General features: G+C 59.9%; 51 protein-coding genes, 2 tRNA genes and 2 pseudogenes (1 of these 55 running past the window's edge). 35 read left to right on the top strand and 20 right to left on the bottom strand.

Annotated features, from left to right (window positions below; translation table 11 throughout):
- The first annotated feature begins 78 nt into the window (after positions 1 to 78).
- Positions 79 to 1,101: a transporter gene (locus CGA21_RS17370; RefSeq protein ID WP_110749056.1), complete on the top strand. Its 1,023-nt coding sequence runs from the start codon at positions 79 to 81 to the stop codon at positions 1,099 to 1,101.
- Between the two features lie 122 nt (positions 1,102 to 1,223).
- A complete protein-coding gene (locus tag CGA21_RS17365; protein WP_188264680.1) occupies positions 1,224 to 2,837 on the top strand; it encodes an inorganic phosphate transporter in 1,614 nt (537 codons plus the stop codon).
- Between the two features lie 132 nt (positions 2,838 to 2,969).
- Here CGA21_RS17365 and CGA21_RS17360 read toward each other — a convergent pair whose 3' ends face one another.
- On the bottom strand, positions 2,970 to 3,407 hold the full coding sequence (locus tag CGA21_RS17360) for a multidrug/biocide efflux PACE transporter (RefSeq protein ID WP_188264679.1): 438 nt from the start codon (positions 3,405 to 3,407) through the stop codon (positions 2,970 to 2,972).
- A gap of 89 nt (positions 3,408 to 3,496) precedes the next feature.
- Between CGA21_RS17360 and CGA21_RS17355 the strand changes: the two genes are divergently transcribed.
- Positions 3,497 to 4,351 (top strand): LysR family transcriptional regulator, encoded by an 855-nt coding sequence (locus CGA21_RS17355; RefSeq protein WP_110748806.1) that lies wholly within the window; start codon positions 3,497 to 3,499, stop codon positions 4,349 to 4,351.
- A gap of 111 nt (positions 4,352 to 4,462) precedes the next feature.
- Here CGA21_RS17355 and CGA21_RS17350 read toward each other — a convergent pair whose 3' ends face one another.
- The 3 genes from CGA21_RS17350 to CGA21_RS17340 form a co-directional block, all read right to left on the bottom strand.
- The gene (locus CGA21_RS17350) at positions 4,463 to 5,698 is read right to left on the bottom strand and encodes an RNA polymerase sigma factor (RefSeq protein WP_188264678.1); all 1,236 of its coding nucleotides are present in this window, start codon (positions 5,696 to 5,698) and stop codon (positions 4,463 to 4,465) included.
- 1 nt (position 5,699) lies between these two features.
- Complete coding sequence (locus CGA21_RS17345; protein WP_188264677.1) at positions 5,700 to 6,044, bottom strand: YciI family protein; 345 nt, start codon at positions 6,042 to 6,044, stop codon at positions 5,700 to 5,702.
- A 66-nt stretch (positions 6,045 to 6,110) separates the two neighbouring features.
- A complete protein-coding gene (locus CGA21_RS17340; RefSeq protein WP_188264676.1) occupies positions 6,111 to 6,536 on the bottom strand; it encodes a YybH family protein in 426 nt (141 codons plus the stop codon).
- Positions 6,537 to 6,677: 141 nt separating this feature from the next.
- Between CGA21_RS17340 and CGA21_RS17335 the strand changes: the two genes are divergently transcribed.
- Complete coding sequence (locus CGA21_RS17335; protein WP_188264675.1) at positions 6,678 to 7,163, top strand: GNAT family N-acetyltransferase; 486 nt, start codon at positions 6,678 to 6,680, stop codon at positions 7,161 to 7,163.
- Between the two features lie 135 nt (positions 7,164 to 7,298).
- On the opposite strand, the gene CGA21_RS17330 is transcribed toward CGA21_RS17335, so the two are convergent.
- The 3 genes from CGA21_RS17330 to CGA21_RS17320 form a co-directional block, all read right to left on the bottom strand.
- A complete protein-coding gene (locus tag CGA21_RS17330; protein ID WP_110748796.1) occupies positions 7,299 to 7,787 on the bottom strand; it encodes a GNAT family N-acetyltransferase in 489 nt (162 codons plus the stop codon).
- A 99-nt stretch (positions 7,788 to 7,886) separates the two neighbouring features.
- Positions 7,887 to 8,372 carry a GyrI-like domain-containing protein gene (locus tag CGA21_RS17325; protein ID WP_110748794.1) on the bottom strand — a complete coding sequence of 162 codons (486 nt, stop codon included), beginning with the start codon at positions 8,370 to 8,372 and terminating at the stop codon, positions 7,887 to 7,889.
- A 67-nt stretch (positions 8,373 to 8,439) separates the two neighbouring features.
- Positions 8,440 to 9,102, bottom strand: a complete 663-nt coding sequence (locus CGA21_RS17320) for a LysE family translocator (RefSeq protein WP_110748792.1) — start codon at positions 9,100 to 9,102, stop codon at positions 8,440 to 8,442.
- Positions 9,103 to 9,241: 139 nt separating this feature from the next.
- Between CGA21_RS17320 and alaC the strand changes: the two genes are divergently transcribed.
- Positions 9,242 to 10,459 carry an alanine transaminase gene (gene alaC / locus CGA21_RS17315; protein WP_110748790.1) on the top strand — a complete coding sequence of 406 codons (1,218 nt, stop codon included), beginning with the start codon at positions 9,242 to 9,244 and terminating at the stop codon, positions 10,457 to 10,459.
- A 212-nt stretch (positions 10,460 to 10,671) separates the two neighbouring features.
- Complete coding sequence (locus CGA21_RS17310) at positions 10,672 to 11,493, top strand: RHS repeat-associated core domain-containing protein (RefSeq protein ID WP_188264674.1); 822 nt, start codon at positions 10,672 to 10,674, stop codon at positions 11,491 to 11,493.
- Positions 11,494 to 11,643: 150 nt separating this feature from the next.
- Here the strand turns inward: CGA21_RS17310 and CGA21_RS17305 are convergent, their stop codons facing one another.
- Positions 11,644 to 12,996, bottom strand: a complete 1,353-nt coding sequence (locus CGA21_RS17305) for a GntP family permease (RefSeq protein WP_110748786.1) — start codon at positions 12,994 to 12,996, stop codon at positions 11,644 to 11,646.
- A gap of 83 nt (positions 12,997 to 13,079) precedes the next feature.
- The gene (locus CGA21_RS17300) at positions 13,080 to 13,613 is read right to left on the bottom strand and encodes a gluconokinase (protein ID WP_110748784.1); all 534 of its coding nucleotides are present in this window, start codon (positions 13,611 to 13,613) and stop codon (positions 13,080 to 13,082) included.
- A 214-nt stretch (positions 13,614 to 13,827) separates the two neighbouring features.
- On the opposite strand from CGA21_RS17300, the gene CGA21_RS17295 reads away from it, so the two are divergent.
- The 3 genes from CGA21_RS17295 (at position 13,828) to CGA21_RS17285 (ending at position 16,583) form a co-directional block, all read left to right on the top strand.
- On the top strand, positions 13,828 to 14,859 hold the full coding sequence (locus CGA21_RS17295; RefSeq protein WP_020797076.1) for a LacI family DNA-binding transcriptional regulator: 1,032 nt from the start codon (positions 13,828 to 13,830) through the stop codon (positions 14,857 to 14,859).
- A 352-nt stretch (positions 14,860 to 15,211) separates the two neighbouring features.
- Positions 15,212 to 15,850 carry a glutathione S-transferase family protein gene (locus CGA21_RS17290; protein WP_110748780.1) on the top strand — a complete coding sequence of 213 codons (639 nt, stop codon included), beginning with the start codon at positions 15,212 to 15,214 and terminating at the stop codon, positions 15,848 to 15,850.
- A gap of 172 nt (positions 15,851 to 16,022) precedes the next feature.
- Positions 16,023 to 16,583, top strand: a complete 561-nt coding sequence (locus CGA21_RS17285; RefSeq protein ID WP_110748779.1) for a hypothetical protein — start codon at positions 16,023 to 16,025, stop codon at positions 16,581 to 16,583.
- 126 nt (positions 16,584 to 16,709) lie between these two features.
- On the opposite strand, the pseudogene CGA21_RS30430 reads toward CGA21_RS17285, so the two are convergent.
- Positions 16,710 to 17,120 (bottom strand): annotated as a pseudogene (locus tag CGA21_RS30430) (methyl-accepting chemotaxis protein); the annotation flags it as partial.
- Between the two features lie 135 nt (positions 17,121 to 17,255).
- Positions 17,256 to 17,924 (bottom strand): annotated as a pseudogene (locus tag CGA21_RS30425) (PAS domain-containing protein); the annotation flags it as partial.
- Between the two features lie 774 nt (positions 17,925 to 18,698).
- On the opposite strand from CGA21_RS30425, the gene CGA21_RS17275 reads away from it, so the two are divergent.
- The 8 genes from CGA21_RS17275 to CGA21_RS17240 all read left to right on the top strand — a co-directional run bounded on the left by CGA21_RS17275 (position 18,699) and on the right by CGA21_RS17240 (position 28,481).
- Positions 18,699 to 21,149: a penicillin acylase family protein gene (locus CGA21_RS17275; protein ID WP_188264673.1), complete on the top strand. Its 2,451-nt coding sequence runs from the start codon at positions 18,699 to 18,701 to the stop codon at positions 21,147 to 21,149.
- Positions 21,150 to 21,337: 188 nt separating this feature from the next.
- Positions 21,338 to 22,369 (top strand): ligase-associated DNA damage response exonuclease, encoded by a 1,032-nt coding sequence (locus tag CGA21_RS17270; protein WP_188264672.1) that lies wholly within the window; start codon positions 21,338 to 21,340, stop codon positions 22,367 to 22,369.
- Positions 22,366 to 24,051, top strand: a complete 1,686-nt coding sequence (locus tag CGA21_RS17265) for an ATP-dependent DNA ligase (RefSeq protein WP_179055975.1) — start codon at positions 22,366 to 22,368, stop codon at positions 24,049 to 24,051. Before CGA21_RS17270 ends, CGA21_RS17265 begins: the two co-directional genes overlap by 4 nt.
- A gap of 233 nt (positions 24,052 to 24,284) precedes the next feature.
- Positions 24,285 to 25,067, top strand: coding sequence for a transporter substrate-binding domain-containing protein (locus CGA21_RS17260; RefSeq protein WP_008060714.1), 783 nt, complete (start codon positions 24,285 to 24,287; stop codon positions 25,065 to 25,067).
- Between the two features lie 56 nt (positions 25,068 to 25,123).
- Positions 25,124 to 25,852 (top strand): ABC transporter permease, encoded by a 729-nt coding sequence (locus CGA21_RS17255; protein ID WP_110748769.1) that lies wholly within the window; start codon positions 25,124 to 25,126, stop codon positions 25,850 to 25,852.
- The gene (locus tag CGA21_RS17250) at positions 25,849 to 26,559 is read left to right on the top strand and encodes an ABC transporter permease (protein WP_020797087.1); all 711 of its coding nucleotides are present in this window, start codon (positions 25,849 to 25,851) and stop codon (positions 26,557 to 26,559) included. Before CGA21_RS17255 ends, CGA21_RS17250 begins: the two co-directional genes overlap by 4 nt.
- Before the next feature lie 25 nt (positions 26,560 to 26,584).
- On the top strand, positions 26,585 to 27,703 hold the full coding sequence (locus tag CGA21_RS17245) for a succinylglutamate desuccinylase/aspartoacylase family protein (RefSeq protein WP_110748767.1): 1,119 nt from the start codon (positions 26,585 to 26,587) through the stop codon (positions 27,701 to 27,703).
- A 13-nt stretch (positions 27,704 to 27,716) separates the two neighbouring features.
- Positions 27,717 to 28,481 (top strand): ABC transporter ATP-binding protein, encoded by a 765-nt coding sequence (locus CGA21_RS17240; RefSeq protein WP_020797089.1) that lies wholly within the window; start codon positions 27,717 to 27,719, stop codon positions 28,479 to 28,481.
- A gap of 4 nt (positions 28,482 to 28,485) precedes the next feature.
- On the opposite strand, the gene CGA21_RS17235 is transcribed toward CGA21_RS17240, so the two are convergent.
- Positions 28,486 to 28,908 (bottom strand): hypothetical protein, encoded by a 423-nt coding sequence (locus CGA21_RS17235; protein ID WP_223194168.1) that lies wholly within the window; start codon positions 28,906 to 28,908, stop codon positions 28,486 to 28,488.
- A gap of 235 nt (positions 28,909 to 29,143) precedes the next feature.
- Here CGA21_RS17235 and CGA21_RS17230 point away from each other — a divergent pair, with 235 nt between their 5' ends.
- On the top strand, positions 29,144 to 31,630 hold the full coding sequence (locus CGA21_RS17230) for a ligase-associated DNA damage response DEXH box helicase (protein ID WP_188264671.1): 2,487 nt from the start codon (positions 29,144 to 29,146) through the stop codon (positions 31,628 to 31,630).
- Positions 31,630 to 32,289: a ligase-associated DNA damage response endonuclease PdeM gene (gene pdeM, locus CGA21_RS17225; protein WP_188264670.1), complete on the top strand. Its 660-nt coding sequence runs from the start codon at positions 31,630 to 31,632 to the stop codon at positions 32,287 to 32,289. Before CGA21_RS17230 ends, pdeM begins: the two co-directional genes overlap by 1 nt.
- Before the next feature lie 112 nt (positions 32,290 to 32,401).
- On the opposite strand, the gene CGA21_RS17220 is transcribed toward pdeM, so the two are convergent.
- A complete protein-coding gene (locus tag CGA21_RS17220) occupies positions 32,402 to 32,611 on the bottom strand; it encodes a hypothetical protein (protein ID WP_008060697.1) in 210 nt (69 codons plus the stop codon).
- A gap of 107 nt (positions 32,612 to 32,718) precedes the next feature.
- Positions 32,719 to 33,285, bottom strand: coding sequence for a dCTP deaminase (dcd, locus tag CGA21_RS17215; RefSeq protein ID WP_007940589.1), 567 nt, complete (start codon positions 33,283 to 33,285; stop codon positions 32,719 to 32,721).
- 353 nt (positions 33,286 to 33,638) lie between these two features.
- On the opposite strand from dcd, the gene CGA21_RS17210 reads away from it, so the two are divergent.
- Positions 33,639 to 33,848 (top strand): cold-shock protein, encoded by a 210-nt coding sequence (locus CGA21_RS17210; protein WP_002554837.1) that lies wholly within the window; start codon positions 33,639 to 33,641, stop codon positions 33,846 to 33,848.
- Between the two features lie 159 nt (positions 33,849 to 34,007).
- Here CGA21_RS17210 and CGA21_RS17205 read toward each other — a convergent pair whose 3' ends face one another.
- Positions 34,008 to 35,015, bottom strand: a complete 1,008-nt coding sequence (locus tag CGA21_RS17205; protein ID WP_110748760.1) for a DUF481 domain-containing protein — start codon at positions 35,013 to 35,015, stop codon at positions 34,008 to 34,010.
- A gap of 142 nt (positions 35,016 to 35,157) precedes the next feature.
- Here CGA21_RS17205 and CGA21_RS17200 point away from each other — a divergent pair, with 142 nt between their 5' ends.
- The 4 genes from CGA21_RS17200 (at position 35,158) to CGA21_RS17185 (ending at position 39,965) form a co-directional block, all read left to right on the top strand.
- A complete protein-coding gene (locus CGA21_RS17200; RefSeq protein ID WP_223194167.1) occupies positions 35,158 to 35,532 on the top strand; it encodes an MGMT family protein in 375 nt (124 codons plus the stop codon).
- 44 nt (positions 35,533 to 35,576) lie between these two features.
- On the top strand, positions 35,577 to 37,136 hold the full coding sequence (locus CGA21_RS17195) for an AmpG family muropeptide MFS transporter (protein WP_110748756.1): 1,560 nt from the start codon (positions 35,577 to 35,579) through the stop codon (positions 37,134 to 37,136).
- 142 nt (positions 37,137 to 37,278) lie between these two features.
- A complete protein-coding gene (locus tag CGA21_RS17190; protein ID WP_110748754.1) occupies positions 37,279 to 38,994 on the top strand; it encodes a proline--tRNA ligase in 1,716 nt (571 codons plus the stop codon).
- A gap of 17 nt (positions 38,995 to 39,011) precedes the next feature.
- Positions 39,012 to 39,965: a hypothetical protein gene (locus tag CGA21_RS17185; protein ID WP_110748752.1), complete on the top strand. Its 954-nt coding sequence runs from the start codon at positions 39,012 to 39,014 to the stop codon at positions 39,963 to 39,965.
- A gap of 97 nt (positions 39,966 to 40,062) precedes the next feature.
- On the opposite strand, the gene dinB is transcribed toward CGA21_RS17185, so the two are convergent.
- The gene (gene dinB / locus CGA21_RS17180) at positions 40,063 to 41,124 is read right to left on the bottom strand and encodes a DNA polymerase IV (RefSeq protein WP_110748750.1); all 1,062 of its coding nucleotides are present in this window, start codon (positions 41,122 to 41,124) and stop codon (positions 40,063 to 40,065) included.
- A 297-nt stretch (positions 41,125 to 41,421) separates the two neighbouring features.
- Here dinB and CGA21_RS17175 point away from each other — a divergent pair.
- From CGA21_RS17175 to CGA21_RS17160, 4 genes are all read left to right on the top strand, one after another.
- Positions 41,422 to 41,498, top strand: a tRNA-Met gene (locus tag CGA21_RS17175).
- Between the two features lie 231 nt (positions 41,499 to 41,729).
- A tRNA-Met gene (locus CGA21_RS17170) sits at positions 41,730 to 41,806 on the top strand.
- Between the two features lie 277 nt (positions 41,807 to 42,083).
- Positions 42,084 to 44,726 carry a bifunctional lysylphosphatidylglycerol flippase/synthetase MprF gene (gene mprF, locus CGA21_RS17165; protein ID WP_110748748.1) on the top strand — a complete coding sequence of 881 codons (2,643 nt, stop codon included), beginning with the start codon at positions 42,084 to 42,086 and terminating at the stop codon, positions 44,724 to 44,726.
- A complete protein-coding gene (locus CGA21_RS17160; RefSeq protein ID WP_188264669.1) occupies positions 44,726 to 46,021 on the top strand; it encodes a virulence factor family protein in 1,296 nt (431 codons plus the stop codon). The genes mprF and CGA21_RS17160 overlap by 1 nt, the downstream gene beginning before the upstream one ends.
- Positions 46,022 to 46,220: 199 nt before the next feature.
- Here CGA21_RS17160 and CGA21_RS17155 read toward each other — a convergent pair whose 3' ends face one another.
- Complete coding sequence (locus tag CGA21_RS17155; RefSeq protein ID WP_110748744.1) at positions 46,221 to 48,122, bottom strand: potassium transporter Kup; 1,902 nt, start codon at positions 48,120 to 48,122, stop codon at positions 46,221 to 46,223.
- Positions 48,123 to 48,414: 292 nt separating this feature from the next.
- On the opposite strand from CGA21_RS17155, the gene rimO reads away from it, so the two are divergent.
- The 6 genes from rimO (at position 48,415) to tsaA (ending at position 53,614) form a co-directional block, all read left to right on the top strand.
- Positions 48,415 to 49,752 (top strand): 30S ribosomal protein S12 methylthiotransferase RimO, encoded by a 1,338-nt coding sequence (gene rimO / locus CGA21_RS17150; RefSeq protein WP_020796014.1) that lies wholly within the window; start codon positions 48,415 to 48,417, stop codon positions 49,750 to 49,752.
- A gap of 111 nt (positions 49,753 to 49,863) precedes the next feature.
- The gene (locus tag CGA21_RS17145; RefSeq protein WP_188264668.1) at positions 49,864 to 50,337 is read left to right on the top strand and encodes a GNAT family N-acetyltransferase; all 474 of its coding nucleotides are present in this window, start codon (positions 49,864 to 49,866) and stop codon (positions 50,335 to 50,337) included.
- A 183-nt stretch (positions 50,338 to 50,520) separates the two neighbouring features.
- Positions 50,521 to 51,231 (top strand): rRNA pseudouridine synthase, encoded by a 711-nt coding sequence (locus tag CGA21_RS17140; RefSeq protein ID WP_020796012.1) that lies wholly within the window; start codon positions 50,521 to 50,523, stop codon positions 51,229 to 51,231.
- A gap of 75 nt (positions 51,232 to 51,306) precedes the next feature.
- Positions 51,307 to 51,777 carry a DUF1456 family protein gene (locus CGA21_RS17135; RefSeq protein ID WP_020796011.1) on the top strand — a complete coding sequence of 157 codons (471 nt, stop codon included), beginning with the start codon at positions 51,307 to 51,309 and terminating at the stop codon, positions 51,775 to 51,777.
- Positions 51,778 to 51,956: 179 nt separating this feature from the next.
- Entirely contained in the window at positions 51,957 to 52,727 is a 771-nt protein-coding gene (locus CGA21_RS17130) for an SDR family oxidoreductase (protein ID WP_020796010.1), read from the top strand.
- Between the two features lie 185 nt (positions 52,728 to 52,912).
- Positions 52,913 to 53,614 (top strand): tRNA (N6-threonylcarbamoyladenosine(37)-N6)-methyltransferase TrmO, encoded by a 702-nt coding sequence (tsaA, locus tag CGA21_RS17125; RefSeq protein ID WP_188264699.1) that lies wholly within the window; start codon positions 52,913 to 52,915, stop codon positions 53,612 to 53,614.
- 156 nt (positions 53,615 to 53,770) lie between these two features.
- Here tsaA and fpr read toward each other — a convergent pair whose 3' ends face one another.
- Complete coding sequence (fpr, locus tag CGA21_RS17120) at positions 53,771 to 54,550, bottom strand: ferredoxin-NADP reductase (RefSeq protein WP_008054100.1); 780 nt, start codon at positions 54,548 to 54,550, stop codon at positions 53,771 to 53,773.
- A gap of 139 nt (positions 54,551 to 54,689) precedes the next feature.
- Between fpr and CGA21_RS17115 the strand changes: the two genes are divergently transcribed.
- Positions 54,690 to 55,616 (top strand): LysR family transcriptional regulator, encoded by a 927-nt coding sequence (locus tag CGA21_RS17115; protein ID WP_110748740.1) that lies wholly within the window; start codon positions 54,690 to 54,692, stop codon positions 55,614 to 55,616.
- Here CGA21_RS17115 and CGA21_RS17110 read toward each other — a convergent pair.
- Together CGA21_RS17110 and erdR are read right to left on the bottom strand one after the other, a co-directional pair.
- On the bottom strand, positions 55,613 to 55,975 hold the full coding sequence (locus tag CGA21_RS17110; RefSeq protein WP_110748739.1) for a diacylglycerol kinase: 363 nt from the start codon (positions 55,973 to 55,975) through the stop codon (positions 55,613 to 55,615). The two genes, CGA21_RS17115 and CGA21_RS17110, sit on opposite strands and share 4 nt — an antisense overlap.
- 74 nt (positions 55,976 to 56,049) lie before the next feature.
- Positions 56,050 to 56,095, bottom strand: the final stretch of a protein-coding gene (erdR, locus tag CGA21_RS17105) for a response regulator transcription factor ErdR (protein ID WP_020796006.1). It continues 605 nt past the right edge of the window; only the last 46 of its 651 coding nucleotides appear in the window; its start codon lies off the right edge, out of view — the gene reads right to left on this strand; the stop codon is at positions 56,050 to 56,052.

Raw genomic sequence — 56,095 nt, 5'->3', positions numbered from 1 at the left:
TCGTCATCCAGCCTTGCGATGATGCGGCTCACGTGAACCTGTAAAACACGCGACAGGCGCCCCCCCATGCGAGCCCTCATGAACCACAGCATCGATCACAGTCATCGCGATCCGGATCTGTTCGGCCTGCTTTACGGTTTCAGCTTTCGTCCCGGTGAGCGCGGCCAGGAGATCGATTCGGCCAGGGCCTTGCAGTACCTGCAACATCCGCAAGACACCGAGCAATTTCTCTGGCTGCACCTGAACCTCGCCCATGCCGCGTGCGAACGCTGGATGAAGAGCCATCTGGAACTGCCCGACGAGTTTTTCGAGGCCCTGCATGAGGGCTCACGGTCGACGCGCATCGAACATGTGGATTCGGCATTGCTGGCGGTGGTCAACGACGTTGTGTTCAACCTCAGCAGCATGACGTCCTCGGATGTCTCGACCCTGTGGGTCTGCGCGCGCAGTCGACTGCTCATCAGCGCACGCCTGCAACCGCTGCATTCGGTGGACAAGCTACGTTCGTCGGTAAAGGCCGGTGAATGCTTCCGCTCGCCGCTGGAGTTGCTGGTGCATCTGCTGCGTGACCAGGGCGAAGTGCTGACCCAGATCGTGCGCAAGACCAGCCTGAGCGTGGATCAGGTCGAAGATGAACTGCTGTCCTCGCGCCTGTCGACCAACCGTGCGGAACTGGGGGCCAATCGTCGGGTGCTGGTGCGTCTGCAACGCCTGCTGGCGCTGGAGCCCGGCTCGTTGCTGCGCCTGCTCAATCGCCCGCCGCCCTGGTTGCAGAAGGAAGACGTCAAGGAGTTGCGCAAGTCCACCGAGGAGTTTGCGCTGATCATCAACGACCTCACGGCGCTGGGCGAACGGATCAAGCTGCTGCAGGAGGAAATCGCCGCCAACCTCAACGAACAGAGTAACCGCACCCTGTTCACCCTCACGGTGGTGACGGTGCTGGCCTTGCCGATCAATATCATTGCCGGTTTCTTCGGCATGAACGTGGGTGGGGTGCCGCTCTCACAGGACCCGGAGGGGTTCTGGATTCTGGTGGCGCTGGTTGCGACCTTTACCCTGATTGCAGGACGCTGGGCGTTTCGCAAGCGTCAGGATTTGTAGACGCGAGCGATCTTTCGACGGGTGGTCGCCGTAAAAAACCAAAACCTGATCCAGCTCAGTTCTCCTGTAATACTTCGCAACGATCATGGGCGACACTCCTACCCTTCCCAGGAATGTCCGGCATGGCCAGCCCCTCCTTTACTGCCGCCCCGGCGCCCGCCCGTAGCGCCCATCCACATTTCGACAAGAAACCCGGTGTATTCACCCTGGTGGTGTTTTTTGCAGTACTGAGTATCGGGCTGCTGTTCACCGCCTACAGCCTGATGCACGACGTGAGTGAACTTGGCACGGTGGTGACCACCTGGACGCCATTCCTCCTGCTGGGCGTGGCCTTGCTGATTGCCTTGGGTTTTGAGTTCGTCAACGGTTTCCACGACACCGCCAACGCTGTTGCCACGGTGATCTATACGCACTCGCTGCCACCGAATTTCGCGGTGGTATGGTCCGGGTTCTTCAACTTCCTCGGGGTGCTGCTGTCCAGTGGCGCGGTGGCATTCGGCATCATCGCGTTATTGCCGGTGGAGCTTATCCTGCAAGTCGGCTCCTCCGCCGGCTTCGCCATGATCTTCGCCCTGCTGATCGCCGCGATCCTGTGGAACCTCGGGACTTGGTGGCTGGGCTTGCCAGCATCGTCGTCGCACACCTTGATCGGTTCGATCATCGGAGTCGGCGTGGCCAATGCCCTGATGCACGGGCGTGACGGCACCAGCGGTGTGGACTGGGCGCAGGCGACCAAGGTCGGCTACGCCTTGTTGCTCTCGCCACTGGTCGGCTTCGTCTGCGCCGCGCTGTTGCTGTTGGCCTTGCGTGTCTTCGTCAAGAATCGCGCGCTGTACAAGGCGCCCAAGGGCAATACCCCGCCGCCGTGGTGGATTCGCGGCATGTTGATCCTGACCTGCACCGGCGTGTCCTTCGCCCACGGCTCCAATGACGGTCAGAAAGGCATGGGGCTGATCATGCTGATCCTGGTCGGGACCTTGCCGATGGCGTATGCGCTGAACCGCACCATGCCCGCGGATCAGGCGTTGCAGTTCGCCGCGGTGGCTGAAGTGACCCAACAGGCGCTGGTCAAGAGTGCACCGTTGCCGGCTCCGGCCGACCCGCGAGCGATTCTCTCCGATTACGTGCGCAGCAAAGATGTCACGCCGCAACTGATCCCCGCTCTCACGGCGCTGGCCGGCAACATCGGCAACGAAGTGAAGGGGTATGGTTCGCTGTCCAAAGTGCCGGCCGAGGCCATGGGCAACGTGCGCAACGACATGTACCTGACCAGCGAAACCATTCGCCTGATGGACAAGAACAAGGTCGGTAACTTCGACGCCGACACCACCGGCAAACTGCAGCTGTTCAAGCAGCAAATTGACAACGCCACGCGCTTCATCCCGTTGTGGGTAAAGATCGCCGTGGCGATAGCGCTGGGCCTGGGCACCATGGTCGGCTGGAAGCGTATCGTGGTGACCGTGGGCGAGAAAATCGGCAACACCCACCTGACGTACGCGCAAGGTGCCTCGGCGGAGACCGTGGCCATGCTGACCATCGGTGCCGCCGACCTGTTCGGCTTGCCGGTCTCGACCACCCATGTGCTGTCTTCAGGGGTGGCCGGGACCATGGTTGCCAATGGCGGTGGCTTACAGATGAAGACCATCCGCAATCTGCTGATGGCCTGGGTGTTGACCTTGCCGGCGGCGATTGTGTTGTCGGGCAGTCTCTATTGGCTGTTCACCCAACTGTTTTAACGCCAATCCTTTGTAGGAGCTGGCTTGCCAGCGAAGGCGTCCTCCAGCCTGGCGCTGGTCTTTCGGACGTCTTCGCTGGCAAGCCAGCTCCTACAGAAAACGCGAGCGTATTCAAAAGATGGTATCAGCAGATTACGCGTTGGACGTCGCGCGAATGACCACCCGCTCGCGCACCACGTCATACACCCAGTGGTAAACGTAGGTGTACGGCAGGAAAAACAGCAGCACGCCGATATCCAGCAGGAACGCTTGCCACAGGCTGACATTCAGCCACCACGCAATCAACGGTACGCCGAGGGCCACCAGGCCGCCTTCGAACAACAGCGCGTGCACCACCCGGACCCAGGCGTTGTGCGCAATGGCGAAACGCTTGAGCATGCGGTCGAACAGGCCGTTGAAAACCACGTTCCAGGCCAGGGCCAATACGGCAATGACAACGGTGACGACGCCCATTTCCACCATCGGTTTATCCATGATCCATGCCAGCAAAGGCGTACAAATCAGGATGGCCAACAGTTCGAAACCAATGGCCTGGAAAATACGTTCGGTAATGGATTTATTGGCGCTCATGGCCTGACTCCTTGAGTGACGACGATTGCCATCATCCAGCTTCATGCCGATACTTCATAACCAATAACCATCGATCAAGGCGATAGTTCATGGCGTCCCAGGAAGTGTTGCAGGCGTTCGTCCAGGCAGCGACCCAAGGCTCGTTTTCCGCGGCAGCGCGCAAGCTGGGCCGCAGTCAGTCGACCATCAGCGCCGCCGTCGCCAGCCTGGAAATCGATCTGAACCTGACGCTGTTCGACCGCAGCAGCCGCAAGCCCAGCCTGACCCCGGCCGGGCACGTGATGCTGCAACGGGCCGAAGAGATCCTGGCCGCCACCAGCCGCCTGGAAATGACCGCCAGCCAACTGTCCCAAGGCGTCGAGGCGAAGCTGACCGTGGCGCTCTCGGACACTTATCAATCCGACCGATTCGAAGCCTCGCTCAGTGCGTTCGAACAGCGTTATCCGGACCTGGAGCTCGAATGCCTGATCGCCGAATGCGACGATCTGGTGGCCTTGGTGCAGAGTGGCCGGGCGCAGATAGCCTTCGCCGAAATGCAGGACAGTTATCCACCGGACCTGGTCAATTCGACGGTGGATGAACGCACGGAAATCGCCCTGTTCGTGTCACCCCAACATCCTCTGGCGACGCTGGAACACATCGACCAGGACGTACTGCAACAGCATCGCGAACTGCGCCTGGCGACCATCGTCAATCCGTATGAGAGCCGTGCAAAGGGGCGCGTCTGGTCGGCGCCGAGTTATTTGATGCTGCTGGAAATGGCCCAGGGTGGTTTTGGCTGGGCACCGCTGCCACGCTGGCTGGTAGCACGCTTCGGCCCGGGAACCTTGCAAGAGCTGCAGGTGCGTGGCTGGCCAAAAACGGTGTCGGTGGATGCGCTGTGGTCACGCTTGCATCCGCCGGGGCCGGCTGGGAGTTGGTTGCTGGGCAAGATGCTGGAATAGGGTGTCGCTACTGGCCTCTTCGCGAGTAGGCTCGCTCCCACAAGGGGTTTGTGGTGCACGTCATTCCCTGTGGGAGCGAGCCTGCTCGCGAAGAGGACAGCAAAAATCACATCACTCCAACGACCGCAACCGAGCCTCAATAAACCGCCGCTCCGGTGCTTGCTGCGTCAACTCCAGCGCCCGCTCATAGGCCGCCCGCGCCTGCGCCACCCTGCCCAACTGTCGACAGAACTCCGCCCGCGCCGAATGCGCCAAGTGGTACTCGAGCAGCTCACCACGCGCCAGAATCCCCTCGACCAGCGTCAGCCCTGCCAACGGTCCATCGCGCCTGGAGATCGCCGCCGCCCGATTCAATTCGATCACCGGAGACGGCCACGCCCGCAGCAACACCTCATACAGCCCGACGATCTGCGCCCAGTCGGTTTCCTCGATCGACGGCGCTTCGGCGTGCACCGCCGCAATCGCCGCTTGCAGGCAATACGGACCAAATCGTCGGGAGCCCAATGCCCGCTCCACCAGCGCACAGCCTTCGGCAATCATTTGCGAGTCCCACAGCGTGCGGTCCTGGTCGTCCAGCAAAATCAGGTCGCCGTCCGCGCAGGTCCTGGCCAGGCGCCGAGACTCGTGTAACAACATCAGGGCCAGCAAGCCCACGACCTCCGGCTCCGGCAGCAACTCCATCAACAAACGCCCCAGGCGGATCGCTTCACGGGTCAAGTCTTCGCGGGTCACTTGCGCACCGACGGACGCCGAATAGCCTTCGTTGAACACCAGGTAAATCACCCGCAGCACGCTGTCGAGGCGCTCGGGCAGTTCCGAAAGGGATGGCACCTGATAAGGGATTTTCGCATCACGGATTTTCGCCTTGGCGCGCACGATGCGCTGGGCGATGGTGGCCGGTGCCGATAGAAAAGCCCGGGCGATTTCTTCCGTGGTCAGGTCGCAGACTTCGCGCAGGGTCAACGGCACCTGCGCGTCAGGCGCCAATGCCGGGTGGCAACAGGTGAAGATCAGGCGCAGGCGATCGTCTTCCACGTCTTCGTCACTCCAGTCGGCCTGCTCCAGCGCCTCCAGCTGCGCGACCAGCAGCGGTCGGGACGCGGCAAAACGTGCGCGCCGGCGCAGCACATCGATGGCCTTGAAGCGCCCGGTGGAGACCAGCCAGGCGCGCGGATTATCCGGCACACCGTCCTGCTGCCAGCGTTCGACCGCTACGAAAAACGCCTCATGCAATGCCTCTTCGGCCAGGTCGAAATCGCCGAGCAGGCGAATCAGGGTCGCAAGAATGCGTCGCGACTCCTGGCGATAAACCTGCTCGACCCTGGCCTGTACCGACAGCCCCGGCATCTTAAGGATTCAACTGTCGGACGGGGCGCACTTCGACACTGCCGACCCGCGCCGCCGGGATGTTCCCGGCAATCTGGAGGGCTTCGTTGAGGTCCTTGGCATCGATCAGGTAAAAGCCGGCCAACTGCTCCTTGGTTTCGGCGAACGGGCCGTCGGTGATCGACATCTTGCCGTTGCGCATGCGCACCGTGGTGGCGGTCTGCACCGACTCCAGGGCCTCGGCGGCGACCATCCGGCCGCTGCCCTGGACAGCCTCGGCATAGGCCAGGCACTCCTCGTCCTTGGGGCTCTCGGGCAGCGAATGCAGCAAGTGCTCATCGCTGTAGACCAGGCATAAATACTTCATCGCACTCTCCTGATTGAACGGATAACTATGGCTGCAGTTGGGTGGTCTTGTGTCGCGAACCGACGATCAGGGTTGCAGGTTGAACAAGGTCGTGCCGCTCGTCATGTCGAACGGGGCCGACCAGTGTTCGTGGACGATGCGCCATTGCCCGGCTTCGCGCCGATAGCAGGCGGTCACGCGCATCCAGCAGGCCTGGGTTTCGCCCTGCTCGTTAGTGCCGCCGCAATGGGCCAGCCAATGGGCGAAGGCGATGTGCTCATCGGCCACGATGTTCATGTGGTCGAAGTCGAATGTATGCTGGCCCTGGCACATTTCCATGCACTCCAGCCAATGCGCGCGGTAGGCGGCCTTGCCGCGAAATTGCAGGGCCTTGACCGCGTCGTAGGAGACGATGTCGTCGGCGTACAGGGCCATGATTTTCTCGACGTCCTTCGAGATGACCGCTTCACGGTAGGTGGCGATCAGGTTCTGGATTTCGTGGGTATCGTTCATGGTGGTTCTCCGTGGTTTAAAGAGTGAAGACACCCTTAGTCGACTGGCGATCCGCCAGATCGACAGTCGAAATAAAAATAATCCATGAACGCAAACTCGCTAGAATCCAAGACTCATTTCTGTTGGAAAAAGGACACTCCAGTGACAGCCCGACTCGTACCTTACGAAAGCCTGAACGCGCTGCAGCGCCAGCAGGTCGAGGCGATCGAAGTGCATCCGGAACAAACCAGGTTTTCAGGCGACATTCACGGTGCGTTACACACCCTGTTGTCCAGGCCCGGCCCCGGCGTCAAGGGATTTGCCCTGCTGGCTGATGCGGTGCCCGTGGCCTTTCTGCTGCTCAAACGCCCACCGGTGCTGCCGCACTGGGCCGATGAACACAGCGCCACACTGCATGCGTTGCAAGTCGACCAGCGCGCGCAGGGCAAGGGTTATGGCAAGGCCTGCCTGCAAGCGCTGCCAGAGGTGGCGCGCCTGGCGTGGCCGGAAATCAGGGGATTGGAATTGTCGGTGGATGCCGACAACGACGCCGCCATTGCGTTGTATGCCAAGTATGGTTTCGTCGACAGCGGCGAGGCGTACAAGGGCCGGATCGGCTATGAGCGGCGGATGGGGCTGCTGTTCTGACCGGCACACACGCCCCCCTGTAGGAGCGAGCATGCTCGCGATGGAGGTCAACGATGACGCGGGAAACCTGACGCCCCGCGGTGCCCTCTGGTTTTTCGCGAGCAGGCTCGCTCCTACAACGATTCTGCGTCGGGTTTAGAGGTTCAGCACCATCTCATGCCAAGCCATGCCGCCATGGTCGGACGCCGACGGCTTGATGTAGGCAAAACCAAAGCCCGCATACAAAGGAATATGTCGTTCCTTGCACATCAGGTTGATGCTGACCTTGCCCATCGCACGCATACGTTCGATGAACTCGCCCATCAAGCGCTTCGCCAGGCCCTGCCCCTGATAGTCCGGGTGCACGACCACCGACATGATCACCACGTGCGGGCCCGCCGGATCGTGGCCAATCAGTTCCTTGAACGCTTCGTCGGACATTTCCACCTGGAACGCCGCTCCGGAATTGATGAATCCGGCGACCACTCCATCCACTTCAGCGACGATGAAGCCCTCAGGCCAGGTGGCGATGCGGGTGGCTATTTTTTCGCGGGTGGCGGCTTCGTCGCCTTCATAAGCCAGGGTTTCGATGGCGTAGCAGCGGTCCAGATCAGCGGGCGTGACGTGGCGGATGACGGTGTTCATGGCGAGTCGCAAATCAGTTGGAAAGGACGAGGATCATAAAGCAGCGTCGATAGGACATCGAGAGACGAATCGTTTTTGATCCGCCTCCCGACACAGGGGTCATGCCTTGATCGGCAACCAGAGTTCCAGCTTGCCGGTCTTGAGCCTGGGGTTGAAGTCTTCGCTGTAGCGCTCGAATTCCGGGGCGTTCAGCAGCTCGCGCCCGGACTGCGGAAGCCACGTGCCATGGATGTACTGGAAGGTCTGCGGCAAAGACTCCAGCGGCCCCTTGTGTTCGAACACCACATACTGCTGAGGCTGGATCTCGACCCAGCGGTAGGTGTCCGGCAAATCATCGAGCTTGCTGATCTCGACACCCGCGATGTAATCAAAGCCGCCCTTGTCATCGAAATTGCAGCAGACGCCGTAGGTCACTTCGCCCTTTTGCCCTGGAACATTGCCAATATGAGGAATGAATTTTTCCCAGAGTTCGGGAATGTCTTTTACGGTTTGCTGGGTGAAGTGTCCGCCAAGCCCTGCGATCAGCAGGAAGTGTCCATGTTCGAAGCGGGGTTCCGTCACTTCGACGCTTGTTTGTTCATCCATGACTCGACTCCTGGAAGGTAAAAGTGGGTTCGGCTGGGAGTATAGAAGCCAAACCCGATTCGCCCAGTTACAGCGCGTGCAAGGGCTCGACGGCACCTGCGCCGACAAACTCGTTGTAACCCGATAGAATCACGTACACCGCGAAATAGCAGAAGATCGCCGCCGATGCCAGGTAGGAGTAACGCAGCAGCTTGTCGCCGAGCAACTTGCCGCCGTGGCTCGCTGCGAAACATAGTCCGGCGGACCACAGCAAGCCAGCGCAGAGAAACCCGCCAAGAAACAGCGCGGAGCTGAGCGGACCGCCGCCACCGGAACGGGCGATCAACGTGCCACCCACTGCGGCGAACCAGAGAATCGCGCTCGGCGACGACATGGCGAGAAAAATCCCACGGAAAAACTCTTTGCGATGGGAGTTATGTCCCACCTCGGCGGTTTCGGCCAACAGCGCCTCATGGTGGATAGCCGAGTAAATCATCTTCGCCGCGAAATAGACCAATAGCGCCGAACCGCCGATCCACAGCACCCAGCGCACGGTTTCGTATTGCAGCAAAACCGTCATGCCGGCCAGCGCCAGCACGGCGTAGATCAGGTCACCGACGCAGGTGCCCAAGCCCAGGGCGAAGCCTTGAAAATAGCCGCGCTGCATCGCCAACGTGATCATCGCGATATTGGCGACGCCGATGTCCAGGCACAGCGAAAGGCTCAACAAGAAGCCACTGGTAAATTCCATTAAACCCTTTCCTTTGGAAAAATTTGTTTACGTTGAGGCTGGACAGTCTGCCATAGCTGATCGTACATTCCGCCACAGGCCACCGCAGTGGCCAGCGTCGCTCGGACGGTTCCGGGCGCTTACGTTATCCGAGGCAACAATGGCCGAACAAGGTTCGCCGCGCCGCTTTGCGCGCATCGATCGACTCCCCCCCTACGTTTTCAACATCACTGCCGAGCTGAAGATGGCCGCCCGTCGTCGTGGCGAAGACATCATCGACTTGAGCATGGGCAACCCCGACGGCGCCACCCCGCCACACATCGTCGAAAAACTGGTCACTGTCGCCCAGCGCGCAGACACCCATGGCTACTCCACGTCCAAGGGTATTCCGCGCCTGCGCCGAGCCATTTCCAATTGGTACAAGGAGCGCTACGAGGTCGACATCGACCCGGAAAGCGAGGCCATTGTCACCATCGGTTCCAAGGAAGGCCTGGCACACTTGATGTTGGCCACCCTCGACCAGGGCGACACCGTGCTGGTACCCAACCCGAGCTACCCGATCCACATCTACGGTGCCGTAATTGCCGGCGCCCAGGTGCGTTCGGTGCCGCTGGTGCCGGGCGTGGATTTCTTCGCTGAACTGGAACGAGCCATTCGCGGTTCGATCCCGAAACCGAAGATGATGATCCTTGGTTTCCCGTCCAACCCCACCGCCCAATGCGTGGAGCTGGATTTCTTCGAACGGGTGATCGCCCTCGCCAAGCAGTACGACGTGCTGGTGGTGCATGACCTGGCCTACGCCGACATCGTCTACGACGGCTGGAAAGCCCCGTCGATCATGCAGGTACCCGGCGCCAAGGACATCGCCGTCGAATTCTTCACCCTGTCCAAGAGCTACAACATGGCGGGCTGGCGTATCGGTTTCATGGTCGGCAATCCGGAACTGGTCAACGCCCTGGCGCGGATCAAGAGCTACCACGACTATGGCACTTTCACCCCGCTGCAAGTGGCGGCCATTGCGGCACTTGAAGGCGATCAGCAATGTGTGCGCGATATCGCCGAACAGTATCGGCAGCGCCGTAACGTGCTGGTCAAAGGCTTGCATGAATTGGGCTGGATGGTGGAAAACCCGAAAGCGTCGATGTACGTCTGGGCCAAGATTCCCGAGGCCTATGCGCACCTGGGCTCGCTGGAGTTCGCCAAGAAACTGCTGGCCGAGGCCAAGGTCTGCGTCTCGCCGGGTGTTGGTTTTGGTGAGTATGGGGATGATCACGTGCGCTTTGCGCTGATCGAAAACCAGGACCGGATTCGTCAGGCCGTACGCGGGATTCGCACAATGTTCCGGGCGGATGGTCTAGGCACCAAAACCAACGCCTGACACAAAAAACAGTGGGAGCGGGCTTGCTCGCGAATGCGGTGCATCAGTCACCATGGATGTGTTTGACACAACGCTTTGGCGAGCAAGCCCGCTCTCACATTTGGCTTTGTATTGCACTCTCGCTACCTGGTAGTTCTGTCAGTTCCCGGCTCAGGGACAACGTGAAATGCTGGAGACCTTTATTGACTTGTAGTCATACGAAGAGGTTCTTCATGTCCCCATCCAATCCGTCCAATCACAGACCTCGTCTTCGGCAACACACCGTGCTGTTAGCGAGCGACAGCAAAAGCTCTGTACTCGCCGAAGTGGCTGGTTGTATCAATCACATGGCGTATTTCCCCTATGGTCAGCAGTCTGCCCAGCAGAAGGTCATGACGCACGTGGGTTTTAACGGCGAACTGCGCGAGGCGAGGACTGACTGGTATTTTTTGGGGAATGGTTACCGCGTCTACAATCCGCGATTGATGCATTTTCATAGCCCGGACAAATTCAGTCCATTCGGGAAGGGTGGATTAAATGCCTATGCGTACTGTGGGTGCGAGCCGGTGATGCGAACGGATCCGACAGGAGAGGGTTGGGTTTTTAAAGCATTTGCGTTCTTCAATGAGCTTTTTTCTGGTGTCGGTCCAACTGGCGCAAGTACGAGCCGATCCGCCACCCTAGTCAAACCGGCTGAAAAAAAGGGATGGTTTTTGGGTGCAATGGAGGATGCAATGAAAAACAGCCAAGCGCCTTTCCATACGCCCAGTCGTAAGGTCCCATTAGGGAAGTCGCGCAGACCCAATGCCGAGAGGCATTATCCTCCCTCGTATTCCCATGGCATAAGCAATACGCCTGAAACAAGACAAGCAAATGAAGTAACTGGCGCACAGAATCCGACTGTGTCTCGCAACACGTCGGTTTCCAGCTTCAGCTCTGGCTACAGTTGGACTTCCGATTATGAGAGTCGACTTGAGGCCCTGAAGAGAGGTGACGCCCCTCCCCCTCAACAAACCAAACCATCAGGTAAACCGCGGGAGTTGCGAAATGCTTAAGGAGGGTAGGCTAGTCAGAATATAAAACGTCCGACACCGAACCTTTAGGACCACTTCAGCTTGCTGACGATCGCCGACTCGGTTATGACGTTCAACCAAGTCGCCTGCATCGCCAGCAAGCCGGCTCCTACAAAATCCGTGCGGTATTGCTTATACGAACAACGACAACAACAGGATAAAGCCCAACCCCACCACCGACAGGATGGTTTCCATCGCCGTCCAGGTCTTGAAGGTTTCGGCCACGGTCATGTTGAAGTACTGCTTCACCAGCCAGAAACCGGCGTCGTTCACGTGAGACAGGATCAAGGAACCGGCACCGGTGGCCAGCACCAGCAGCTCACGGTTCACACCCGGAATCATCCCCACCACCGGCACCACGATGCCGGCGCCAGTAATGGTTGCAACGGTCGCCGAACCGGTGGCAATACGAATCACCGCCGCCACCAGCCACGCCAACAGGATCGGCGAAATTTGCGCGGCCACCGCCATGTGGCCGATCACGTCACCCACGCCGCTGGTCACCAGCATCTGCTTGAAGCCACCACCGGCACCGATGATCAGGATGATCGCGGCAGTCGGTGCGAGGCTCGCGTCCAGCCATTTGAGCATCTGTTGCGAACCGATGCCCTGCTTGTAGCCGAAGGTGTACAGCGACAGCAGCAACGCCAGCAGCAGCGCCGAGATCGGGTGACCGATCAGGTCCATGAAAGTGCGGAAGAAGTTGCCGTCCGGCAGCACCACATCGGCAAAGGTTTTCAGCAGCATCAGGAACACTGGCGACAACACGGTGACCAGGGTGATGCCGAAGCTCGGCAGATCGCCTGCATCCGATTCACGCGCCAGTTGGTCCACCAGTTCCTGATTCGGATGACCGGGGATGTGCTTGGCGATGAACGTACCGAAGATCGGGCCGGCAATGATCGCTGTCGGCAGCGCAACGATCAGGCCGTACAGAATGGTTTTACCGATGTCGGCACCGAACACGCCGATGGCCAGCAACGGACCCGGGTGCGGCGGCACCAGGCCATGCACCGCGGACAGACCGGCCAGCAGCGGGATACCGATCTTGATGATCGACACGCCAGTGCGGCGGGCAACGATGAACACCAGCGGAATCAACAGTACGAAGCCGATTTCGAAGAACAGCGGGATGCCCACCAGGAAGGCAGCGAACATCATTGCCCACTGCACCTTGTCCTTGCCGAAGGCGCGGATCAGGGTCTGGGCGATCTGGTCCGCCCCGCCCGACTCGGCCATCATTTTTCCGAGCATGGTCCCCAGCGCCAGGATGATCCCGACGAAACCGAGCACGCCACCAAAGCCGTCCTGGAACGCCTTGATGATGGTGCCGATCGGCATGCCTGAGGTCAGCCCGAGGAAAGCGGCGGCGATGATCAGGGCAATGAAAGGGTGGAGCTTGAACTTGGTGATCAGGACGATAAGTCCGATCACCGTGACCACTGCGTCAAGCAGCAGAAACGTCTCGTGGGACATGCCAAACATTAGGGGTGTCTCCTGGTTGTTGTTGTTATTAAAGCGGGTAATTCGAAAGCCATAAGGACAGCGCTATCTCTACAAGCAAAAAATTAACTGGCGCGCTTCAAGCCATGCTCGAGCCACCAGAGGTGTGCCTGGACAGCCAGTTCGTCAACGCTGTGGATCGAGGCATTGAGCGCCAGTGTCAGTGGCTCGCCCTTGGGAGACTCGAGGGTGGCGAACTGACTTTCGATCAGGGTTGCCGGCATGAAATGGCCCGGCCGATGGGAGACGCGTTCGGCGGCGACTTCCGGGGTCAGCTCCAGGAACACAAAACCCAGGCCTGGCAAGGCACTGCGCAGTTGTTCGCGATAGATGTGCTTGAGCGCCGAGCAGGTCAGCACCGGGCGCTGGCCCAGGGCATCGATGCGGCGCAACTCATCGCACAGGCTGTCGAGCCAGCCGGCACGGTCTTCATCGTTCAGGGGAATTCCCGCGCTCATCTTTTCGATATTGGCGGCAGGATGGAAAGAGTCGCCTTCAATGGCAGTGGCGCCGCTCAGTTGGCACAGGGCTTCGCTGACGCACGTCTTGCCGCAACCGGCAACGCCCATGATGACCAGGGCGGTGATGGGATGATTCATGTAACACCTCAGCGCGCAGACAGCGCTACCTTTGCAAGCTATGACACTCGATCAAAAGTAGAAGTTGCCGACGCCTTCTTGTCATTTTTGTGGGTTGCAGCATGTTTGTCCCAACGCCAAAAAGCGAGGATCAGGCGAACCCCCACTTACGCATTTGCAGCTGCATCGAGACAGCGCTACCTTAGTGCCTTGAATTTTGTTTGGCAAGCCGTCGATGACTTCAACTAAAAACGATAAAAATACCCGCACCACTGGCCGCCCAACCCTGAACGAAGTGGCACGCCTGGCCGGCGTCAGTCCGATTACCGCTTCGCGCGCCTTGCGCGGGGTCAGCACGGTGGCCACCGAACTGGTGGAAAAAGTCCAGAAAGCCGCGCTGGAACTCAACTACGTGGTCAACCCCGCGGCCCGTGCCTTGGCTTCGGCGCAGAGCCATTCGGTGGTGGTGTTGGTGCCGTCCTTGTCCAACCTGCTGTTCATCGACACCCTGGAAGCCATTCATCAGGTGTTGCGCCCCAAGGGCTTCGAGGTGCTGATCGGCAACTTCCATTACTCGCGCGACGAAGAAGAAAACCTGCTGCGCAACTACATGGCCTATCAGCCCCGTGGCTTGCTGCTGACCGGTTTCGACCGCACCGAAAGTTCGCGACGGATGATCGAGGCCAGCAACATCCCGTGCGTGTACATGATGGAGCTCGACAGTGCTGCCGGGCTCAATTGCGTCGGCTTCTCGCAATTGGCTGCCGGCGAAACGGCGGCCGAGCATTTACTCTCGCGTGGGCGCAAGCGCCTGGCCTACATCGGTGCGCAATTGGACCAACGCACTCTGTTGCGCGGTGAAGGTTTTCGCAAAGCCCTGAAAAAGGCCGGCCTGTATGACCCCGACCTGGAAGTGCTGACCCCGCGCGCCTCGTCCGTCGGCTTGGGCGGCGAGCTGTTTCTGCAACTGCTGGCCAGTCACCCCGATGTCGATGCGATTTTCTTCGGCAACGACGACCTGGCCCAGGGCGCCTTGCTTGAGGCCATGCGCTGCGGGATCAAGATTCCCGAACAGGTGGCGATTCTTGGCTTCAACGATTTGCCGATGTCGGAGCACATGGTCCCGCGCCTGAGCAGCATCAACACGCCGCGCGAAGCCATCGGCCGTCGTGCGGCGGAGCAGATGCTGACGCTGATGGCTGGCAACACAGTAGCAAAACCTGTGCAGGACATGGGGTTTGAGCTGAAGGTACGCGAGAGTACTTGAGTCCGGTACTTCCCCCCGCTATGAAACGATAGCGCCGCGAAACCGGATGCCTCCTGGCGACCAGGCCTACGAGGCAATCCGGGCCCGCAGCTGTATTTCGAAACACATTTCGTCCTGCGCTTCACGCAGAAATGAATGCTACGCCAGCAAGAACACAGGCTTGGTTAGTCGGCCCAAGACCGTGTTCGATCTGCCTGGTCGCAGATCCGACACGCCGTACCGTCAAGCGGTGCGACGCCCACGCCTTGGGATTTCAACTAGTCTTGAATGTGTTTCTCATCCCGCTGAGTGCTCGCTGTGGCTGAAAAACTGTTAATTTCCTGAAGCGCACATACGCTAACGGAGTAGCACAATGGAACACACACTGAAGATTCTGGGAAAAGCCTCGTCGATCAACGTCAGAAAGGTCCTGTGGACCTGTGAGGAGTTGGGCCTTTCCTACGAACGCGAGGATTGGGGCAGCGGTTTTGCCTCGACCCACAGCCCTGAGTTTCTCCGGTACAACCCCAACGCGCAGGTGCCGGTGATCATCGATGAGGCCGGTGTGCTGTGGGAATCCAACACCATATGCCGCTACCTCTGCGCCAGGCACCAGCATCACCACACGGAGCTGCTACCCAGCGAACCGGCCGCCCGTGCGCGGGTGGAACAGTGGATGGATTGGCAAGCCACCGATCTCAATTCGTCCTGGAGTTATGCGTTCATGGCGCTGGTGCGCAAGGATCCGGAATACCAGGATACGCATCGCATTGACATCAGCGTGCGCGGTTGGAACCAGAAAATGGCCATCCTCGAACATCAGCTCGCAACCACCAAGGCGTATGTCGCCGGGGCAAAATTCACCGTGGCCGACATTGTCATCGGACTCTCGGTCAACCGTTGGCTGATGACGCCCATGGAGCGTCCCGACTATTCGGCCGTCGACGAGTATTTCAAACGCCTGGCGCAACACCCGGGGTTTCTCAAACACTGCTGTAACGGCTTGCCTTGAGCCACTTCCGATAGCGGTCGACCGCTGCCGCCCGGCGGCAAGGCCTGACCGCAAACCCACCTTGCCTATTGGGGTTAATTCATTCTAACAATTTGATTTAATTGATATTTTATCTACGGGCATACTATTTGCTGAAGCACTGCACCGCCAATACCTACAAGGTCCGCTTATCATGTTGGTCAGTGCAAAATTAAACCTGGTAACCCCCCTTCCCAAACGCCCCGGTGAGGATCCGACCGCGGAAGCCGCCGCCGGCCTGCAAAGCGTCATGACGCAGGCCTTGCAGAACAACCTGCAGGCGCAAACCACGCAAACCAGCACCCAGGTCGAGGAATCCGCCACGCATCTGGCCACGCAACAGGTGAATGAAGCCACTCGCATCAGCGATAACGTCGACGAAGCGTTCGCCAAGACCCGCGTTGGCCTACAGGCAACCTCCGCGCCGCTGCCTGAGGACGTAAAAGACAGGATCGGCGATGCTTCGGCGACAGCCGACTTCAAAGACTACATGAGCAAGACCCCGGAACAGCGCATGCGCGATGCGATCCTGCAAGAGATGGGATTGAGCCAGGAGGAGATCGATCAGATGCCACCGGAGAAACAACAAGCCATCGGCGAAGAAATAGCCCAGCGCGTGCGGGAGAAGGCGCAGATGGCTGCAGCCGAGAAAGACCAGCGCAAGGGTGAACACACCAGTATCGAGGGTGTGGACAAGCTCATCGCCTCGCTGTGATGGTTGTTGTAGGAGCGAGCATGCTCGCGATGAACCCGAGAATGACGCGGGGCGCCAGGATCCCAGCGTCATCGTTGACGACCATCGCGAGCAGAGCTCGCTCCTACAGGGAAATCAAGGGGGTGATCAGTTCAACTGCAAAGTCGAGTTGAACTGACTGATCGCGTCCACCACATGGCGCGATCCCTGCTGGATTTCCAGGATCACTTCCCCCGCCTCGTTCGCCAGCTCCACGCCCAGCCCGGTTCGACTCAGGCTCGACTGCATGCTCGATACCGCACTCAATGACAGGTCGTGGTTCTTGCGCACCACATCGACAATTTCCAGGGTGGCCTGGCTGGTGCGTGCGGCAAGGCTGCGCACTTCATCGGCCACCACGGCAAACCCTCGCCCGTGCTCGCCGGCACGGGCCGCTTCGATGGCGGCGTTGAGCGCCAGCAAGTTGGTCTGATCGGCAATCCCGCGGATGGTCTGGACGATGGTGCCGATGATGTCGGACTGTTGGTTCACCGCATCGATGCTCAGCGCCGCCTGGTTCAAGTCCCTGGAGATATCCTGGATGATCTGCACCGTTTGCTGCACCACCTCGGAGCCCTTGCGCGCGCAGGCGTCGTTTTGCACCGAGGTACTGTGAGCCGAATCCGCGGCGGTTTGCAGGGTCGTCATTTGTTGGGTGATGTCGCTGGCGAACTTGACCACTTTGTAAAGGCGGCCCTTGGCGTCGAATAACGGATTATAGGAAGCTTCCAGGTATATCGTCTGGCCCTGCTTGTTCTTGCGCTCGAAACGATGCGAGTGATATTCGCCTCGGTTCAGCGAGGCCCAGAAATTCCTGTAGCCCTGGGATTCCGCTTCGGCACGATGACAGAACATGCTGTGATGCTGACCGACGATTTCATGGAGCGAGTACTGGGTGGTTTTCAGGAAGTTTTCGTTTGCGCTGATCACTCGGCCTTCGGGGGTGAATTCGATCACCGCCATGGAGCGACCAATCGCGGCGAGCCGGCTTTCGTTTTCGTGTTCCTTGATAACCCGGGCAGAAATGTCGGTGGCCACCTTGATCACGCTGCGTACCTGCCGGTCCGGCCCCAGCACCGGCATGTAGCTGGCTTCGAGCCAGATCTCCTTGCCGCTTTTGTCCAAGCGCAGAAAGGTTCCGCTGATCGGTTCGCCCCGCGCCAGGTCTCGCCACAACCTGGCGTACTCCTCACTGCGGTAAAACGCCTCTTCACAGAATATCCGGTGATGTTTGCCGCGCACTTCGTCGGCGCTGTAACCCATGACCTTGCAAAAATTCTCGTTGGCATCGAGGACCGTGCCATCGGGACTGAATTCAATCATCGCCATCGACCGGCTGACGGCAGCCAGCTTGGCGTTGGCCTCAGTCAGCGCGCAGCTGAAACGTTCGATTTCCAGCAGGTCAGCCTTGTGATGCAGGTTAAACATGGTCGTACCACCTATACGCGTTTATGAAAGTTGCTGGTCTTTCAAATCCACCACTACGTTCAATAGAACAGGTACACGCATCCCTCCAAAAAGGAGGAATGAACAGGTGATAGGTGATGTTCGATCGGAGGAAGTCCTTATCGCGACACTCCCATCAAGACATCCTTCTCTTGATAGCCCGGCGTCGGGCCAGCCCTAACGTGCTCATAAGCGAACTCCATTTCCAGACAACTTCCTGCAAGTGTGTCGGTGCCTTGAATTGCGCACTCTGGCAGCTTGGCTCGATGATCCAATGCCGACGATAACGGTCGGCATGGTTAGTTAGCGTCAGCATAGACATCGGTCTTCGGCTTGCAAGGCCACTAGTCGGCCAGCATCGAGGACAAAATCGGTTCAGCGCGCCTCCGGGGGGCACACGTAACCATAATCACAGGTGCGATCTGACTGGCCTGCGTCGCCAGGCACGCTGAACCCCTTCAGCGCGAGCGCAAAACAAGCGTCGCGTCAGCACAATGGATTGTCTACTGTCAGAAATAACAGGCTCGACCGATGGCGCCGTCAGGTCGATTGTTGAAATAACCCCGCATCCCGCTTGCGCGGCCCCCTCCTGCTCACTAACGTAGCGCCTTTATTGCGCGCCGCCGCCTTTACCCCCGCAGGAGCTTTGCCATGGCCTCGCCAGCCCTTTCACATTTTCTACCCCGGTTCGGCGTTGCCGCAGCAGTAGCGGGTGTCTTGAGCCTGACCGGTTGTCAGAGCTTCAATGCCCAGGACACCCTCCCGCCCATCTCCGGCGTACAGCCGCTCAAAGGCCTGGCGCAGAACGTTTCGGTTCGGCGCAATGCCATGGGCATGCCATTGATCGAAAGCAGCACCTTCCACGACGCACTGTTCTCCCTCGGCTATGTCCACGCCAGTGACCGCATCACCCAGATGGTCACCCTGCGCTTGCTAGCCCAGGGTCGATTGGCCGAGATGCAGGGGGCGGACCTGTTGGACGCCGACCGCTATATGCGCGCGGTCAACCTGAAGAAAAGCGCTGGCGAGTTGTACAAGGCCTCCTCACCGCGACTCAAGCGCTTCTTCGAAGTCTATGCCCGCGGGGTCAACGCCTATCTGTTCCGCTACCGCGACAAGCTGCCTGCCGACCTCGCTGCCACCGGGTACAAGCCTGAGTACTGGAAGCCGGAAGACTCGGCACTGATTTTCTGCCTGCTGAACTTCAGTCAGTCAGCCAACCTGCCCGAGGAAATTGCCTCGCTGGTGCTGGCCCAGAGCCTCAACACCGACAAATTGCCGTGGCTGACCCCTTCGGCCCCGGATGAAAAACTGCCACTGGCCGAAAGTGAAAAGCTGCAAGGCATCAAGCTCAGCGGGCAAGTACCGGGGCTGGCCGAGATCAGCAAGGCCACCGGCCAGTTGTCCGAGCTTAATCTGCTGGGCGCCACCTCATCGAACAACTGGGCCATTGCGCCGCAGCGCAGCCGCAGCGGTAAAAGCCTGCTGGCCAGCGACAGCCACGGGCCGATGGGGGTACCGGCACTGTTTAGCTACGTGCAGATCCGCACATCGAAGTACCAGGCTTCCGGTGTGACCCTCGCCGGGTTGCCGATCATCCTGGGAGGCTTCAATGGCAAAGTCGCCTGGAGCATGACCAGCGTCATGGGCGACAACCAGGACCTGTTCCTGGAAAAAATCAAACGCCAGGGTAATGGGCTGTCCTACGAAACCGCTGGCAAGTGGCAGTCGGCGATCGTGCGCAACGAAACCTACTTCGTCAAAGGCCAGCGGCCGATTCGCGAAGCGATATTCGAAACCCGCCACGGCCCCCTGCTCAACAGTGCCCAGGGCCTGGCGCAGGGCAGCGGGTTCGGCCTGGCCTTGCAAACGCCGAACTTTACCGACGACAAGAGCCTGGACGCCTTCTTTGACCTGTCCCGGGCGCAGAATGTCGAGAAAGCCTCGGACGCCAGCCGCGAGATTCGCGCCATTGCCTTGAACCTGGTGTTTGCCGATGCCAGCCACATTGGCTGGCAAGTCACCGGCCGCTATCCAAACCGCCGCGAAGGCGAAGGCCTGTTGCCCTCGCCTGGTTGGGAGGGACGTTACGATTGGGACGGTTACGCCGACCCGATGCTGCACCCCTACGATCAGGACCCGGCCCAAGGCTGGCTCGGCACCGCCAACCAGCGGGTCATCCCCCATGGCTATGGCATGCAGCTATCCAACTCCTGGTCGGCACCGGAACGTGGCGAGCGCCTGGCCGAACTGGCCGGCGCGGGCAAGCACGACACCCGTAGCCTGATCGCCATGCAGTACGACCAGACCACCACCTTCGCCGCCAAACTGAAGAAAATGTTCGAAGCACCGGGGATGTCACTGCCGCTCAAGCAGGCCATCGAGGCCTTGCCCATGGCGGATCGCGGCAAGGCACGCGAGGCCCTGACCCGCTTGATGGCATTTGACGGCAAACTCAGCCCGACCTCCGCCGATGCGGCGATCTACCAGTTGTTCCTGCAGGAAAGCACCCGGCAGATTTTCCTCGATGAATTGGGGCCACAAGGCAGCCCGGCGTGGCAAGCCTTCATCGCCAATGGCAGCTTGTCGTACGCGGCGCAGGCCGATCACTTGCTGGGGCGCGAAGACAGCCCATTCTGGGATGATGTGCACACTGCGCAGAAAGAAGACAAACCGGCGATCCTCGCCCGCAGCCTGGCGGCGGCGATCACCGCTGGCGACAGTCAGTTGGGTGGCGATCATAAAGCCTGGCAGTGGGGCAAACTTCACCGCTATGAGTGGAAGAACGCCAGCGGCCAGACCGTGCGAGGTCCGCAGCCAGCCGGCGGCGACCACACCACCCTCAACACGGCCGCCTATGCCGTGGGCCAAGACTTCAACACCACACGGGTGCCGGCCATGCGCCTGATCGTCGACTTCGGCCAGCCCGAACCGCTGATGGGCCAGATCGCCACCGGCCAGTCCGGCAACCCGGCCAGCCCGAACTACCTCAACGGTATCGAGCCATGGCTGAAGGGGCAGTACCAGAGCTTGCCGATGCAGCCGGAGAATTTTGACCGGGTGTATGGAACCAAGCGCCTGACCCTGACACCTGGAAAATAACCACATTCCCTGTAGGAGCTGCCGCAGGCTGCGATCTTTTGATCTTGATCTTTGAAAAAACAAGGTCAAAAGATCGCAGCCTGCGGCAGCTCCTACAGGGGGTAGGTTGTTTACCCGGGAATTCCCGATAGAACTTCTTCGCCCGCGCCAGCCTCCTAGCTAACAAGCCCCTCCACCTGGATAACAACGTGGACCTTGTCATCGCGCGCCCCGAAGGCTTGTACTGTCCTCCAGGCGATTTCTACATCGATCCGTGGCGGCCGGTCGAGCGTTCGGTCATCACCCACGCCCATGGCGACCACGCCCGCACCGGCAACCAGCATTATCTGGCGGCAGCACCCGGTGAAGGGATACTGCGGGCGCGACTGGGCCAGGACATCGACCTGCAAACCCTGGCGTATGGCGAGCGGTTGCTGCATCACGGCGTCACCCTGAGTTTCCACCCCGCCGGCCACGTACTCGGGTCGGCCCAGGTGCGCCTGGAATATGGCGGGCAGGTCTGGGTGGCGTCAGGTGACTACAAGATCGAACCCGACGGCACCTGCGCGCCGTTCGAACCGGTGCGCTGTCACACCTTCATCACCGAGTCGACCTTCGGCCTGCCGATCTATCGCTGGCAGCCCCAGGCGCAGGTCTTTGCCGAGATCAATCAGTGGTGGCAGGCCAATGCCGAGCAAGACAAAGCCAGCGTGCTGTTCTGTTATTCCTTCGGCAAGGCCCAGCGCATTCTCCATGGCATCGATGCCAGCCTCGGGCCGATCCTGACGCATGGCGCGGTGGAGCCGCTGAACCGTGTCTATCGCGAGGCCGGCATAGACCTGCCACCAACGCTCTACGCGGGCGACTTCCAAAAGAGCGATCCGATTCTGCGCAAAGCGCTGGTCATCGCTCCGCCTTCGGCCGGTGGCAGCACCTGGATGCGTCGTTTCGGCGACTACAGCGACGGTTTCGCCAGCGGCTGGATGCGCTTGCGCGGAACACGTCGGCGACGCGGGGTGGATCGCGGTTTCGTATTGTCCGATCACGCAGACTGGCCGGGTTTGCTCTGGGCAATCGAACAGACTGGCGCTGAGCGGGTAATGGTCACGCACGGCTCCGTCGCGGTATTGGTGCGCCACCTGCGTGAACAAGGCCTCGATGCCCAGGGCTTTCGCACCGAGTACGGTGACGATGAGGAGGCATCGACCGCCGAAGCCGAGAGCATCGAGGCGCTGCCATGAAGGCTTTCGCCCAGCTGTACGCCGAACTCGACGCCACGACATCGAGCAACGCCAAGCTGGCGGCCATGCAAGATTATTTTGCTCAGGCCGCCCCGGAAGATGCCGCGTGGGCGGTGTACTTTCTGTCCGGAGGACGCCCCAGGCAATTGGTGCCGGTGCGCGTCCTGCGGGAATTGGCAGTCGCGTATTCCGGGCTTTCGGCATGGCTGTTCGAAGAAAGCTACCAGGCGGTGGGCGACCTGGCGGAAACGATTTCCCTGGTGTTGCCCGAATCGCCTTATCGCTCCAGCGACGGCTTGGCGGTGTGGATCGAAGAAAAACTGCTGCCATTGCGTGGCGAATCCCCGCAGGTGCTCGCCGAACGCCTGCCCGCTCTCTGGTCACAACTGGACCGCCCCAGCCTTATGTTGTGCATCAAGTTGATCACCGGCAGTTTTCGCGTGGGTGTCTCGAAGTTGCTGGTGACCCGAGCCCTGGCCTCCATGACTGGCCTGGATAGCAAGCGCGTGGCCCAGCGAATGGTCGGCTACACCGACTTGTCCAACCGCCCCACGGCCGCCAGCTACTTGAAGTTGATCGCCGCGCAATCTCCCGACGAACATGCGCAACGCGGCGGCCAACCGTATCCGTTTTTCCTCGCCCACGCCCTGGCACAACCGGTCGAACAATTCGAAGCGCTGCTCGGTGCCGCCAGCCAGTGGCAGGTCGAATGGAAGTGGGATGGCATCCGCGCCCAGATTGTCAAACGCGAAGGACGCCTGTGGATCTGGTCGCGCGGTGAAGAATTGGTCACCGATCGCTTTCCTGAATTTGACAGTCTGATCCACTGCTTGCCCGACGGCACCGTGATCGACGGCGAGATCGTCGCCTGGAAAGCCGCTCACACGGGGACCGAAGATGCCTTCGATCCGCCCACGGATTCCCCTGCCGTACAACCTTTCGCCCTGTTGCAGCAGCGGATCGGCCGGAAAAACCTCACCCGCAAGATTCTCAATGAGGTGCCGGTGGTCATCCTCGCGTACGACTTGCTGGAATGGCAAGGCGAGGACTGGCGCAATCAGCCGCAGAACCGGCGGCGCAGTCAATTGGAGGAGCTGATCACCCAAGCTAACAACCCACTGCTGCTCGCCTCGCCTTTGTTGACCGGCGAAGACTGGTTCGACCTCGCCCGCCAGCGGGAAGCATCGCGCCGGCTCGGGGTCGAAGGCATGATGCTCAAGGCTCGGGACGCGCTCTACGGCGTCGGTCGCACCAAGGACATGGGGGTCTGGTGGAAATGGAAAGTCGACCCGTTCAGTGTCGACGCGGTGCTGATTTATGCGCAGCGCGGCCATGGCCGCCGCGCCAGTCTCTACAGCGATTACACGTTCGCCGTCTGGGACGCGCCACCCGACGCCAGCGAGCGCGCGCTGGTGCCGTTTGCCAAGGCCTATTCAGGGTTGACCGATGAACAAATGCGCCAGGTCGACAACATCGTGCGCAAAACCACGGTAGAAAAGTTCGGCCCGGTGATCAGCGTCAAGCCGAGCCTGGTGTTTGAACTGGGTTTCGAGGGCATCGCCTTGTCCAAACGCCACAAAAGCGGGATTGCGGTGCGGTTTCCGCGGATGCTGCGCTGGCGCCAGGACAAATCGGTCGAAGAGGCTGATCATCTGGGAACGTTGCAGGACTTACTTGGTTAACCCGCTACGTGGAATTTAAGGCGGTCCCGTGGTGAGGCCTCGCTTCAGAAAAGTGCAGGCTTTTCACGACGCCCATTTTCGTGCACTAATCCCCTCCTGCAATTTCCCGAACACCTTTTAAACGCTTGTTCGGCACTCTGGTTCGGAAATTGCTACTTTCATTAGGGCTTACGCTTACCAGTAACAATAATTCTGCGCCACAAGCGCTCATATTGGTTCTTAGGGATTGAATAATGAAAAAAGCATTGCTGACCCTTTCTGCACTGGCGTTGTGCGTGGCAGCCGGTTCCGCGCTGGCAAAGGAATACAAGGAATTGCGTTTTGGTGTTGACCCTTCCTACGCGCCGTTCGAGTCGAAAGCGGCCGACGGCAACCTGGTAGGCTTCGACATCGACCTGGGGAACGCGATCTGCGCTGAGCTGAAGGTCAAGTGCAAATGGGTCGAAAGCGACTTCGACGGCATGATTCCAGGCCTCAAGGCCAATAAATTCGACGGCGTGATCTCTTCGATGACCGTCACCCCGGCCCGCGAAAAAGTCATCGACTTCTCCAGTGAACTGTTCTCCGGCCCAACCGCCTACGTGTCCAAGAAAGGTTCTGGCGTGACGGCCGACGTCGCGTCGCTGAAAGGCAAGACCGTAGGCTACGAGCAAGGCACCATCCAGGAAGCCTACGCGAAAGCCGTCCTGGACAAGGCAGGCGTTAAAACCCAGGCCTATCAGAACCAGGACCAAGTGTATTCCGACCTGACTTCCGGTCGTCTCGACGCCGGGATCCAGGACATGCTGCAAGCCGAACTGGGCTTCCTGAAGTCGCCAAATGGTGCCGATTACGAAATCAGCAAGCCGGTCGACAGCGAACTGCTGCCCGCCAAGACAGCAATCGGCATTAAGAAAGGTAACACCGAGCTGAAAGCACTTTTGGATAAAGGTATCAAAGCGTTACACGATGATGGCACCTACGCCACTATTCAAAAGAAACACTTCGGCGATCTGAACCTGTACAGCGGCAAGTAATGCCCGGCGCCCATCTCGCGATGGGCGCTTTTTTCATCCGATCAGGTTGCTGATTTATGTTCGAAAACCTCTTAAACACTCTGGGGCTCTCCGCCTTCAGCCTCAAGGGCTTTGGCCCGCTGCTGATGGAAGGCACCTGGATGACCATCAAGTTATCGGCGATGTCGCTGCTGGTGGCCGTATTGCTCGGTCTACTCGGCGCCAGTGCCAAGCTGTCGAAAATCAAACTGCTACGCCTGCTTGCACAGTGCTACACCACGCTGATTCGCGGGGTGCCAGACCTGGTGCTGATGCTGCTGATCTTCTACAGCCTGCAAACCTGGCTGACGTCGCTCACCGATTACATGGAATGGGAATACATCGAGATCAACCCGTTCAGCGCCGGGGTACTGACCCTGGGTTTCATCTACGGCGCCTACTTCACCGAAACCTTCCGCGGCGCGATCCTCGCCGTGCCTCGCGGGCAGGTCGAAGCGGCCACGGCCTACGGACTCAAGCGTGGCCAGCGGTTTCGTATCGTGGTGTTTCCGCAAATGATGCGCTATGCCCTGCCGGGTATCGGCAACAACTGGATGGTCATGCTCAAGGCCACTGCACTGGTGTCGATCATCGGCCTCGCCGACCTGGTCAAGGCGGCCCAGGATGCGGGTAAAAGCAGCTATCAGCTGTTCTACTTCCTGGTGCTCGCCGCCCTGATCTACCTGGCGATCACCAGCGCCTCCAACGTCATTCTGCGCTGGCTCGAACGCCGCTATGCCGCGGGTACCCGGGAGGCCGTGCGATGATCGAACTCCTGCAGGAATACTGGAAAGCCTTCCTCTACACCGACGGTCAGAACATCACCGGCCTGGCCATGACCCTGTGGTTGCTCAGTGCATCGATATTCATCGGCTTCATCGTCTCGATTCCGCTGTCGATCGCCCGGGTTTCACCGCACTTCTACATTCGCTGGCCGGTGCAGTTCTACACCTACCTGTTTCGCGGCACACCTTTGTATATCCAGCTGCTGATCTGCTACACCGGGATCTACAGCCTGGCCGCCGTGCGCGCGCAACCCTTGCTCGACAGCTTCTTTCGCGATGCGATGAACTGCACCATCCTGGCGTTCGCCCTGAACACCTGCGCCTACACCACGGAGATCTTCGCCGGGGCGATCCGCAGCATGGCCCACGGTGAAGTCGAAGCCGCCAAGGCCTACGGCCTGACAGGCTGGAAGCTGTATGCCTACGTGATCATGCCTTCGGCCCTGCGTCGCTCGCTGCCGTACTACAGCAACGAAGTGATCCTGATGCTGCATTCGACCACCGTGGCGTTCACTGCGACTATCCCGGACATCCTGAAAGTCGCTCGGGACGCCAACTCGGCGACCTTCCTGACCTTCCAGTCGTTTGGGATCGCCGCGCTGATCTACCTGACCGTCACCTTTGCGCTGGTCGGCCTGTTCCGCCTCGCCGAACGCCGATGGCTGGCCTTCCTCGGGCCGACTCACTAGGACCCCGCTTCGGGAAACACGACAAATGCGCCACCAGATACATGACTTGCTGGCCCCGCTGCCGGGGACTGCACGACAGATCCACAGTTTTCACTTCGGGCCGCAACCGGCCAACGGCAAGATCTACATCCAGTCGTCCCTGCACGCCGATGAAATGCCCGGCATGCTGGTGGCGTGGCACCTCAAGCAACGCCTGGCGGAGTTGGAAGCCGCCGGCCGGCTGCGCAGCGAAATCGTCCTGGTACCCGTGGCGAACCCGCCGGGCCTGGAGCAAGTGCTGATGGATGTACCGCTGGGGCGCTATGAGCTCGAAAGCGGGCAGAACTTCAACCGCTGGTTCATCGATTTGAGCGAAGAAGTGGGCAACGCGATCGAAGGCCAACTCGGCGACGACCCGCAGCGCAACCTCGAACTGATCCGCAACAACCTGCGCCAGGCATTGGCGCGGCAGACCGCCAGCACCCAGCTGCAATCCCAGCGCCTGACCCTGCAACGGCTGGCCTGCGATGCCGACATGGTGCTGGACCTGCATTGTGACTTCGAAGCAGTGGCGCACCTGTACACCACGCCCGAAGCCTGGCCGCAGGTCGAGCCGCTGGCTCGCTACATCGGTTCACAAGCCAGCCTGTTGGCCACCGATTCCGGTGGCCAGTCATTCGATGAATGCTTCACGCTGCTCTGGTGGCAATTGAAGGAGCGCTTCGGCGAGCACTTCGATATTCCGCTGGGGAGCTTTTCAGTCACCGTCGAGCTCCGCGGCCAGGGCGACGTCAACCACCCGCTGGCCAGCCAGGACAGCCAGGCGCTGATCGACTATCTGATTCACTTCGGCGCGATTGCCGGTGAGTCGGCGCCGATGCCCGACCTGCCCTACCCAGCCACCCCCCTGGCCGGAGTGGAACCCGTGGCGACGCCTGTTGGCGGGCTGCTGGTGTTCAGTGCGCTGCCGGGGCAATACCTGGAAGCCGGGCAACTGATCGCCGAAATCATTGACCCCATCAGCGACCGTGTCACGCCTGTCCATTGCACTGCCGCCGGCCTGATGTACGCCCGCTCGCTGCGCCGCATGGCCACCGCCGGCATGGTGATCGCCCACGTCGCGGGCGCCGAAGCCTATCGCAGCGGCTACCTACTTTCGCCTTGAGGATGCATGCTCCATGTACAAACTGACCATTGAAGGCCTGCATAAAAGCTATGGCGACCATGAGGTGCTCAAGGGCGTTTCGCTCAAGGCCAACACGGGCGATGTCATCAGCCTGATCGGTGCCAGCGGCTCCGGAAAAAGTACCTTCCTGCGCTGCATCAACTTCCTCGAACAGCCCAACGATGGGGCCATGAGCCTCGACGGTCAGGCAATCCGCATGATCAAGGATCGTCATGGCATGCACGTGGCCGATGCCGATGAACTGCAACGAATCCGCACCCGCCTGGCCATGGTGTTCCAGCATTTCAACTTGTGGAGCCACATGACGGTGCTGGAAAACATCACCATGGCCCCGCGCCGGGTGCTGGGCTGCAGCAAGCAGGAAGCCGAAGACCGCGCCCGACGTTACCTCGACAAGGTCGGGCTGGCAGCACGCGTAGCGGATCAATACCCGGCATTCCTTTCCGGTGGCCAGCAACAACGGGTGGCGATTGCTCGCGCGTTGGCCATGGAACCGGAAGTGATGCTGTTTGATGAACCAACCTCGGCGCTCGACCCGGAACTGGTGGGAGAAGTGCTCAAGGTGATCCAGGGCCTGGCTGAAGAAGGCCGGACCATGATCATGGTCACCCATGAAATGAGCTTCGCGCGCAAAGTGTCGAGCCAGGTGTTGTTCCTGCACCAGGGCCTGGTGGAGGAAGAAGGTGCGCCGGAGGATGTGCTGGGCAACCCGAAGAGCGAGCGTCTGAAACAGTTCCTCAGCGGCAACTTGAAATAAGCGTTCATCCCCTGAAACGGGAGCCAGGCTGACTGGCTTCCGTCACTTGACTGGCTTCATGCTCAAGCCTGAAGCTGCCGTTTTCCACCTCGATGCCGTCGGCATCCAGGCCGCGGAAACTTCCGGCAAACTGTGCGTCGCCTCCCACCGTCAATTCAAGCGCGCCTCGATACAGCTCCGCTTCCGAGCTGCCCGTCACATGAATGATCATCGGGGAGCGTTCACTCAATCCCAGATGAAACCTGCCGCTGTCGATACCCTGCGGCAGATAGAGATAAAACGCCTTGTCCGGACCATCGCTCGCGCCAAGGCAGTGCAAGCCCGGCTGTTCGAAATAGTCGAGCGTTGGCGCTGCCCGAAACGCGAGGAGCTTCCCACTCTCCGTGATCAAATCGGCGCGCAAATGCCCTGCACGAACTGACTTCATCTGAATGTTCCTTTTCATATTCATGGTCGACGACTCGCTGTCGGCCTTGGCAAGACGCGCAGGGCGAACAGCGCAGCGATAAAACCACGACCCATCGGCCAATAGGTTTCAACGACAAACACAGTTATTTCCGAATATGAGAAATGCTCGGCGAAGACCGCACGCATCAGTCATTAAACCTTTCGGGTTGCGCCGTGGTCAGTCAAAGAACACTCTCAGAGCGCACGCCGCCGGTATGGGAACCACCACCGACTTCGCCAAACGCTGGTTCACCGCTCGCGGCTGGAAGCCGTTCACCTTTCAGAAACAGGTGTGGGCAGCCGTTGAACAAGGACAATCCGGTCTGTTGCACGCCAGCACCGGCGCCGGCAAAACCTATGCGGTCTGGTTCGGCGCACTCAATCGCTTCGCACGCTCTGCACCTGCGGTTGAAACACCACGCAAACGAAAACCCGTAGCCGATCCCCTGACCGTTCTCTGGATAACCCCGATGCGCGCCCTGGCTGCCGACACCGCCCGCGCACTGCAGGTGCCGCTGCTCGACTTGCAGATACCCTGGAGCGTCGGCCTGCGCACGGGCGATACCAGCAGCAGCGAACGTGCACGCCAGAGCCGACGCTTGCCTACCGCGCTGATCACTACCCCGGAAAGCCTGACGTTGATGCTCGCTCGAGCGGATGCACACACAGCACTCTCTACCTTGCGCATGGTCGTGGTCGACGAATGGCACGAATTGCTCGGCAACAAGCGCGGCGTGCAACTGCAACTTGCGCTCGCCCGCCTGCGCCGCTGGAACCCGCAATTGATCGTGTGGGGCGTTTCCGCGACGCTGGGCAATCAGGACCACGCCGCGCAGGTATTAATCCCACAGGGCGGCTGTATCAGCGTTCAAGGCCAGACGGATAAAAAACTGCAGGTTGATACGCTGCTGCCGCCCGCGATCGAACGCTTTCCATGGGCCGGGCATATCGGCCTGAAAATGTTGCCGCAGGTCGTCGCGCAACTGGATGACAGCGCCAGCAGCCTGGTTTTCACCAATACGCGTGCGCAATCGGAAATCTGGTATCAAGCGTTACTTGAAGCCCGACCGGACTGGGCGGGGGTGATCGCGCTGCATCACAGTTCGCTGTCCCGTGAAACCCGTGACTGGGTGGAACGCGCCCTAAAGGAAGGTCACCTCAAAGCCGTGGTCTGCACCTCCAGCCTGGATCTGGGCGTGGATTTCCTGCCAGTGGAGCGGGTGCTGCAAATTGGCTCGGCCAAAGGCGTGGCCCGCCTGATGCAGCGCGCCGGGCGTTCCGGGCATGCGCCGGGACGCGTTTCCCGGGTGACGCTGGTGCCGACGCACAGCCTGGAGCTGATCGAAGCCGCAGCGGCACAGGACGCGGTGGCCCAGCGACGGGTCGAACCTCGAATATCACCGCATAAACCCTTGGATGTGCTGGTCCAGCATCTGGTCAGCATGGCATTGGGTGGCGGGTTTGTGCCCGATCAGTTGTTTGATGAGGTACGCGCCGCCTGGGCTTATCGTGATCTCACGGAGGCGGATTGGACTTGGGCGCTGGCTTTCGTACGTCATGGCGGGCTTTCCCTGACAGCCTATCCGGATTACCGCCGGGTCGAGCCGGATGAACAGGGAATCTGGCGTGTACCCGATGCACGATTGGCCCGCCGCCACCGCATGAGCATCGGCACGATTGTCAGCGATGCGAGCATCCAGTTGAAATTCTGGAGCAAGGGCGGCGGTGGCAAACAACTGGGCAGTGTTGAAGAAGGTTTCATCGCGCGACTCAAGCCGGGCGATGGTTTTCTGTTTGCCGGGCGGCTGCTGGAGTTGGTACGCGTGGAAAACATGACCGCCTATGTCAAACGCAGCACCGTAAGGAAAGCCGCGGTGCCGCGGTGGAATGGCGGTCGCATGCCCCTTTCCAATGAGCTGGCGCAAGCGGTGGTCACGCGCTTCAGTGAGGCGGCGCGCGGCGAGTTCAGCGGCCCGCAAATGCAGGCATTGCGCCCGCTGCTGGAGGTTCAGCAACGCTGGTCTGGCTTGCCAACGTCGCAATCGTTGCTGGCCGAGGCGTTGAAGTCCCGTGAGGGCTGGCATCTGTTCCTGTATCCCTTCGCCGGCCGCCAGGTGCATCTGGGCCTGGGCAGCTTGCTGGCGTGGCGAGTCAGTCAGCAGCAGGCCGTGACGTTTTCCATCGCGGTCAATGATTACGGGCTGGAATTGCTGAGCGCCACCCCGGTGGACTGGGTGCAAGCCCTGAGTCCGGGCTTGCTGAGTCCAGACAATCTGCTCAGGGACGTACTCGCCAGCCTGAATGCCGGAGAGCTGGCCTTGCGGCGCTTTCGGGAAATCGCCCGGATCGCCGGACTGGTGTTCGCCGGTTACCCCGGTGCCGCGAAAAGCACACGCCAGGTTCAAGCCTCGAGCGGGTTGTTTTACGAAGTGTTCAAACAGTACGACGCGGGCAATTTGCTATTGGCTCAGGCCGCAGAAGAAGTCCTGCGCGAGGAACTGGATATTCATCGCCTGGAACAGACGTTGGCGCACATCAGTCAGCTGCGTCTCGACCTGCATCAAGTCAAACGTCCTACACCCCTCGGGTTTCCGCTGCTGGTGGAACGTATGAGAGAGAGTATGAGTTCGGAAAAACTCGCCGACCGCATCCGACGCATGGTCAGCGACCTCGAGAAAACCGCCGGAACAGGGAAAGCCTGATGAGTACGCCCTACCCCGTGCGACTGGCCGGCGAGGAGCTTTGGCTGCTGCCGGAAAAAGCCCTCTACTGGCCTGCCCGGCAAGCGTTGTTGATCGCCGACGTGCACTTCGGCAAGGCCGCCGCTTACCGAAGCCTTGGCCAACCAGTCCCCCAGGGCACCACCCGCCGCAACATCGCCGTGCTCGACGGACTGCTGGCCACCCTGCCCTGCCGACAGCTGATTTTCCTCGGCGATTTTCTTCACGGACCGGGTTCCCATGCCCGCGCCACGCTGCAAGCATTGACTGACTGGCGAACACGCAATGCCAAGCTGGCCATGACGCTGATTCGCGGCAACCATGACAAGCGTGCCGGGGACCCGCCGGCCTCGCTGAACATTCGAGTGGTCCCTGAGCCTTTGCTGCTAGGGCCGTTCGCTTTGCAGCACGAACCCCTGCCGCATGCGGATCGACATGTGCTCGCCGGTCATGTGCATCCGGTTTATCGACTCAACGGTCGGGGTCGGACAAGCCTGCGGCTGCCATGTTTCAGGCTGGGCGGGGACATCAGCCTGCTACCGGCCTTCGGGGCGTTTACCGGAGGTTATCGGGTGGAACAGGACGACGACTGTAGGATTTTCGTCATCGGCGACGACGAAATCTGGCCGGTGTCCCTGTAGGAGCGAGCATGCTCGCGATGGACGTTAACGATTATGCGGGCTTTCTGGAAAAACTCAGCGCCCTCACGTTCTTCGCGAGCTTGCTCGCTCCTACAGAAGAAGACAGCGGGTCTCAGGCAACTGGCGCGGGAGGCGGCTCATCCGGCAGGGTCGGTTCACCGGGTTCGGTCGGTTGTTCGTTGGGCGTATCTGGATCAGGTTGGCCGGGGATGCCCCCCGCCATGCTGACGGGCGGATGTGCCAACAAGGACCAGGCCAGGACGCCAACCTGATTGGGCTCAAGCCTTGCCAGTTCGGCACTTATTCGTGGATCGATCTTCATAAAGCACTCCTGGGCGATGGCCCGATCCGCCTTACGCGAATCGGAACAGTACATTCCATAGAGTGTACGCTCGCCCAGGAATTCCCAAGGTTCGTCGGACGGCTGACTCAGGTGCGCGGCAGGGTGACGCCACGTTGGCCCTGATACTTGCCGCCACGGTCCTTGTAGGAGACTTCGCACTCTTCGTCGGATTCGAGGAACAGCATCTGCGCGACGCCTTCATTCGCGTAGATTTTCGCCGGCAGGTTGGTCGTGTTGGAGAACTCCAGGGTCACGTGACCTTCCCACTCAGGCTCGAGCGGCGTGACGTTGACGATGATGCCACAGCGCGCGTAGGTGCTTTTACCCAGGCAAATGGTCAATACATTGCGCGGGATGCGGAAGTATTCGACGGTGCTGGCCAAGGCGAAGGAGTTCGGCGGAATAATGCACACGTCGCTATGGATGTCGACGAAGCTGCCGGCATCGAAGTTCTTCGGGTCGACGATCGCCGAGTTGATGTTGGTGAACACCTTGAAGTGATTGGTGCAACGCACATCGTAGCCGTAGCTGGACACGCCGTAGGAGATCACGCGACTGTCATCGCTGCCGCGCATCTGGCGCTCGACGAAAGGCTCGATCATGCCGTGTTCCTGCGCCATGCGGCGAATCCACTTGTCCGATTTGATGCTCATGGCGGGTGTCCTGAATAGCGAGGTCGAAAAAATCTGTCCGGCATCTTACCGGGCGCGCCGCCGGGTTCAAAGTCCGCGCTGCAATTCTCGCCAAACAGCCAGGAATTACCTGCACTGGCGACGAAGCGTCACACCGTCGATCCTTAAAACAAAGAAACCTTCGCAAGAAGCATTGGCACGTTCCGGAAAAAGGGTTAAGGTGGCGCCACTGTGCTGCTTGTGTCACTGAGAATCTCTACACGATATGTTGAATTTCGATCCAACCATCTACAAGAATTTTTCCTGCTCTTTGCACTCAGTCTCGGCCAGGGTTCTTCCTGAGTCGCAGTTATCTTTGTTCAAGGAGTTACACCATGTCTAATCGCCAAACCGGTACCGTTAAGTGGTTCAACGATGAAAAAGGCTTCGGCTTCATCACTCCACAATCCGGTGACGACCTGTTCGTTCACTTCAAAGCTATCCAATCCGACGGCTTCAAAAGCCTGAAAGAAGGCCAACAGGTTTCTTTCATCGCTACCCGCGGTCAGAAAGGCATGCAAGCTGAAGAAGTTCAAGTTATCTAACTTGTACTTGCTTTAGTAAAAGGCCCCGCCCTCAAAAGCGGGGCTTTTTTGTGCCTGCAGGTTTTTCGCAGGCCAAAAAAGATCGCAGCCTGCAGCAGCTCCTCCGGATGTACATCAATCCTCTGTAGGAGCTGCCACAGGCTGCGATCTTTTTGCGTCTTACCAGGTCACGCCAAATCCGGCTGTGTAGCGGGTCTTGTCCAGGTCGGCATCGTCAGTTCCGTCGATAATATCTCGCTCGGCCTTGAGGTTCAGCGACGCCCAGTCCGTGACCTTGTAACGCAGGCCCATTTCGGCATCCAGTGCATACTCAGCCACGCCCGAAAACGGCTTGCCCACCTCGCCATTGGTGAAGAACTCCACTTTCTTGCCAATCAGGTAACGGTTGTAGTCCCACTTCATTGCGGCAGAGTAGAAGTTTTCCTTACTGCCATCGCTGAATTGGTAATCAGTGCGGTTGATCAGAGAGCCCAGGGAGAATGCCCCCAGCTCGTCATCCCAGAATTGATAACCTGGGCCGGTACCGACAGTACGCTGGCGGGAGAGGTCTTCAACCTTGTCACGCTTGTACACCAGGCGACCTTGCCAAAACCATTTTTCCGTCAGGAAACGGTCTAGCGAGTATTCAGCCCGCCAATTGTCCGTAGTGACCACGTCATCCTGGAATTCGCGGTTGTACTCGCCTTCCGCAATATGCCTCCATCGACCATGGCGCGCCGTCGTCTTGAAGTCGATGTCGTAGTCGTCGGTATCCTTGTCAGCCCGCTGATAATCCAGCGCTGCATCGATATTGCCTTTCCACACCAGATCCTCGACCACAGGCTTGGGCTTGAGGATTTGCTGGACGCTCGCCAGCTCGACAGTCTTGGGTGCCTCGCCGTTTTCCAGGGTTACCTTGCCATCTTGCGCCGCGTGCAGTGACTTGGCCTTCTCGCCGGTGTAGGCATCCTGCTTGACCAACAGCTCCTGATCGCTTTCCAGGGTCTTGACCTGCTTCCAGTCGATCGGCACGGCACCGGCGTATTCTGTCTGGACCAACAGCTTGCCACCGTCGAACAGGATGATCTTGCCGCTCAGCTTGTCACCGTTCTTCAACCAGACGGTGTCCGCGAGCAAGGGAGTGGAAGCACTGACGACAGCGAGGCATAGCAAAGTTCTGGACAACATAAGCAAATACAGGCTCAGGTTCGCGAAAAAAAGTCGGCATTATCCTCAGGAATAAGACCCTAGCAATGAGGGACCCAACTTTTTCTATTGAGTTCATTTCTCAATTGGCAATCCAGCATTTACGCTACAGGCGGTACTGCTAATGACTTCAGGAACTGCGAACGTGATCGAGCTGACCGAAAAACCCGAGAGTGCCGCGCAAATCCGACGCACGGCGCTGTACCTGACGCTCGCGCAAGTACCCGAAGGCAAGGTCGTGAGTTATGGTCAACTCGCCGAACTGGCGGGACTGGGGCGCGCCGCTCGCTGGGTCGGCAGGACATTGAGCCAACTGCCCGGCGACAGCAAATTGCCCTGGCACCGCGTACTCGGTGCCGGCGGACGCCTGAGCCTGCCCGCAGGCAGCCCTTCCGGGGACGAACAGCGCGCGCGACTGCGCATGGAGGGCATCAGTATCCAGAACAATCGTGTTGATATTCAGCGTCATGGGTGGCGCCCGGTAGAGCACAGCGGTTAGAGTGCGCGCTTTGTTTCCGTATTTCTTGAGGCAGACTCCAGCCCATGCCCCGTAAAACCTGGCGCGCCGCGCTTGCTGCCTATGCCAGCCCTTCGACGCTCGTACTGTTATTGCTGGGTTTCGCCGCCGGCTTGCCCTACATGCTGGTGTTCTCGACGCTTTCGGTCTGGTTGCGTGAAGCCGGTGTGGCGCGCGAAACCATCGGTTATGCAAGCTTGATCGGACTGGCATATGCCTTCAAATGGGTCTGGTCCCCCCTGCTCGACCAATGGCGCCTGCCGTTGCTCGGCAAACTCGGCCGACGACGTTCCTGGCTGGTGCTGTCGCAAGCGCTGGTCATTCTCGGCCTGGTCGGGATGGGTTTCTGCGACCCGCAAAAGCATTTGTCCTGGCTGATCGCCATCGCAGTGGTCGTCGCCTTCGCCTCGGCGACGCAAGACATTGCAGTGGACGCCTATCGCCTGGAAATCGCCGAAGACAGTCGCCAGGCGGCGCTCGCCGCCAGTTATATGTCCGGCTATCGCATCGCAGCACTGCTGGCCACGGCCGGTGCGCTGTTCTTCGCCGAAGGCTTCGGTTCGACCGGCTTCAACTACAAGCATTCGGCATGGGCTGGCACTTACCTGCTGTTCGGCGCCTTGATGGTGCCGGCGCTGCTCACCTCGCTGTTCATGCGTGAACCTGCGGTGCCTCTGCGTACGCAATTGCAGGCCGGGCGCTACAGCTTCGTGCATCAACTGGCCTCGGTGTTCGTCCTGATCGTGTTGCTGGTGTCGGTGCCGGCCATGTTTACCCAGCTCTATAACACCGACTTTGCCAGCGTGCTGTTCGAAGGCGTGAGCCTGCTCGACCTGCTGCTCGAAGACCGCGCATTCCTGCGCGCGATCCTCTACACCACACTCACCGCCCTGTGCCTGTCGGCCATGGGCCGTCGCGGCCTGGCTCCCGTGCTGACGCCGGTCAACGACTTCATTCTGCGTTATCGCTGGCAAGCGCTGCTGCTGCTGGGGCTGATCGCCACCTACCGGATGTCCGATACGGTGATGGGCGTGATGGCGAATGTGTTCTACATCGACCAGGGGTTCACCAAGGACCAGATCGCCAGCGTCAGCAAGATCTTCGGCCTGATCATGACCCTGGTGGGCGCCGGCATGGGCGGCCTGCTGATCGTGCGCTTTGGCATCTTGCCGATCCTGTTCATTGGCGGGGCTGCGTCGGCGGGCACCAATATATTGTTCCTGTTGCTCGCCGACATGGGCGCCAACCTCAACATGCTGGTCCTCACCATTTCCCTGGACAACTTCAGTTCAGGCCTGGCGACCTCGGCGTTCGTTGCCTACCTGTCGAGCCTGACCAACCTCAAGTTCTCCGCCACGCAATATGCCCTGCTCAGCTCGATCATGCTTTTGCTGCCGCGCCTGATCGGCGGCTATTCAGGCGTCATGGTAGAGAAGTTCGGCTATCACAACTTTTTCCTGATTACCGCCCTGCTGGGGGTTCCGACGCTCCTGCTGATCGCCTTGCACTGGTTCCAGGAGAACCGTCGCGCCGGTCCGACACCGAAACCTGAGCCGGCGCCTACCCAGGTCGTGGAAGAATCGTAGGGAACACGCGCAAAAATCCTACAGAGGACGGGGTCAATCCCGTCCTCCTGCCACCGCACCGACCGCACGCCTGTACGACAGCGGAACTCGCCCGTACAATGCTCCGTCATTTCTCGTCATCAGCAATCGATAACGGCCAACCATGCGCACCAGTCAATTTTTGCTTGCCACACAGAAAGAAACGCCTTCCGACGCGGTCGTGATCAGCCATCAGCTGATGCTGCGCGCCGGCATGATCCGCAAACTCGCCTCGGGCCTGTACACCTGGCTGCCGATGGGCTTGCGAGTGATGCGCAAGGTCGAAGCCGTCGTTCGCGAAGAAATGAACGCCGCCGGTTCGCTCGAAGTGTTGATGCCGAGCACTCAACCGGCTGAGCTGTGGCAGGAATCCGGGCGCTGGGAAGAGTACGGCCCTGAATTGCTGCGCTTCAAGGATCGCCACGGGCGCGATTTCTGCGCCGGCCCGACCCACGAAGAAGTCATCACCGACCTGATGCGCAACGAGTTGAGCAGCTACAAGCAGCTGCCAATCAACCTGTATCAGATCCAGACCAAATTCCGTGATGAGATCCGTCCACGCTTCGGTTTGATGCGCGGTCGCGAATTCATCATGAAGGACGCCTACTCGTTCCACGCCGACCAGCCATCGCTGCAGGTCACGTACGACCGCATGCACCAGGCGTACTGCAACGTGTTTACCCGCCTGGGCCTGAAGTTCCGCCCGGTTGAAGCCGACAACGGCTCCATCGGCGGCGCCGGCTCCCACGAGTTCCACGTACTGGCCGAGTCCGGCGAAGACGATATCGTCTTCAGCAACGGTTCCGACTACGCGGCGAACATCGAGAAAGCCGAAGCCGTGCCGCGTGAGACTTCCCGTCCGGCACCGACGCAAGAGCTGCGCCTGGTCGACACGCCAGAGACCAAGACCATTGCCGCGCTGGTGGAAAAATTCAATCTGCCGATTGAAAAGACCATCAAGACCCTGGTGGTGCACGCTGAAGAGAAAGGCAAGCTGATTGCCCTGATCATCCGTGGCGACCACGAGCTGAACGAAATCAAGGCCGCCAACCAGCCTGGCGTCGCCAGCCCGCTGGTCATGGCCTCCGAAGCCGAACTGCGCGACGCCATTGGCGCTGGCGCCGGTTCCCTGGGCCCGCTGAACCTGCCGCTGCCGATCATCATCGACCGTTCCGTCGAGTTGATGAGCGACTTCGGCATCGGTGCCAACATCGACGACAAGCATTACTTCGGCGTGAACTGGGAACGCGACCTGCCCGTGCCGACCGTGGCCGACTTGCGTAACGTGGTCAGCGGCGACCCGAGCCCGGACGGCAAGGGCACCCTGGAAATCAAGCGCGGCATCGAAGTCGGGCACATCTTCCAGCTGGGCAACAAGTACAGTAAGGCGATGAAGTGCGAAGTGCTGGGCGAGAACGGCAAGCCGGTCACCCTGGAAATGGGCTGCTACGGCATCGGCGTCTCCCGCGTGGTTGCGGCTGCCATCGAGCAGAACAACGACGACAAGGGCATCATCTGGAGCGACACCCTGGCGCCTTTCCAGATTGCCCTGGTACCCCTGCGCTACGAGACCGACCTGGTTCGCGAAGCCACCGACAAGCTGTATGCAGAACTGACTGCGGCAGGCTTTGAAGTGTTGCTGGACGACCGCGACAAGAAAACCAGCCCGGGCATCAAGTTCGCGGACATGGAGCTGATCGGCATTCCTCACCGGATCGTGGTCAGTGACCGCGGCCTTGCCGAAGGCAACCTGGAATACAAGAGCCGTACCGAGGCCGAGCCGCAAGCGCTGCCGGTCGCCGACGTGCTGCCTTTCCTTCAGGCCCGTATCCGCCGCTGAAACCAGATAGAGACGTCATGTTCAAGCGAAACACCTTAGGCCTCGGTGGTGCCGCCCTGTGCGGCACCCTGCTGGTCAGCGGCTGTGCCAATCACATGTCACAACGCAGCGAGCACGAGGAACGCATCGAGCGCAAACTGCTTGATCACAGCCTGCAGATCGATGTGGGCGAGCCCAAGGTGCTTGAGCTGCCTCAACGCCGGGTGAAAATCCACGAGCAGAAGACTTTCGAAGTCACCGAGTTCGAGGTTACCCGCCATTACGATCGCTACACGCCGTACCAACCCTGGCGGGAGGTCTATGAGATCCCGTTAGGTGCGGTCGCGGTGGTGGCCGGGGTCGGCGCCAATGTGGCCAACGTTTTTGCCTTGGGCAATCTGCCAGACAGCATGACCAGGGACTGGTTCAGCTACGGCTTCGCCGGGCTCAACCCGTTCATGAACGTGCAGTCCCATGGTCGCGCCCAGCAGAACCTGGCGGGCATCGACGAAGTGCAGCTCGACAAGCGCACGGAGTACTCGAGCCTGCCCTGGAGCGAGCGCCCGGTCGAAGTCAAGGCTGGCAAGGAAACCTTCGAGCTGAGCACCGACAAGAACGGCGTGTTGCGCCTGAACCTGTTGGACAGCCCGTTCGCCGAACATGACCTCAATCACCTGAGCAAGCTGCAGATCAACGTCCAGGACGCCAAGGACGATGTGCACAGCGACTCGTCGCTGGCATTGAGCAGCACCTTGCGTGGCAAGTTGCTCGAAGCCCACGGCTTGATTTACGACGACCTTGAAGATGACGAAGTGAGCCAGTGGGTTCACCGGGTCAAGCGCCTGTCGGAACTGGGTCTGGAGGAAGAAGCCACCGAGCTTGAACAGAGCCTGATCGAATTGACTCGCAACGACCCGGAGCTGCAGACCGAATTCCTCAAGTCCTTGACCAAGGATGCCGGGCGGCTGGTGGCGGATCCGGGACCCAATTAAGGCCTTTTAAAAGATCGCAGCCTTCGGCAGCTCCTACAGGGGAACGCGCGCTCAGGTAGGAGCTGCCGAAGGCTGCGATCTTTTGACGTTAAGGTTGTTAACGCTCAAACAACTCCATCTGCTCAAAACCGCCCCGCAAATCCTCCAGCCTCACCCCTACGCCCAACAACCGCACCGGCTTACCACCACGGTTGAACGCCTGCGTCAGCAACAACTGATAACTGCCCAAATCCCGCCCCGCCCCTGCCTGCTCCAGCGTGGTCTGGGTGAAATCATGGAACTTCACCTTGACGAAGGGCTTGCCCGGCCGATAACTGCTGTCGATTCGCGCCATGCGGGATGCGAGGGTATCCAGCAGCTCCGGCAGTTTTTCCAGGCAACTGCGCAGGTCCGGCAAGTCGACGTCGTAGGTGTTTTCGACACTGATGGACTGGCGGCGACTGTCGTTATGGACCAAGCGGTCATCGATCCCACGTGCCAGGCTCCAGAGTCGTTCGCCAAAGCTGCCGAATTCGCGCACCAAAGCCAACTTGTCCCACTCGCGCAGCTGTGAGCAGTCGACAATACCGAGCTTGCCCAGCCTTTCGGCAGTGACTTTACCGACCCCGTGCAGCTTGCTCACCGGCAAGCCACTGACAAACGCCTCGACCTGATCCGGGGTGATTACAAATAATCCGTTGGGCTTTTTCCAGTCGCTGGCAATCTTGGCCAGAAACTTGTTGGGGGCCACGCCGGCGGAGACGGTGATATGCAACTGATGGGAAACGCGCCGGCGAATGTCCTGGGCAATTCGCGTCGCACTGCCGCCAAAATGCGCGCTGTCCGACACATCAAGGTAAGCCTCGTCCAGGGAAAGCGGCTCAATGATCTCGGTGTAGTCGCGAAAGATCGTGTGAATTTCCCTGGATGCCTCTCTATAGGCGTCCATGCGCGGCTTGACGATCGTCAGGTCCGGACACAGCTTCAATGCATGCCCTGAAGACATGGCTGAGCGCACGCCGTAAGCCCGGGCTTCATAGTTGCAGGTGGCGATCACCCCACGCCGGTCCGCCGAGCCGCCGACCGCCAGGGGCTTTCCAGCCAAGCGCGGGTCGTCCCGCATCTCGATGGCGGCGTAGAAGCAATCACAATCGACGTGGATGATTTTTCGCTGGGTCATTTCAACGCGGTGTTCATGGAGTAGAAATAGCGTCACGCGATGTAGGAAAAACAGTATCTCACTGACAACTGTATATAGCACCAGTACCTTGACGGTTCTTTTCAGTCACAGGTGAATCGCCATAAATTTATTTTCTCAATCGAAAAGTTACCTTTAATAGAGCCTCAGGCCTTGCCAGGCCTGCCTCTCAGGCCGATCGAGCGCCGCGATTTGCAGCTAAGCGATTGAACAGGAACAGGTTTTATCCAAATTGGAGGTTGACACCCCCGCGCATTTCTATAGAATTGCCAACACAGACGCGGGATGGAGCAGTCTGGTAGCTCGTCGGGCTCATAACCCGAAGGTCGTCGGTTCAAATCCGGCTCCCGCAACCAAACATCAAAAAAGGCTACTCGAAAGAGTGGCCTTTTTTGTGCGCGTCAGTTTTGTCCCAAGGCCCCCTCCCCCCTCATGGCCGCCTGCAGCTCGTCGACATGAGAAATCGTTGTGATTCCGAAACTTACGCCCCTGCGCCTGCTGTTTTGCCCCTTCTCACACTTATTTGCTTCATTTCTGGATTAACGGTTGACACCCCAGCGATTCTCTATAGAATGCCGCCACACAGACGCGGGATGGAGCAGTCTGGTAGCTCGTCGGGCTCATAACCCGAAGGTCGTCGGTTCAAATCCGGCTCCCGCAACCAAACATCAAAAAAGGCTACTCGAAAGAGTGGCCTTTTTTGTATCTGTAGAAAAAGTCCTTTCGCAACAATGATCTGTCACTGTGTGGTGAGCCCTGCGGGTCACCGATGCGCTGAGTTCCGACTATGCTCAATCGCACATTGCACCCCCTACGACTGAAGACGAACTGTCACCGGGACTCGGTGCCAGGCGTTAATATTCGTGATTATTTTTTTCTACAGGGATTGGTAACTTGGCTGGATACCCCCATCCTGTCGCGCACAATCCAAGAGGTGATTGATGCGCGCCAACTCGTCTGATCCACAAGACACCGTCACAGCGACCCAACCGATCAAGGCGCAGCGGCTGCACTTGCTTGACTTGATCAGCAAATACCGCCAACCCATCGGCCTGGCGGTTACCCTGCTGCTGTTCACCATTGCGCTGATCGCCTGCCGTCACTTGTTGAGCGAACTCGACCTGGACGCTTTGCACGACTCGATCCTCGAGGTTCCGCAACCGGCACTGCTGGGTGCGCTGGGCGCTACCGTCGCGGGTTTTATCATTCTGCTGGGATACGAATGGTCGGCCAGCCGCTACGCAGGCGTCAGTCTGGCACCGCGAACCCTGGCACTGGGCGGCTTCACCGCCTTCGCGATCGGCAATGCCATCGGTCTTTCGATGCTGTCCGGCGGCTCGGTCCGCTACCGCCTGTATGCGCGCCATGGCCTGGGGGCCACTGAAGTCGCACGCATGACGCTGTTCGCCAGCCTCTCGCTCGGCTGCGCCCTGCCACCGCTTGCCGCGCTGGCGACACTCAGTGACCTGTCCGAAGCCTCCGCCGCCCTAAGGCTTTCGCCCGTTCTGCTGGGCAGCATCGCGACCGCTGTGTTGTTGCTGTTCTCGGTACTGGCCATCGGCATCTACCGTCGGCGCCTGCCGGAACAACCGTACGCCGATAATCTCCTGGTGCAGATCGGCCGCCGCACCTTGCGCCTGCCCGGGCGCCGCCTGACGTTTCTGCAACTGGTCATTACCGCACTCGACGTGGCCGCCGCCGCCACGGTGCTCTATTTGTTGCTGCCCGAAGCGCCGCCGTTTGGCGCGTTTCTCCTGGTTTACCTGCTGGCCCTGGCCGCTGGCGTGCTCAGCCATGTTCCGGGCGGGGTCGGCGTGTTCGAAGCGATCTTGCTCGCGGCCTTCTCCGACAAACTCGGTGCCGCGCCGCTGGCCGCCGCCCTGCTGCTCTACCGCTTGATCTATGTGGTGCTGCCGATGCTGGTGGCCTGCCTGTTTCTGTTGATCAGCGAAGGCCAGCGCCTGTTTCAGACGCGCCAGACCTTGCGCGCCGCCTCAGGCCTGGCCGCGCCGATATTGGCGGTGCTGGTGTTCCTGTCCGGCGTTGTATTGCTGTTCTCCGGCGCGACCCCGGAAATCGACACACGCCTTGAACATATCGGCTTTCTGATCCCGCACCGCCTGGTCGATGCTTCGCACTTTGGCGCCAGCCTGATCGGCGTGTTGTGCCTGTTGCTGGCCCAGGGCCTGCGTCGTCGACTGTCGGCTGCCTGGATGCTGACCACCATATTGCTGCTGGTTGGCGCCCTGCTCTCCCTGCTCAAGGGCTTCGACTGGGAGGAAGCCAGCCTGATGGTGCTGACGGCGAGCCTGCTGGGGGTGTTCCGGCGTTCCTTCTATCGCCCCAGTCGCCTGACCGAAGTGCCGTTCTCCCCGTTATACCTGGTGGCCAGCGTGTGCGTACTCGGCGCCTCGATGTGGCTGCTGTTGTTCGCGTACCAGGACGTGCCGTACAGCCATCAACTCTGGTGGCAGTTCACCCTCGATGCCGATGCCCCCCGTGGCTTGCGCTCGCTGCTCGGCGCGGCGGTCCTGCTGGTGGTGGTGTCCCTGACCTGGTTGCTACGGACCGCTCGCCCGGTCATCCACCTGCCGACAGCCGATGAACTGGAGCGCGCAAGCAAGATCCTCATGGCATCCGCGCAACCGGATGGCGGCCTGGCCTTGACCGGCGACAAGGCGCTGCTGTTCCACCCCAACGACGAAGCGTTCCTGATGTACGCCCGCCGCGGCCGCAGCCTTGTAGCACTGTATGACCCGATCGGTCCCGGCCAGCAACGGGCGGAAATGATCTGGCAGTTCCGCGACCTGTGCGACATCCATCACGCCCGCCCCGTGTTCTATCAAGTGCGTGCGGAGAACCTGCCGTACTACATGGACATCGGCCTGACCGCGATCAAGCTCGGCGAAGAAGCCAGGGTCGACCTCAAGCGCTTTGACCTCGAGGCCAAGGGCAAAGAGATGAAGGACCTGCGCTACACCTGGAACCGTGGCACCCGCGATGGCCTGTCGCTGGAAATCCATGAACCGGGCCAGGCGCCCATGGATGAGCTCAAGGTGATTTCAGATGCCTGGCTGACCGGCAAGAACGTGCGCGAGAAAGGCTTCTCCCTTGGCCGCTTCAGCGACGATTACCTCAAGCACTTTCGCATTGCCGTGATCCGTTTCGAAGGGCGCCCGGTGGCGTTCGCCAACCTGCTCGAGACCTACAGCCATGACCTGGCCAGCCTCGACCTGATGCGCGCGCACCCAGACGCCCCCAAGCTGACCATGGAGTTCATGATGGTCGGCCTGATCCAACATTATAAGAGTCACGGATACGCGCGTTTCAGCCTGGGCATGGTGCCGTTGTCGGGGTTGCAACCCCGTCGGGGTGCACCCTTGACCCAGCGCCTGGGCTCGATGGTCTTCCGCCGTGGTGAGCAGCTCTATAACTTCCAAGGCTTGCGCCGTTTCAAAGACAAGTTCCAGCCTGACTGGGAACCCCGTTATATGGCCGTGCCCGCCGGACTCGATCCGCTGGTGGCCTTGGCCGACACTGCCGCCCTGATCGCGGGCGGCTTGACTGGATTGGTGAAACGCTGATGATTCAACGCTCCCTGCGCTATGTACTGGGCACCCTGGTAGTGGTGGCCCTGATTCTCGGTGGTAGCTACTGGTATCTCAAACGCCCGGCACCGGAACCGACCCTCGAACTGCTGACCCCGACCGATGGCGCGGCGATGATCCGCGTGATCCCCGGCACCACGCCAAAGGCCCAGGTACTGGTGGCGGTCAACGAAGACCAGAAACTCAGCGACAAGCAATTGCTGACCCTGAGCCGCAGCGGTGCTGCGCAGATCGTCCAGGTGATCCTGCCCAAGGACTGCCTGCTGCAAAGCCGTGCCCTGCAGTCGGGCTTGCGGGAACTCAACGGCCCGGCGACCCTGGTCAGCGGGATCGGCCCGGGCGCGGTGCTGGCCTGGCGCTGGTTGTCCGAACAGAAGAACGACAAGGCACAGGCCGTGTCGGTTGACCTGGCCCTGGAAAAGCCCGGTTGCACCCATCTGCTGCCAAAGAGCGCCTCCCATGGCCACTGGCTGGTGGCATGGAACGACAACCCGGACGACACCAGCGCCGGTTTCGTACGTGACCAGCCCAACGCCGAGACCAGCATCAGCGACTACGACATCAACCTGCCGCAAGTGCTGAACAACGAACTGCGCAAACTGCTGGTCGGTGGCGACAAGGACGCCGGTGGCTTGCAGATTCCAGTGGTTGAAGTGCCCGCAGGCCAGGCCAAGGACACCGTCACCTTGTTCCTCTCTGGTGACGGCGGCTGGCGTGACCTGGACCGCGACGTCGCCGGTGAAATGGCCAAGATTGGCTACCCGGTGGTCGGTATCGACACCCTGCGCTACTACTGGCAGCACAAGAGCCCCGAGCAAAGCGCCCTGGACCTCGCCGAGCTGATGCAGCACTACCGGCAGAAATGGGGCACCAAGCGCTTCATCCTGACCGGCTACTCGTTTGGCGCCGATGTGCTGCCAGCCATCTACAACCGCCTGGCAGAGTCCGAGCAGCAACGCGTCGACGCCATTATCCTGTTGGCCTTTGCTCGCACCGGCAGCTTCGAAATCGAAGTCGAAGGCTGGCTCGGCAACGCTGGCAAGGAAGCCGCCACCGGCCCGGAAATGGCCAAGCTGCCCGCTGCGAAAGTGGTGTGCATCTACGGTGAAGAAGAAGTCGACGAAAGCGGCTGCACCGACAAGAGCGCGGTGGGCGAAGCCATCAAGCTGCCTGGCGGTCACCACTTCGACGAGAACTACCCGGCCCTCGCGCAGCGATTGGTGGATGTGATCCAGAAGCGGCAAGTGCAGGAAACCGAAGCCCAGGAATAATCCTGGCCGCACTGAACCACTGTGGGAGCGAGCCTGCTCGCGAAGACGGTGGATCAGGCGGCATTGATGCTGGATGCGCCATCTTCTTCGCGAGCAGGCTCGTTCCCACAAGGGACTGGCACAGTATTCGGATTGCACCCGACCACGAAAAAGCCCCCGCAGCCATAAGGCTGACGGGGGCTTTTTGATGACGCAGAGGTTACATCTCCACCTGCGTCCCCAGCTCAATCACCCGATTCAGCGGCAGGTTGAAGAAGCGCAGGTTGCTGTTGGCGTTTTTCAACATGAAGGCGAACAGCGCCTCACGCCAGCGGGCCATGCCTTCGAGCTTGGAGGCGATGACTGTCTCGCGGCTGAGGAAGTAGGTCGTGCGCATCGGACTGAAATCCAGGTCCTCCAGATGACACAGCTTCAGCGCTTGCGGCACGTCCGGTTCGTCGACGAAGCCAAAGTGCAGGATCACCCGGAAGAAACCCTCGCCGTAGGAGTCGACCTCAAAGCGTCGCGACGGCGGCACGCGCGGAATATCCTCATACACCACCGTCAACAGCACCACTTGCTCGTGCAGCACCTGGTTATGCAACAGATTGTGCAACAGGGCGTGAGGCACGGCATCTGGCCGCGCGGTGAGGAATACGGCGGTGCCCTGAACGCGATGCGGTGGTTGTACGGCGATACTGCTGATGAAAATCGGCAGCGGCAGTCCACCTTCGTCCAGACGCTCCACCAGCAGTTGCTTGCCTCGCTTCCAGGTGGTCATCAATACGAACAGCGCAATACCGGCAATCACCGGGAAGGCACCGCCCTGGACGATTTTCGGCACGTTGGCAGCGAAGTACAGACCGTCTACCAGCAGGAAGCCCAACAACACCGGTACCGCCAGAATCGGTGGCCACTTCCACAGCAGCAACATGACCGCCGAGACCAGGATGGTGGTCATGAGCATGGTTCCGGTCACCGCCACACCGTAGGCCGACGCCAGGGCTCCGGAAGACTCGAAGCCCAGAACCAACAGCACCACACCCACCATCAGCGCCCAGTTGACGGTGCCAATGTAGATTTGGCCCTGTTCGGCGCTGGACGTGTGCTGGGTATGCATACGCGGGATATAGCCGAGCTGGATGGCCTGGCGGGTCAGGGAGAACGCCCCGGAAATCACCGCTTGCGAAGCGATGACCGTGGCCAGTGTCGATAACCCGACCAGTGGGATCAGCGCCCAGCTTGGCGCCAGCAGGTAGAACGGGTTGCGTGCAGCTTCCGGATCACCGAGCAGCAAGGCGCCCTGGCCGAAATAGTTCAGCACCAGCGCTGGCAGCACGAGAATGAACCACGCGCGGGCAATCGGCTTGCGGCCGAAGTGGCCCATGTCGGCATACAGCGCTTCGGCACCGGTCAGTGCCAGCACTACCGCACCAAGGATCGCCACGCCCATCCCTGGGTGCACGACGAAGAAACGCACGCCCCACGCCGGGTTCATCGCCTGCAGCACCTCCGGGTGCAGGATGATCCCATGCACACCCAATGCCCCCAGCACCACGAACCAGGTGACCATGATCGGGCCGAACAGAATGCCGATGCGCGCGGTGCCGTGACGTTGAATCAGGAACAACCCCACCAGCACGATCAGCGACAGCGGCACCACCCAATGGTCGATACCCTCGAACGCCAGCCCCAGGCCTTCAATCGCCGAGAGTACGGAAATCGCCGGGGTGATCATGCTGTCACCGTAAAACAGCGCTGCACCGATCAGTCCGCAGACCACCAACAGCGTGCGCAATTTCGCATGCCCTGCCGCCGCCCGCCGAGCCAGCGCGGTCAAGGCCATGATCCCACCTTCGCCCTGGTTGTCGGCACGCAGGACAAACATCATGTACTTGATCGACACGACCCAGATCAGCGACCAGAAGATCAGCGCCAGTATCCCCAACACGCCGTCATGGTTGACCGGTACGCCATAACCGCCGGAAAACACTTCCTTGAGGGTGTAAAGCGGGCTCGTGCCGATATCGCCGTAAACCACCCCGACCGCCGCGACCAGCATGCCGATTGGCTTGGCCGCCGAATGTTCGGCACCCGCTGCCTGACTACTTGCCTGACCCATCCACCACTCCTACTACCCAGAACCGGGCTTCTATGAAGAAGCACTATGCTTTGTCATGCAGCATGCGCTGTTTTACTTGCTGTTACAGACGTTTTATTGACTGTAAAAAATCGGTAAAGCCCAACGGCGCGAAGCATAGCGCAGCACTCGTCGTATTTCCCTGCATAAAGCTGGTCAAGTGAACGTCTCATCGCTAGAATTGCGCACTTTTTGATCAGAGGCGCAGCTCAAGCGCCCCTCCGTCAGTTTTGCCCAGTTCGGCAAGCGGCGTCACAAAACACCGAGGTTAGACATGTCCACCACTCCTGCGCCGGCCAATCCCAAGGTTGGCTTCGTATCCCTGGGTTGCCCCAAAGCACTGGTCGACTCTGAGCGCATCCTCACCCAGCTGCGCATGGAAGGCTATGACGTCGTGTCCACCTACCAGGACGCCGATGTCGTGGTGGTCAATACCTGCGGCTTCATCGACTCGGCCAAGGCCGAGTCCCTGGAAGTGATCGGCGAAGCCATCAAGGAAAACGGCAAGGTCATCGTGACCGGCTGCATGGGCGTCGAAGAAGGCAACATCCGCAACGTACACCCGAGCGTGTTGGCCGTCACCGGTCCGCAGCAGTACGAACAGGTGGTCAACGCCGTGCACGAAGTCGTGCCGCCACGCCAGGACCACAACCCGCTGATCGACCTGGTGCCGCCACAAGGCATCAAGCTGACCCCGCGCCACTACGCCTACCTGAAGATTTCCGAAGGCTGCAACCACAGCTGCAGCTTCTGCATCATCCCGTCGATGCGCGGCAAGCTGGTTAGCCGCCCGGTCGGTGACGTACTCGACGAGGCCCAGCGCCTGGTCAAGTCCGGCGTCAAGGAGCTGCTGGTAATCTCCCAGGACACCAGCGCCTATGGTGTCGACGTCAAGTACCGCACCGGATTCTGGAACGGCGCGCCGGTGAAAACCCGCATGACCGAACTCTGCGAAGCCCTGAGCACCCTCGGTGTCTGGGTACGCCTGCACTACGTCTACCCGTACCCGCACGTTGACGAGCTGATCCCGCTGATGGCCGCCGGCAAGATCCTGCCGTACCTGGACATCCCGTTCCAGCACGCCAGCCCGAAAGTGCTGAAGGCGATGAAACGCCCGGCGTTCGAAGACAAGACCCTGGCGCGAATCAAGAACTGGCGCGAAATCTGCCCGGACCTGATCATCCGTTCGACGTTCATCGTCGGCTTCCCCGGCGAGACCGAAGAAGACTTCCAGTACCTGCTGAACTGGTTGACCGAAGCCCAGCTCGACCGCGTCGGCTGCTTCCAGTACTCGCCGGTTGAAGGGGCTCCGGCCAATGACCTGGACCTGGAAGTCGTGCCGGACGACGTCAAGCAGGACCGCTGGGAGCGCTTCATGGCGCACCAGCAGGCCATCAGCTCGGCGCGCCTGCAAATGCGCATCGGCCGTGAAATCGAAGTGCTGGTCGATGAAGTCGACGAGCAAGGCGCGGTTGGCCGCTGCTTCTTCGATGCCCCGGAAATCGACGGCAACGTGTTCATCGACAATGGCAGTAACTTGAAACCGGGCGACAAAGTCTGGTGCAAAGTGACCGACGCCGACGAATACGACCTGTGGGCTGAACAGATCTAGTCGCAAAAAATATGCAAAGCCCCGCTCTCTTGACGAGATGCGGGGCTTTTTTACGGCTATCGTTTGATGAGGAACGGATTCTCATCTCCAATAACCCAAGGGCAGGCTGGCATGCGCCAACATTCGGTCATTCATACCCCGAAACAAAGCGACTACGAAGAATTGACCAGGGTCTGGGAGGCCTCGGTCCGCGCTACCCACGACTTCCTGCCGGACAGCTACATCGAACTGTTGAAGAACCTGGTGCTGACCCGTTACCTCGACGCCGTGATGCTGATTTGCACCAAAGACCCGCAGCAGCGAATCACCGGATTCGCCGGTGTCGCGGCGGGCAAGATCGAGATGCTCTTCATCGACCCGGCGCATCGCGGCCAGGGCCTTGGCAAGCGGTTACTGCACTATGCCCTGGAGAACCTCAACGCCGATGAACTGGACGTCAACGAACAGAACCCGCAAGCCCTGGGGTTTTACTTCAAGCAGGGCTTTGAGGTGATAGGTCGTTCGGAAGTCGACGGCATGGGCCAGCCGTATCCGCTGTTACACATGCGTTTGCGCCAGGCTCAACAAAAGACACGCAATGGCTGACATACACGCACCTGTAGGAGCCGGCTTGCTGGCGATGGCATCATCTCGGTGTGTGAATGGCACCCAAGTGATGCCATCGCCAGCAAGCCGGCTCCTAGAAAAAGCTGTACGGCACAAATGGTTCCGGGATTAACCGGCGCCAGGCAGGTACAATGCCCACCCCTTTTTTGTTACGGCCCTGTCATGACTGACCCGATTCGACTCTCCAAACGCCTCATCGAACTCGTCGGCTGTTCCCGTCGGGAGGCTGAGCTGTTCATCGAGGGCGGCTGGGTCACCGTCGACGGCGAAGTCGTTGACGAGCCGCAGTTCAAGGTCGCCAATCAAAAAGTCGAGCTGGATCCAGAGGCCAAGGCCACCGCACCAGAGCCCGTCACCATCCTGCTCAATGTGCCAGCCGGCATGGACGCGGACACCGCCATGGCGACCATCAGCGCCGAGACCTTGAGCGAAGAGCACCGCTACGGCAAACGTCCGCTCAAGGGCCACTTCCAGCGCCTGACCGCCAGCACTGACTTGCAAGCCAATGCCAGCGGCTTGCTGGTGTTCACCCAGGATTGGAAGATCCTGCGCAAGCTCACTGCCGACTCCAGCAAGATCGAGCAGGAGTACGTGGTCGAAGTCGAAGGTGACATGGTTGAACATGGCCTCAATCGCTTGCAACACGGCCTGACCTACAAGGGCAAGGAACTGCCACCGGTCAAAGCCAGCTGGCAGAACGAAAACCGCCTGCGTTTCGCCATGAAGAACCCGCAACCGGGCGTGATCGCCCTGTTCTGCCAGGCCGTCGGCCTGAAAGTCGTGGGCATCCGCCGTATCCGCATCGGCGGCGTGTCCATCGGCAAGGTGCCCCTGGGGCAATGGCGCTACCTGTCCGGCAAAGAGAAGTTCTGAGGCTTCTCCCGCCGCCACACATTCTGGCGCCGCTGCTTGTGCGGCGCCCACTGCTGAATATCAGGATTGCACACCATGATTCACAATGACGTACTGCGCAGCGTGCGCTACATGCTCGACATCAGCGACAAGAAAGTCATCGAGATCATCAAGCTCGGCGGCATGGACGTGGCCTTGGCCGACCTGGTGAGCTACCTCGACAAGAAAGAGGAAGACGAGGAAGGTTTCGTACGCTGCCCGGACGAAGTCATGGCGCATTTCCTCGACGGCCTGGTGATCTTCAAGCGCGGCAAGGACGAAAGCCGCCCACCGCAACCAATCGAAGTGCCGGTAACCAACAACATCATCCTGAAAAAGCTGCGCGTAGCCTTCGAGCTGAAAGAAGACGACATGCACGCGATCCTCAAGGCCGCCGAGTTCCCGGTATCCAAGCCTGAGCTGAGCGCCCTGTTCCGCAAATTCGGCCACACCAACTACCGCCCGTGCGGCGACCAGTTGCTGCGCAACTTCCTCAAGGGCCTGACCCTGCGCGTTCGCCCGCAATAAGCAGCGACGGCACTGCCTCACCTGTAGGAGCCGGCTTGCTGGCGATAGCTATCTTAGGGACGCCATCGCCAGCAAGCCGGCTCCTACAAGTATGAATCCCCATTCCGCGCAAAAATAGTGGCTCCACTGATCGGGCCTGACGACTAGGGTGTAATGACCTACAGCCCTCAGGATTCGCCATGCATCCCTATTTCTCCCTGCAAGGCCGCACCGCACTGGTGACCGGCGGCACCCGTGGTATCGGCAAAATGATCGCCAAGGCCTATGTCGAGGCTGGCGCCACCGTCTACGTCTGTGCCCGCGACGTCGAAGCCTGCCGGCAAACTGCCGATGAGCTCGGTGCGCTGGGCCGCTGTCACGCGGTGGCCGCCAACCTGGCCACTGAAGAAGGCGTGCAGCAGTTGGCAACACGCCTGGGTGAGCAGATGACCCATCTCGATATCTTGGTCAACAACGCCGGCACCACTTGGGGGGCGCCATTGGAAAGCTACCCGATCAAAGGCTGGGAAAAGGTCATGCAACTGAATGTGACGTCGGTATTCAACTGCATCCAGCAATTTCTGCCACTGCTGCGCAAAGCCGGTTCCCCCGCGAACCCGGCCCGGATCATCAATATCGGTTCAGTCGCCGGGATTTCTTCCTTTGGCGAACAGGCATATGCCTACGGGCCGAGCAAAGCCGCCCTGCATCAACTCTCACGGATTCTGGCAAGGGAACTGGTGAGCCAGCACATCAACGTCAATGTGATCGCCCCGGGTCGCTTTCCGAGCAAGATGACCCAACACATCGACAGAGATGCGCAGGCATTGGCGCAGGATACGGCGCTGATTCCGATGAAGCGTTGGGGCCGGGAGGAAGAGATGGCGGCGCTGGCGATCAGCCTGGCGAGTACGGCCGGGGCGTACATGACCGGAAATATCATTCCGCTCGATGGTGGGTTCAGTCTCTGAGATCGGCGGTGCTGCCATCGCGGGCAAGCCACGCTCCCACAGGTTTTTTGGTGCTCACAAAATTTGTGGCCGGCCGGGATCCACTGTGGGAGCGAGCCTGCTCGCGAAGGGGCCGGCACAGCCACCACTGAACACAGGTCGATCGGGTTATCATGCCCGCCACCATCCCGACTCGACCCCAAACCATGACCTACAGCGTTTCCCCCATCGGCTTCGTGCGTTCCTGCTTCAAGGAGAAGTTCGCCATCCCTCGGCAGCCGCAATTGGCCCCGGCCGCGCGCGGCGTGCTCGAACTGGTGGCGCCATTCGATCAGGGTGATGCCGTGCAGGGCCTGGAACAGGTCAGCCATGTCTGGCTGTTGTTCCTGTTCCATCAGGCACTGGAAGAAAAGCCGCGCCTGAAAGTTCGTCCGCCTCGCCTGGGCGGCAACAAGTCCATGGGCGTGTTCGCCACGCGCGCGACTCACCGGCCCAATGGCATCGGCCAGTCCGTGGTCAAGCTGGACAAGGTCGAGGCCAATCGCCTGTGGATATCGGGTATCGACCTGCTCGATGGCACGCCGGTCCTCGACATCAAACCCTACGTGCCTTACGCAGACATTATCGACACAGCCACCAACAGCGTCGCCAGCGCCGCGCCGCAGCTGATTGCCGTGCAATGGACGGATAGCGCCCTGCAACAGGCTCATGGGCACGCTGATCGCCTTGCAGAGCCATTGGTTGAGTTGATCGAGCAATGCTTGGCGCAGGATCCGCGCCCGGCGTACCAGACGCCTGCCCCGGAACGCGAATATGGTGCGCAATTCTGGGACGTGGATGTGCGCTGGCATTATCCAACGCCGCAGATGATCCGCGTGCTTGAGGTCATTCCCGCATCCAACATGTAGGAGCTGCCGCAGGCTGCGATCTTCTGATCTTGAAATCGCGATAGAAGATCAAGATCAAAAGATCGCAGCCTGCGGCAGCTCCTACAGAGAACGCGTCCGGCATAAAAAAGCCCGCATTACCTGTATAGGCAATGCGGGCTTTTTTTGAGGCGGTGCTTATTTCTCTACGAACGCACGCTCGATCAGGTAATCACCCGGCTCGCGCATGCGCGGCGACACTTTCAGGCCGAAGCTGTTCAACACTTCGCTGGTCTCGTCGAGCATGCTCGGGCTGCCGCACAGCATGGCGCGGTCGTCCTGCGGGTTGATCGGTGGCAGGCCGATGTCGCTGAACAGCTTGCCGCTGCGCATCAGGTCGGTCAGGCGACCTTCGTTTTCGAATGGCTCGCGAGTCACGGTTGGGTAGTAGATCAACTTGTCACGCAATGCATCGCCAAAGAACTCGTTCTGCGGCAGGTGCTCGGTGATGAACTCGCGGTAGGCGACTTCGTTGACGTAACGTACGCCGTGGCACAGGATCACTTTTTCGAAACGCTCGTAGGTTTCCGGGTCCTGGATGACGCTCATGAACGGCGCCAGACCGGTACCGGTGCTGAGCAGGTACAAATGTTTGCCAGGCTTCAAGTCATCCAGCACCAGCGTGCCGGTGGGCTTCTTGCTGATGATGATCTCGTCGCCTTCCTTCAGATGCTGCAATTGGGAAGTCAGCGGACCATCAGGCACCTTGATGCTGAAGAACTCGAGATGCTCTTCCCAGTTCGGGCTGGCAATCGAGTAAGCGCGCATAAGCGGGCGGCCGTTGGGCTGTTGCAGGCCGATCATCACGAACTGACCGTTCTCGAAGCGCAGGCCCGGATCACGGGTGCACTTGAAGCTGAACAGAGTGTCGTTCCAGTGATGAACACTGAGGACACGCTCGTGGTTCATGTTGCTCATGTACGGGGACTCCTGGAGATTGGATCTGCGCTGGCTCTTTCAGGAACAGACCTGCGGTGCGCAATTGCATCGCATTCTAATAGCGACGACAATATCTGTTAACTGGATTATTAAGATAAGGGTTATCGGTTATATCGATATGCGATTTACTCTCCGTCAACTTCAAGTGTTCGTCGCCGTCGCCCAGCAGGAAAGCGTGTCCCGTGCTGCGGGTCTGCTCAACCTCTCACAGTCGGCGGCGAGTACATCCATTACCGAACTGGAGCGCCAGTGCAGCTGCCAGCTGTTCGACCGCGCCGGCAAGCGATTGAGCCTCAACGCCCTGGGTAAACAGTTGCTGCCCCAGGCGGTTGCCTTGCTCGACCAGGCCAAGGAAATCGAAGACCTGCTCAATGGCAAGTCCGGATTTGGCTCATTGGCAGTGGGCGCGACCCTGACCATTGGCAACTATCTCGCGACCCTGCTGATCGGTGGTTTCATGCAGCGCCACCCGGAAAGCCAGGTCAAGCTGCACGTGCAGAACACTGCCAATATTGTGCAGCAGGTCGCCCACTACGAAATTGACCTGGGTCTGATCGAAGGCGATTGCAGTCACCCTGACATCGAAGTGCAAAGTTGGGTCGAAGATGAGTTGGTGGTCTTCTGCGCGCCACAGCATCCGCTGGCCCAGCGGGGCACAGCGAGCATGGAGGAACTGAGCCACGAAGCCTGGATCCTGCGTGAACAAGGCTCAGGCACACGCCTGACGTTCGATCAAGCCATGCGCCATCACCGGAGCGCGCTGAACATCCGCCTGGAACTGGAACACACCGAAGCCATCAAGCGCGCCGTAGAGTCCGGCCTGGGGATCGGCTGTATCTCGCGGCTTGCGCTACGGGACGCGTTCCGTCGCGGCAGCCTGGTAGCCGTGGAGACTCCGGACCTGGACCTGGCCCGACAGTTCTATTTCATCTGGCACAAGCAGAAATACCAGACCTCGGCGATGCGTGAATTCCTCGAACTGTGCCGCGCGTTTACCGCCGGGGTGCAGCGCAGCGACGAGATCGTCCTGCCGGCGATCGCTTAAAGCAGAATCACCGCCCAGACCAGCGCGATCATGGTCAAAGCCACCAATTGCGCGGCACTGCCCATGTCCTTGGCGTTTTTCGACAACGGGTGCAATTCAAGGGAAATGCGGTCGATGGCCGCTTCCACGGCCGAATTGAGCAGCTCGACGATCAGCGCCAACAGGCATACCGCAATCAACAACGCCTGCTCGACACGATTCACGTTCAGGAAGAACGACAGCGGGACCAGAATGACGTTGAGCAACACCAGTTGCCGAAAAGCCGCTTCGCCGGTGAATGCTGCGCGTAGGCCGTCCAGCGAGTAGCCAGAAGCATTGAGGATACGTTTCAGGCCGGTCTGGCCTTTGAAAGGTGACATAGAGTAGGACTGACCAAAAAAGGAGTGGGAAAGCTAGATTAACCAAAGTCAAAAAAACGTGAAGGCGCCAGCGCTTAATGGCTTGAAATTGACTCGAGTTGTTGCAGCAGCAACGCCGCC

Source organism: Pseudomonas sp. PSB11 (assembly GCF_014596605.1).
Lineage (GTDB): Bacteria > Pseudomonadota > Gammaproteobacteria > Pseudomonadales > Pseudomonadaceae > Aquipseudomonas > Aquipseudomonas umsongensis.
This window is presented reverse-complemented; position numbering and strand designations above follow the sequence as displayed.

What these genes read in the sequence shown, in the direction of transcription:
- CGA21_RS17370 (WP_110749056.1), top strand. Translation starts at nt 79, where the DNA reads ATGAACCACAGCATCGATCACAGTCATCGCGATCCGGATCTGTTCGGC.
- CGA21_RS17365 (WP_188264680.1), top strand. Translation starts at nt 1,224, where the DNA reads ATGGCCAGCCCCTCCTTTACTGCCGCCCCGGCGCCCGCCCGTAGCGCC.
- CGA21_RS17360 (WP_188264679.1), bottom strand. Translation starts at nt 3,407, where the DNA reads ATGAGCGCCAATAAATCCATTACCGAACGTATTTTCCAGGCCATTGGT.
- CGA21_RS17355 (WP_110748806.1), top strand. Translation starts at nt 3,497, where the DNA reads ATGGCGTCCCAGGAAGTGTTGCAGGCGTTCGTCCAGGCAGCGACCCAA.
- CGA21_RS17350 (WP_188264678.1), bottom strand. Translation starts at nt 5,698, where the DNA reads ATGCCGGGGCTGTCGGTACAGGCCAGGGTCGAGCAGGTTTATCGCCAG.
- CGA21_RS17345 (WP_188264677.1), bottom strand. Translation starts at nt 6,044, where the DNA reads ATGAAGTATTTATGCCTGGTCTACAGCGATGAGCACTTGCTGCATTCG.
- CGA21_RS17340 (WP_188264676.1), bottom strand. Translation starts at nt 6,536, where the DNA reads ATGAACGATACCCACGAAATCCAGAACCTGATCGCCACCTACCGTGAA.
- CGA21_RS17330 (WP_110748796.1), bottom strand. Translation starts at nt 7,787, where the DNA reads ATGAACACCGTCATCCGCCACGTCACGCCCGCTGATCTGGACCGCTGC.
- CGA21_RS17325 (WP_110748794.1), bottom strand. Translation starts at nt 8,372, where the DNA reads ATGGATGAACAAACAAGCGTCGAAGTGACGGAACCCCGCTTCGAACAT.
- CGA21_RS17320 (WP_110748792.1), bottom strand. Translation starts at nt 9,102, where the DNA reads ATGGAATTTACCAGTGGCTTCTTGTTGAGCCTTTCGCTGTGCCTGGAC.
- alaC (WP_110748790.1), top strand. Translation starts at nt 9,242, where the DNA reads ATGGCCGAACAAGGTTCGCCGCGCCGCTTTGCGCGCATCGATCGACTC.
- CGA21_RS17310 (WP_188264674.1), top strand. Translation starts at nt 10,672, where the DNA reads ATGTCCCCATCCAATCCGTCCAATCACAGACCTCGTCTTCGGCAACAC.
- CGA21_RS17305 (WP_110748786.1), bottom strand. Translation starts at nt 12,996, where the DNA reads ATGTTTGGCATGTCCCACGAGACGTTTCTGCTGCTTGACGCAGTGGTC.
- CGA21_RS17300 (WP_110748784.1), bottom strand. Translation starts at nt 13,613, where the DNA reads ATGAATCATCCCATCACCGCCCTGGTCATCATGGGCGTTGCCGGTTGC.
- CGA21_RS17295 (WP_020797076.1), top strand. Translation starts at nt 13,828, where the DNA reads ATGACTTCAACTAAAAACGATAAAAATACCCGCACCACTGGCCGCCCA.
- CGA21_RS17290 (WP_110748780.1), top strand. Translation starts at nt 15,212, where the DNA reads ATGGAACACACACTGAAGATTCTGGGAAAAGCCTCGTCGATCAACGTC.
- CGA21_RS17285 (WP_110748779.1), top strand. Translation starts at nt 16,023, where the DNA reads ATGTTGGTCAGTGCAAAATTAAACCTGGTAACCCCCCTTCCCAAACGC.
- CGA21_RS17275 (WP_188264673.1), top strand. Translation starts at nt 18,699, where the DNA reads ATGGCCTCGCCAGCCCTTTCACATTTTCTACCCCGGTTCGGCGTTGCC.
- CGA21_RS17265 (WP_179055975.1), top strand. Translation starts at nt 22,366, where the DNA reads ATGAAGGCTTTCGCCCAGCTGTACGCCGAACTCGACGCCACGACATCG.
- CGA21_RS17260 (WP_008060714.1), top strand. Translation starts at nt 24,285, where the DNA reads ATGAAAAAAGCATTGCTGACCCTTTCTGCACTGGCGTTGTGCGTGGCA.
- CGA21_RS17255 (WP_110748769.1), top strand. Translation starts at nt 25,124, where the DNA reads ATGTTCGAAAACCTCTTAAACACTCTGGGGCTCTCCGCCTTCAGCCTC.
- CGA21_RS17250 (WP_020797087.1), top strand. Translation starts at nt 25,849, where the DNA reads ATGATCGAACTCCTGCAGGAATACTGGAAAGCCTTCCTCTACACCGAC.
- CGA21_RS17245 (WP_110748767.1), top strand. Translation starts at nt 26,585, where the DNA reads ATGCGCCACCAGATACATGACTTGCTGGCCCCGCTGCCGGGGACTGCA.
- CGA21_RS17240 (WP_020797089.1), top strand. Translation starts at nt 27,717, where the DNA reads ATGTACAAACTGACCATTGAAGGCCTGCATAAAAGCTATGGCGACCAT.
- CGA21_RS17235 (WP_223194168.1), bottom strand. Translation starts at nt 28,908, where the DNA reads ATGAAGTCAGTTCGTGCAGGGCATTTGCGCGCCGATTTGATCACGGAG.
- CGA21_RS17230 (WP_188264671.1), top strand. Translation starts at nt 29,144, where the DNA reads ATGGGAACCACCACCGACTTCGCCAAACGCTGGTTCACCGCTCGCGGC.
- pdeM (WP_188264670.1), top strand. Translation starts at nt 31,630, where the DNA reads ATGAGTACGCCCTACCCCGTGCGACTGGCCGGCGAGGAGCTTTGGCTG.
- CGA21_RS17220 (WP_008060697.1), bottom strand. Translation starts at nt 32,611, where the DNA reads ATGAAGATCGATCCACGAATAAGTGCCGAACTGGCAAGGCTTGAGCCC.
- dcd (WP_007940589.1), bottom strand. Translation starts at nt 33,285, where the DNA reads ATGAGCATCAAATCGGACAAGTGGATTCGCCGCATGGCGCAGGAACAC.
- CGA21_RS17210 (WP_002554837.1), top strand. Translation starts at nt 33,639, where the DNA reads ATGTCTAATCGCCAAACCGGTACCGTTAAGTGGTTCAACGATGAAAAA.
- CGA21_RS17205 (WP_110748760.1), bottom strand. Translation starts at nt 35,015, where the DNA reads ATGTTGTCCAGAACTTTGCTATGCCTCGCTGTCGTCAGTGCTTCCACT.
- CGA21_RS17200 (WP_223194167.1), top strand. Translation starts at nt 35,158, where the DNA reads ATGACTTCAGGAACTGCGAACGTGATCGAGCTGACCGAAAAACCCGAG.
- CGA21_RS17195 (WP_110748756.1), top strand. Translation starts at nt 35,577, where the DNA reads ATGCCCCGTAAAACCTGGCGCGCCGCGCTTGCTGCCTATGCCAGCCCT.
- CGA21_RS17190 (WP_110748754.1), top strand. Translation starts at nt 37,279, where the DNA reads ATGCGCACCAGTCAATTTTTGCTTGCCACACAGAAAGAAACGCCTTCC.
- CGA21_RS17185 (WP_110748752.1), top strand. Translation starts at nt 39,012, where the DNA reads ATGTTCAAGCGAAACACCTTAGGCCTCGGTGGTGCCGCCCTGTGCGGC.
- dinB (WP_110748750.1), bottom strand. Translation starts at nt 41,124, where the DNA reads ATGACCCAGCGAAAAATCATCCACGTCGATTGTGATTGCTTCTACGCC.
- mprF (WP_110748748.1), top strand. Translation starts at nt 42,084, where the DNA reads ATGCGCGCCAACTCGTCTGATCCACAAGACACCGTCACAGCGACCCAA.
- CGA21_RS17160 (WP_188264669.1), top strand. Translation starts at nt 44,726, where the DNA reads ATGATTCAACGCTCCCTGCGCTATGTACTGGGCACCCTGGTAGTGGTG.
- CGA21_RS17155 (WP_110748744.1), bottom strand. Translation starts at nt 48,122, where the DNA reads ATGGGTCAGGCAAGTAGTCAGGCAGCGGGTGCCGAACATTCGGCGGCC.
- rimO (WP_020796014.1), top strand. Translation starts at nt 48,415, where the DNA reads ATGTCCACCACTCCTGCGCCGGCCAATCCCAAGGTTGGCTTCGTATCC.
- CGA21_RS17145 (WP_188264668.1), top strand. Translation starts at nt 49,864, where the DNA reads ATGCGCCAACATTCGGTCATTCATACCCCGAAACAAAGCGACTACGAA.
- CGA21_RS17140 (WP_020796012.1), top strand. Translation starts at nt 50,521, where the DNA reads ATGACTGACCCGATTCGACTCTCCAAACGCCTCATCGAACTCGTCGGC.
- CGA21_RS17135 (WP_020796011.1), top strand. Translation starts at nt 51,307, where the DNA reads ATGATTCACAATGACGTACTGCGCAGCGTGCGCTACATGCTCGACATC.
- CGA21_RS17130 (WP_020796010.1), top strand. Translation starts at nt 51,957, where the DNA reads ATGCATCCCTATTTCTCCCTGCAAGGCCGCACCGCACTGGTGACCGGC.
- tsaA (WP_188264699.1), top strand. Translation starts at nt 52,913, where the DNA reads ATGACCTACAGCGTTTCCCCCATCGGCTTCGTGCGTTCCTGCTTCAAG.
- fpr (WP_008054100.1), bottom strand. Translation starts at nt 54,550, where the DNA reads ATGAGCAACATGAACCACGAGCGTGTCCTCAGTGTTCATCACTGGAAC.
- CGA21_RS17115 (WP_110748740.1), top strand. Translation starts at nt 54,690, where the DNA reads ATGCGATTTACTCTCCGTCAACTTCAAGTGTTCGTCGCCGTCGCCCAG.
- CGA21_RS17110 (WP_110748739.1), bottom strand. Translation starts at nt 55,975, where the DNA reads ATGTCACCTTTCAAAGGCCAGACCGGCCTGAAACGTATCCTCAATGCT.